General features: G+C 36.6%; 49 protein-coding genes (2 of these 49 only partly in view). 24 read left to right on the top strand and 25 right to left on the bottom strand.

From position 1 onward, the window contains the following. From MM236_RS02000 to MM236_RS02035, 8 genes are all read left to right on the top strand, one after another. Positions 1 to 1,163, top strand: the 3' portion of a protein-coding gene (locus MM236_RS02000) for a helicase-related protein (protein ID WP_241273256.1). 1,732 nt of this gene lie to the left of the window's left edge; the window shows 1,163 of its 2,895 coding nt (coding positions 1,733–2,895); its start codon lies off the left edge, out of view; its stop codon occupies positions 1,161 to 1,163. Positions 1,164 to 1,174: 11 nt separating this feature from the next. Continuing rightward, positions 1,175 to 2,377, top strand: coding sequence for a protein NO VEIN domain-containing protein (locus MM236_RS02005; RefSeq protein ID WP_241273257.1), 1,203 nt, complete (start codon positions 1,175 to 1,177; stop codon positions 2,375 to 2,377). Between the two features lie 112 nt (positions 2,378 to 2,489). Next, positions 2,490 to 3,578: a Fic family protein gene (locus MM236_RS02010; RefSeq protein ID WP_241273258.1), complete on the top strand. Its 1,089-nt coding sequence runs from the start codon at positions 2,490 to 2,492 to the stop codon at positions 3,576 to 3,578. Between the two features lie 28 nt (positions 3,579 to 3,606). Further along, on the top strand, positions 3,607 to 8,547 hold the full coding sequence (locus MM236_RS02015; RefSeq protein ID WP_241273259.1) for an Eco57I restriction-modification methylase domain-containing protein: 4,941 nt from the start codon (positions 3,607 to 3,609) through the stop codon (positions 8,545 to 8,547). Between the two features lie 51 nt (positions 8,548 to 8,598). Then, positions 8,599 to 14,016, top strand: a complete 5,418-nt coding sequence (locus MM236_RS02020) for a sacsin N-terminal ATP-binding-like domain-containing protein (RefSeq protein ID WP_241273260.1) — start codon at positions 8,599 to 8,601, stop codon at positions 14,014 to 14,016. Continuing rightward, a complete protein-coding gene (locus MM236_RS02025; protein WP_241273261.1) occupies positions 14,000 to 15,790 on the top strand; it encodes an AAA domain-containing protein in 1,791 nt (596 codons plus the stop codon). Before MM236_RS02020 ends, MM236_RS02025 begins: the two co-directional genes overlap by 17 nt. A gap of 156 nt (positions 15,791 to 15,946) precedes the next feature. Beyond that, positions 15,947 to 22,261, top strand: a complete 6,315-nt coding sequence (locus MM236_RS02030; RefSeq protein WP_241273262.1) for a DEAD/DEAH box helicase — start codon at positions 15,947 to 15,949, stop codon at positions 22,259 to 22,261. Next, positions 22,258 to 24,360 (top strand): UvrD-helicase domain-containing protein, encoded by a 2,103-nt coding sequence (locus MM236_RS02035; RefSeq protein WP_241273263.1) that lies wholly within the window; start codon positions 22,258 to 22,260, stop codon positions 24,358 to 24,360. Before MM236_RS02030 ends, MM236_RS02035 begins: the two co-directional genes overlap by 4 nt. A 188-nt stretch (positions 24,361 to 24,548) precedes the next feature. Here MM236_RS02035 and MM236_RS19675 read toward each other — a convergent pair whose 3' ends face one another. Beyond that, complete coding sequence (locus MM236_RS19675; protein ID WP_255742279.1) at positions 24,549 to 24,677, bottom strand: hypothetical protein; 129 nt, start codon at positions 24,675 to 24,677, stop codon at positions 24,549 to 24,551. A gap of 93 nt (positions 24,678 to 24,770) precedes the next feature. On the opposite strand from MM236_RS19675, the gene MM236_RS02040 reads away from it, so the two are divergent. The 4 genes from MM236_RS02040 to MM236_RS02055 all read left to right on the top strand — a co-directional run bounded on the left by MM236_RS02040 (position 24,771) and on the right by MM236_RS02055 (position 29,858). After that, positions 24,771 to 26,282 carry an IS1634 family transposase gene (locus MM236_RS02040; RefSeq protein ID WP_241273264.1) on the top strand — a complete coding sequence of 504 codons (1,512 nt, stop codon included), beginning with the start codon at positions 24,771 to 24,773 and terminating at the stop codon, positions 26,280 to 26,282. Positions 26,283 to 26,546: 264 nt separating this feature from the next. Continuing rightward, the gene (locus MM236_RS02045; protein ID WP_241273265.1) at positions 26,547 to 26,999 is read left to right on the top strand and encodes a hypothetical protein; all 453 of its coding nucleotides are present in this window, start codon (positions 26,547 to 26,549) and stop codon (positions 26,997 to 26,999) included. 2 nt (positions 27,000 to 27,001) lie between these two features. After that, positions 27,002 to 27,205, top strand: coding sequence for a DinB family protein (locus tag MM236_RS02050; protein WP_241273266.1), 204 nt, complete (start codon positions 27,002 to 27,004; stop codon positions 27,203 to 27,205). A gap of 1,009 nt (positions 27,206 to 28,214) precedes the next feature. After that, positions 28,215 to 29,858: a S41 family peptidase gene (locus MM236_RS02055; RefSeq protein ID WP_241273267.1), complete on the top strand. Its 1,644-nt coding sequence runs from the start codon at positions 28,215 to 28,217 to the stop codon at positions 29,856 to 29,858. A gap of 260 nt (positions 29,859 to 30,118) precedes the next feature. Here the strand turns inward: MM236_RS02055 and MM236_RS02060 are convergent, their stop codons facing one another. The 15 genes from MM236_RS02060 to MM236_RS02130 all read right to left on the bottom strand — a co-directional run bounded on the left by MM236_RS02060 (position 30,119) and on the right by MM236_RS02130 (position 44,469). Then, positions 30,119 to 30,352, bottom strand: coding sequence for an acyl carrier protein (locus tag MM236_RS02060; RefSeq protein ID WP_241273268.1), 234 nt, complete (start codon positions 30,350 to 30,352; stop codon positions 30,119 to 30,121). A gap of 153 nt (positions 30,353 to 30,505) precedes the next feature. Beyond that, positions 30,506 to 30,670 (bottom strand): patatin-like phospholipase family protein, encoded by a 165-nt coding sequence (locus tag MM236_RS02065; RefSeq protein ID WP_255742288.1) that lies wholly within the window; start codon positions 30,668 to 30,670, stop codon positions 30,506 to 30,508. A gap of 276 nt (positions 30,671 to 30,946) precedes the next feature. Further along, positions 30,947 to 31,216: a hypothetical protein gene (locus MM236_RS02070; RefSeq protein WP_241273270.1), complete on the bottom strand. Its 270-nt coding sequence runs from the start codon at positions 31,214 to 31,216 to the stop codon at positions 30,947 to 30,949. Next, positions 31,216 to 31,833 carry an SRPBCC domain-containing protein gene (locus tag MM236_RS02075; protein WP_241273271.1) on the bottom strand — a complete coding sequence of 206 codons (618 nt, stop codon included), beginning with the start codon at positions 31,831 to 31,833 and terminating at the stop codon, positions 31,216 to 31,218. The genes MM236_RS02070 and MM236_RS02075 overlap by 1 nt, the downstream gene beginning before the upstream one ends. Before the next feature lie 9 nt (positions 31,834 to 31,842). After that, on the bottom strand, positions 31,843 to 32,727 hold the full coding sequence (locus MM236_RS02080) for a hypothetical protein (RefSeq protein ID WP_241273272.1): 885 nt from the start codon (positions 32,725 to 32,727) through the stop codon (positions 31,843 to 31,845). Next, a complete protein-coding gene (locus tag MM236_RS02085) occupies positions 32,643 to 33,422 on the bottom strand; it encodes an SDR family NAD(P)-dependent oxidoreductase (protein WP_241273273.1) in 780 nt (259 codons plus the stop codon). The genes MM236_RS02080 and MM236_RS02085 overlap by 85 nt, the downstream gene beginning before the upstream one ends. Before the next feature lie 19 nt (positions 33,423 to 33,441). Then, positions 33,442 to 33,873, bottom strand: coding sequence for a DUF2147 domain-containing protein (locus tag MM236_RS02090; RefSeq protein WP_241273274.1), 432 nt, complete (start codon positions 33,871 to 33,873; stop codon positions 33,442 to 33,444). An 11-nt stretch (positions 33,874 to 33,884) separates the two neighbouring features. After that, positions 33,885 to 36,932, bottom strand: coding sequence for an efflux RND transporter permease subunit (locus MM236_RS02095; protein WP_241273275.1), 3,048 nt, complete (start codon positions 36,930 to 36,932; stop codon positions 33,885 to 33,887). After that, complete coding sequence (locus MM236_RS02100; protein WP_241273276.1) at positions 36,929 to 37,984, bottom strand: efflux RND transporter periplasmic adaptor subunit; 1,056 nt, start codon at positions 37,982 to 37,984, stop codon at positions 36,929 to 36,931. Before MM236_RS02100 ends, MM236_RS02095 begins: the two co-directional genes overlap by 4 nt. Before the next feature lie 2 nt (positions 37,985 to 37,986). Next, a complete protein-coding gene (locus tag MM236_RS02105; RefSeq protein WP_241273277.1) occupies positions 37,987 to 39,330 on the bottom strand; it encodes a TolC family protein in 1,344 nt (447 codons plus the stop codon). Between the two features lie 63 nt (positions 39,331 to 39,393). Next, the gene (locus MM236_RS02110) at positions 39,394 to 40,011 is read right to left on the bottom strand and encodes a TetR/AcrR family transcriptional regulator (protein WP_241273278.1); all 618 of its coding nucleotides are present in this window, start codon (positions 40,009 to 40,011) and stop codon (positions 39,394 to 39,396) included. Positions 40,012 to 40,438: 427 nt separating this feature from the next. Further along, complete coding sequence (gene mobC / locus MM236_RS02115) at positions 40,439 to 42,424, bottom strand: conjugal transfer protein MobC (protein ID WP_241273279.1); 1,986 nt, start codon at positions 42,422 to 42,424, stop codon at positions 40,439 to 40,441. Positions 42,425 to 42,429: 5 nt separating this feature from the next. After that, complete coding sequence (locus MM236_RS02120) at positions 42,430 to 43,755, bottom strand: relaxase/mobilization nuclease domain-containing protein (RefSeq protein WP_241273280.1); 1,326 nt, start codon at positions 43,753 to 43,755, stop codon at positions 42,430 to 42,432. Beyond that, positions 43,740 to 44,135 carry a plasmid mobilization protein gene (locus MM236_RS02125; protein ID WP_241273281.1) on the bottom strand — a complete coding sequence of 132 codons (396 nt, stop codon included), beginning with the start codon at positions 44,133 to 44,135 and terminating at the stop codon, positions 43,740 to 43,742. Before MM236_RS02125 ends, MM236_RS02120 begins: the two co-directional genes overlap by 16 nt. A 112-nt stretch (positions 44,136 to 44,247) precedes the next feature. Beyond that, the gene (locus MM236_RS02130) at positions 44,248 to 44,469 is read right to left on the bottom strand and encodes a hypothetical protein (protein WP_241273282.1); all 222 of its coding nucleotides are present in this window, start codon (positions 44,467 to 44,469) and stop codon (positions 44,248 to 44,250) included. A gap of 723 nt (positions 44,470 to 45,192) precedes the next feature. Here MM236_RS02130 and MM236_RS02135 point away from each other — a divergent pair. The 11 genes from MM236_RS02135 to MM236_RS02185 all read left to right on the top strand — a co-directional run bounded on the left by MM236_RS02135 (position 45,193) and on the right by MM236_RS02185 (position 51,270). After that, a complete protein-coding gene (locus MM236_RS02135; RefSeq protein WP_241273283.1) occupies positions 45,193 to 45,663 on the top strand; it encodes a JAB domain-containing protein in 471 nt (156 codons plus the stop codon). Between the two features lie 109 nt (positions 45,664 to 45,772). Then, on the top strand, positions 45,773 to 46,036 hold the full coding sequence (locus MM236_RS02140; RefSeq protein ID WP_241273284.1) for a hypothetical protein: 264 nt from the start codon (positions 45,773 to 45,775) through the stop codon (positions 46,034 to 46,036). A gap of 173 nt (positions 46,037 to 46,209) precedes the next feature. After that, positions 46,210 to 46,608 carry a DUF3997 domain-containing protein gene (locus MM236_RS02145; RefSeq protein ID WP_241273285.1) on the top strand — a complete coding sequence of 133 codons (399 nt, stop codon included), beginning with the start codon at positions 46,210 to 46,212 and terminating at the stop codon, positions 46,606 to 46,608. 235 nt (positions 46,609 to 46,843) lie between these two features. Continuing rightward, on the top strand, positions 46,844 to 47,218 hold the full coding sequence (locus tag MM236_RS02150; RefSeq protein WP_241273286.1) for a hypothetical protein: 375 nt from the start codon (positions 46,844 to 46,846) through the stop codon (positions 47,216 to 47,218). A gap of 525 nt (positions 47,219 to 47,743) precedes the next feature. Next, positions 47,744 to 48,217, top strand: coding sequence for a hypothetical protein (locus MM236_RS02155; RefSeq protein ID WP_241273287.1), 474 nt, complete (start codon positions 47,744 to 47,746; stop codon positions 48,215 to 48,217). A 55-nt stretch (positions 48,218 to 48,272) separates the two neighbouring features. Beyond that, positions 48,273 to 48,803 (top strand): hypothetical protein, encoded by a 531-nt coding sequence (locus tag MM236_RS02160; protein WP_241273288.1) that lies wholly within the window; start codon positions 48,273 to 48,275, stop codon positions 48,801 to 48,803. Between the two features lie 11 nt (positions 48,804 to 48,814). After that, entirely contained in the window at positions 48,815 to 49,240 is a 426-nt protein-coding gene (locus tag MM236_RS02165) for a hypothetical protein (protein ID WP_241273289.1), read from the top strand. Positions 49,241 to 49,336: 96 nt separating this feature from the next. Continuing rightward, on the top strand, positions 49,337 to 49,537 hold the full coding sequence (locus tag MM236_RS02170) for a hypothetical protein (RefSeq protein WP_241273290.1): 201 nt from the start codon (positions 49,337 to 49,339) through the stop codon (positions 49,535 to 49,537). 296 nt (positions 49,538 to 49,833) lie between these two features. Then, on the top strand, positions 49,834 to 50,133 hold the full coding sequence (locus MM236_RS02175; protein ID WP_241273291.1) for a hypothetical protein: 300 nt from the start codon (positions 49,834 to 49,836) through the stop codon (positions 50,131 to 50,133). Between the two features lie 227 nt (positions 50,134 to 50,360). Beyond that, complete coding sequence (locus MM236_RS02180; RefSeq protein ID WP_241273292.1) at positions 50,361 to 50,810, top strand: hypothetical protein; 450 nt, start codon at positions 50,361 to 50,363, stop codon at positions 50,808 to 50,810. Then, complete coding sequence (locus MM236_RS02185; RefSeq protein WP_241273293.1) at positions 50,800 to 51,270, top strand: hypothetical protein; 471 nt, start codon at positions 50,800 to 50,802, stop codon at positions 51,268 to 51,270. The genes MM236_RS02180 and MM236_RS02185 overlap by 11 nt, the downstream gene beginning before the upstream one ends. Before the next feature lie 606 nt (positions 51,271 to 51,876). On the opposite strand, the gene MM236_RS02190 is transcribed toward MM236_RS02185, so the two are convergent. The 9 genes from MM236_RS02190 to MM236_RS02225 form a co-directional block, all read right to left on the bottom strand. Continuing rightward, positions 51,877 to 52,140 (bottom strand): DUF1016 N-terminal domain-containing protein, encoded by a 264-nt coding sequence (locus MM236_RS02190; RefSeq protein ID WP_241273294.1) that lies wholly within the window; start codon positions 52,138 to 52,140, stop codon positions 51,877 to 51,879. Positions 52,141 to 52,779: 639 nt separating this feature from the next. Continuing rightward, positions 52,780 to 52,977 (bottom strand): hypothetical protein, encoded by a 198-nt coding sequence (locus MM236_RS02195; RefSeq protein WP_241273295.1) that lies wholly within the window; start codon positions 52,975 to 52,977, stop codon positions 52,780 to 52,782. A gap of 67 nt (positions 52,978 to 53,044) precedes the next feature. Continuing rightward, positions 53,045 to 53,866 carry a hypothetical protein gene (locus tag MM236_RS02200; protein WP_241273296.1) on the bottom strand — a complete coding sequence of 274 codons (822 nt, stop codon included), beginning with the start codon at positions 53,864 to 53,866 and terminating at the stop codon, positions 53,045 to 53,047. Positions 53,867 to 54,136: 270 nt separating this feature from the next. Continuing rightward, positions 54,137 to 54,631, bottom strand: coding sequence for a cyclophilin-like fold protein (locus MM236_RS02205; RefSeq protein ID WP_241273297.1), 495 nt, complete (start codon positions 54,629 to 54,631; stop codon positions 54,137 to 54,139). A gap of 10 nt (positions 54,632 to 54,641) precedes the next feature. Next, complete coding sequence (locus MM236_RS02210) at positions 54,642 to 55,712, bottom strand: alpha/beta hydrolase (protein ID WP_241273298.1); 1,071 nt, start codon at positions 55,710 to 55,712, stop codon at positions 54,642 to 54,644. Positions 55,713 to 55,731: 19 nt separating this feature from the next. Next, a complete protein-coding gene (locus tag MM236_RS19835) occupies positions 55,732 to 55,899 on the bottom strand; it encodes an SDR family oxidoreductase (protein WP_241273299.1) in 168 nt (55 codons plus the stop codon). Further along, the gene (locus MM236_RS19755; RefSeq protein ID WP_369415179.1) at positions 55,839 to 56,168 is read right to left on the bottom strand and encodes a nuclear transport factor 2 family protein; all 330 of its coding nucleotides are present in this window, start codon (positions 56,166 to 56,168) and stop codon (positions 55,839 to 55,841) included. Before MM236_RS19755 ends, MM236_RS19835 begins: the two co-directional genes overlap by 61 nt. Positions 56,169 to 56,291: 123 nt before the next feature. Continuing rightward, entirely contained in the window at positions 56,292 to 56,789 is a 498-nt protein-coding gene (locus tag MM236_RS02220) for a cupin domain-containing protein (RefSeq protein ID WP_241273300.1), read from the bottom strand. 10 nt (positions 56,790 to 56,799) lie between these two features. Then, a complete protein-coding gene (locus MM236_RS02225) occupies positions 56,800 to 57,360 on the bottom strand; it encodes a sugar O-acetyltransferase (protein WP_241273301.1) in 561 nt (186 codons plus the stop codon). Between the two features lie 115 nt (positions 57,361 to 57,475). On the opposite strand from MM236_RS02225, the gene MM236_RS02230 reads away from it, so the two are divergent. After that, positions 57,476 to 57,671: the 5' portion of a helix-turn-helix domain-containing protein gene (locus MM236_RS02230; protein ID WP_241273302.1), read on the top strand. It continues 620 nt past the right edge of the window; only the first 196 of its 816 coding nucleotides appear in the window; the start codon lies at positions 57,476 to 57,478; its stop codon lies off the right edge, out of view.

The following is a 57,671-nucleotide window of genomic DNA, read 5'->3' on the forward strand; positions in this document are numbered from 1 at the left end:
CTGAAGGACTGAGAACAGATTTTCATATTCTCGAGAATTTGACAAGAAAAGAAGAGGAAGTGTATAACAGCCTCGGAGATGCAGCTTCTGTATTCAAGCTTTATGATAGCAAGGCAGAAGAAGCTAAAGTCGAAGAAGCGATTATGGATCAAAATGAAGATTTTTTCTTTGGGTTTTCGGCTCCTGATGTTTCAGATGACGATTTATTTGGAGGAGGTTCAGATGTAACAAACAGTTTTGTAACTCCTGATCCCGTAGCTTCCGAACTATCGCTTTATGAATCAGATGGCTATTACTATAAAGATTTAATCGAACAGTTGAAAGCTGAAAGGCTGATGGGCTATGATGAAGCTGAATTTGTAGACTCTACTTACCTCGAAGTAAGAAATACGAAAGAATTGGACAGGGTTCTTTTTGACTTACCAAAAGAATCCAAGCCCTCTTTGAAAGATATTTATAGACTTTCTTTGGATAAAAATACAGTTCAAAACGCCATCGTTGAAGCCCGTAAAAAGAAGGGGGAATGGGCTAAGTTTCAGATGCTCTATGACCTACATCCTGTGATTCGGTTTTTGATGACAAAATTGGAAGCCTCCGTTGATAAGGAGGTAGCGCTGGTATCTCGTCATGGAAAGATTCCTGTTGGAACCGCATGGTTTGTGATTCATGGGCAAGTAAGTAATAACCTCGGACAGTCTGTTATTTCGGACTTTTTTGTGGTTCCTATGAAGCTTTCTGGAGGACTTCATAAGCAACCTTTATCACTACGAGACTTTATCAGTCAATTTGAGGTCAATCAAACTCTGCTGACACAGTATATAGACCAAGAACATTTGGACACACTTACAGAGATGCTGCCAGACGTAATTGACTTTGCTAAGCTGATGCATATGGATCAGAAGCAGCAGATCAAACAGCTGGAAATGGAAAAACAGTTGGCTGTGTATCAAGAGAAACTCAAAAATTGGGAAAAGTCAGCTCAAGATCACCTGGAATTGACTTTTGCAGATGTGCCACAGACGGGTTTCATAAGAAGACGAAAAGAGGATGAAATACGCTATGTAGAGACTATTTTCAGTCAATCCAGTCAATACTTTAAGGATTTGAATTCCCTTAATAATGAAGCTCACCTTAAAGTGATTGCAGCATTTTATAATCTTTAACTTTCTGAACCATGAACCCAGAAATAATCAAAGTTTACATCTCAGAATACAAAAGGGAATTCAGCCGGATCAATAGAGATGAAATATATAAATGGAAAGCTATCAAGCATTTTCAGGAGCATTTTGATTTAGAAGCTCCAGACCTTGCTTCCAACATTGAATTTTCCATGGATGAAGCTAAAAATCTGCTTGCTTCAGGTCAGTATTGGCCTAAAAGGATGTTGCGAAAAAATGCCGAATTAGCTCCTGATAGAGTCCGCGAAATGCTCCGCATTTTGTTCGATGAAGATTTTGATCTCGGTGAAAGGATTGAAAGTTTTAGAGCTGATTTTAAAATCTTGAATCAGGAGAACTTTGGTGATGACAATGATTATCAAGATCACAGGGCCTTATTAGTCTACCTGGTTTTGATGTATCCGGAAAGATACTTTTTGTACAAGTTTGGAATGTTTAAGGAATTTGCCCGATTAGTAGAATATCCTTACCAACCCAAAATAGGGAAAGTCGATAATCTTGGCCACTATCTCAGTCTTTGTGATTTGGTGAAGGAGTATATTGAAAAAGATCAGGAATTGCTCAGCATGCATGCCAGAAGATTGGATGATTCCTGTTACAGGGATATAGAATACCATGTGCTTACGCAGGATTTTATTTATGCAGTAGTCCGACACCTGAAAGAGCAAAGTATTGAAGTAGATCGAGAACCTCAATTTTCAGCAATCAATTTTTCTATAAATGACAGTGAAGATTTCAACCTTAAAAACACTGATCCAAGTTTTAAGGGTTCGACAGTCAACTATATCCAAAATGACATAGAGAATAAACGCACAGGCGATGCTGGAGAATTGTGGGTTCTTAATTATGAAAAGGCTTATCTGATCAATCAAGGTAAACCAAATCTTGCAAAAAAAATCAGACATGTTTCCAAAGATGTAGGTGATGGCTTAGGCTATGATATCCTTTCTTATTCCTTAGATGGGTCGGAAAAATATATTGAAGTAAAAACTACCAAGGCCAGTTTCTATAAAACCTTTTATGTCACCAATAATGAACTCGAATGGAGCAAACGAAATCCTGATCAATATTATCTGTACAGACTTTATGAATTCAAGGATAGTAGTTCTCAGGCAAAGCTTCAGATGATTAAAGGAGATCTATCTTCTATTTGTCAAATACCTGTCTCTTTTAAAGTGGATTTGGAAAGTCAATCATAATTATAAAAAAAACGAGGGTAATTTTTACCTTCGTTACTTAAACGAGGGTAAAAAATTGATAAATTTACTCTCGTTGATTCCTCAAGTGTAATCTTTACCCTCGTTCCCAAGTATGTTAAATAGAAAACAGCCATATAACGACCTTCCTTCTTTACCACCAAAAATTGATTTGGAGACTAAAAACATCTTGTTGAAAACTATTTCAGCAAGTAGGGCTTTGGCTCAACTGAATGGTGCTATTCGAAATTTGCCTAATCCTACACTTTTTTTAGATACGGTTCATTTGCAAGAAGCTAAGGCGAGTTCTGCCATAGAAAACATTATTACTACAAATGATGATCTGTATCAGGCCTTGATTGCGGATAAAAAATTTGATAATCCAGAAACCAAAGAGGTAATTAGGTATAAAGAAGCGCTTTGGTTGGGCTTGGAACGCTTAAAATCAAGGCCTTTCATCACAACCAATCTTTGTATAGAACTGGTCCAAACGATCAAAGGGAATACAGCGGGTATTAGAAACACTCCTGGAACTACTTTATCCAATGCAAACGGTGAGGTAGTGTATACTCCTCCATCAGGAGAAGAAGTCATCCGAGAGAAATTAGCAGCATGGGAAAGGTTTATTAATGAAGACGATGGAATTGATCCTTTGATCAAAATGGCACTCCTCCATTATCAATTTGAGGCAATTCACCCGTTTTCGGATGGTAATGGGCGTACGGGTAGGATTTTGTTACTGTTATTCCTCAAACAGACGGGACTACTCGATATTCCGGCAATTTATCTGAGTGAGTACATTATTCAGCATAAAAATGATTACTACAGGCTTTTAAGACAAGTCACAGAGAATCAAAACTGGGAAAATTTTATTCTTTACATGCTTGAAATGGTAGAAAAGACCGCCCATCATGGTTTAATCCGTCTTGAAAACGTCATCCAATTGATGGAAAATACCGCAGAGAAAATCCGAACTATATTACCTAAAGTTTATTCAAAAGACCTTGTAGAGATTATATTCAAACTACCATATACAAAAAGACAGACCTTGATAGATGGCGGATTAGGAACCCCAAAGACTGTCGGTAATTATCTACTTGCTTTGGAGAAAGAGGGATTCTTGACTTCAAAAAAAGTCGGTAAAGAAAAACTCTATATCAACGTTAAGTTGATGGAGATTTTAGAAAATAGTAATCTTAAGTAAAAAGCTAACAGCTCGAAGCTCAAAAACCATGATCAAATTCATTCAAAATACAGGAGACTTTTTTGCAGCCAATTACTTTGACGAGGACTTTTCTAAAAAGGTGCTTGAAAAAACAGGGTATGCAGCTGATGATATTAAGGTATTCCAAAAGCGCATCACGGGACTAAAGGATAAGTACTTCAAATTTAAGAAGGCTTACCTGGAAGAAAATTGGAGAACCAAAGATAAGATCACCGAGACACATCGATTCCATACAGATGTCCTGAATGCTTTGGGTTATGCTGGTGATCAACCTGAATACACTGAGCTTTTTCATGTTGATGAAAAAACAGTCCTTCCTATTCGTCATACGCTATACCGTGGAGACAGACCTTTTTTGATGATCATGGAAATGAGAGCCCTGATCAAAGAAGGGGATGAAGATCCAGATGGTCTATTTGAACAATGTTATCATAGTGAAGAGAATAATTCCAATCCTCCTCAAAAATATCATCGCTCTCAGTGGGAAAATGTATTCAGGGTTCCTGAAGGTTTAAGTATTTCTCCAATGATCATAAATAAGGCTGTGTCAGAGCTTTTTTTGCTTGATCAACACAGAAGACCTCAGTATATTTTGCTTTGTGCGGGGAATGTATTTTACCTGTTAGAACAAGAGAAATGGTTCCGTGGGTCGTATTTAAGCTTTGATTTGGAAGAACTCTTCTCTGAAGGTGTGGTCAGTAGAGATTATTATACACTTTTCTATTTTCTCTTAGCCAAAGAAACATTAGCTCCTCAATCTGAAATCGTGCTGATGGATCAGTTGGATGAAGACTCCCATAAGTCAGCCTATGAAGTAACTCAAGATTTGAAGGAAGGAGTGATTCATGCTGTAGAGTCCTTGGCAAATGAAGCCGTATTTTTTATCAAGACACAAGATGAGAATCGAGATTTGTACAATGAACCAAGTATAAAGAGTCAAGATACTGAAATTGAGGAGGATGAATTAATAATCAATGTCGAAAATGGTGATGTCTTAGAATCGACGGATGATTCTCAAAAATCAATTAGTATAAATGCAGATACACTTAAGAATGAATGTCTGAATTATGTCTATCGTCTCTTGTTTTTATTCTATGCGGAGTCGAGAAATGATTTGGATATTTTGCCAGCAGATGACGCGGTGTATCAGCATGGGTATTCCTTGGAAATGCTCCGTGACCTGGAACAGGTTCCATTGAATACCGCAAGTTCCCAAAATGGTTATTTCTTTCACGAATCCCTTTCCCGACTATTTCAATTGCTGAGCACTGGATATAAGGAAAAAGCAGATCAGGAACGCAATCGAAGTTTCAAAGTTCGTCACTTAGATTCTCCACTATTCGATAATGAGAAACTGGAAATATTACCTAATGTCAAAATCCGAAATGTAGTATGGCAGGATGTGATCTGTCAACTTTCCCTTTCTCGAAAGCAAAAAGGTAAAACTCGTGGACGCATTTCTTATGCTAACTTAGGAATCAACCAACTCGGTTCGGTTTATGAAAGTCTCTTGGCATTCCGTGGTTTCTTTGCTGAGACAGATACCATAGAAGTCCATCGCAAGCGAAAGGATAAAGAGACCTCTGAAAAAGTAGCTCGCACTGATGGTTCTTACCTTGTACCTCGTCATCGCATCGATGACTTTGATCCCGATGAAATCTTCACAGACAAAGAAGGTGAAATCAAGATCATTCCAAAAGGGACTTTTATCTATCGCTTGTCAGGTAGGGATAGACAGAAATCTGCTTCCTACTATACCCCAGAAGTACTTACTGAGTGTACAGTAAAATACACCCTAAAACCGATCTTAGAGCGATTGGATAAAGGAGAAATGAAAGCTTTGGATCTACTTGATCTGAAAATCCTCGAACCTGCGATGGGTGCTGCGGCTTTTCACAACGAGGTGATCAACCAACTCTCTGAAGCTTACCTAAGCTATAGACAGGAGGAAATGAAACAAAAAGTTGCTCCTGATAAATACCGCGAGGAACTTCAAAAAATCAAAGCCTATATCGCGCTGAATAATGTCTATGGGGTGGATTTAAATCCTACAGCAGTCGAGCTGGGTAAGCTCTCCCTTTGGCTTAATGTGATCCATCAGGATATGCAAACACCCTTTTTCGGATACCGCTTAGGTGTTGGGAATGCTGTAGTCGGTGCTTGGCTAAAGGTTTATAAAGGCAAAGAAATTTTATTTGATGCTAAAAATAAAAGAGAGAAAAAAGAATGGTGGGATAAAGCCCCTAAGCATATACCAATCAGTGGACGAAAGGCTGATGAAATTTATCACTTCCTGCTTCCTGATAAAAACCTGGTGCCATCAGCAGGAATCAAACTGCTAAAAGAAGCCCATGGCTCAGAATCCAAATCTGTGAGCGAATGGAAAAAAGAATTTTGTAGCCCAATCCGTGAAGATGAATTCCAGCGTCTGCAGAGAATCTCCAAAGGCATAGACCTTCTTCTGGAGGAACATTATCGCTTTCAGGCCTCTATCAATGCTGAGACCAAAGTACGTGACACTTTCTTTGGTGCCTATAATGAAGGAGATCAGGTAGCTTTTAAGGATAAGAGCTACAGCGAAAAGGAAAAGCTTGCCAACAAGCGGGGCGAAACCAATGCCCCGTACTACAAGCTAAAAATGATCATGGATTATTGGTGTAGCCTTTGGTTCTGGGATATGCGTCAGGCTTCTGAACTTCCCTCAAGAAGGGAATGGCTGCAAGATATAGAAGCCATACTCCATATGGACCTGGACAACCTGGAAGCCAAGGTTCAAGAAGATGGGGACTTCCTGATTCCTCCAAAGCCGGTGCAGTCCAAGCTTTTCTCTGAAACTGAACCGCAACAACTAACCCTAAAGACATACAACAAAAACAAGGGTGAAACCCTCAAGCAACTATCCCAAAAATTGGATAAAGAGCGGGTCAGCCTTTTTACTAATACCCGTAGTCAAATCGTGCAAGAGCTCGCTGAACAATACCGCTTTTTCCATTACCAATTGGAATTTATCGAGGTATTCAAAGAAAGAGGTGGATTCGATGTGGCCGTAGGGAATCCGCCTTGGCTTAAAATTGAATTTGAGGAAAAAATTATAATGTCTGAAGTATTTCCGGAATTTTTGATTCGAAATTTATCAGCTCCAAAGATTAAGGAATTAAGGTCTAATTATTTGAAAAATAGCAAAAATAAGGAGATCTACATTGAGGATGTTCTTGCTACTGAATCATTAAGTAAATTTTCAAATAACCTTCAATCTTATGACCTTTTAAAAGGTCAGCAAGGAGACTTATATAAAAATATCCTTGTAAACACCATTAACATAATAAATTCTAATGGTTATGCCGGAATTTTACACCCAACGAGTATTTACGACGATGCCAAAGGTGAAATTTTGAGACAAGAAATTTACAGTAGATTAAAATTTATTTTCCACTTCAGAAATGAATTCAAATTATTTAAAGAAACTAACGACAAAGGAAGATTAGTTTTTGCGATAAACATTTATTCCGGAAAAATTAACAATTCAGAAAATTTTTATTTACTCTCAAATTTATTTCACCCATCAACAATTGATGGATGTTTAAGATATGGTTCAAATGGCCAAATGGCAATTAAAATCAAAGATAAGGACGGTAAATATATTTGGAATACACAATCCAATATTGACAGATTAGTCTTAATTGATAGGGATCTAATAGATATCCTAAAATCAGCTCAAGATGCAAAAATTGCTCCTAAACTTATCTACCTTCAGGCAGGAAATTTTAAAGACATTTTAACTAAAATTTCTAAAATAAAAACCAAAAAATTAAATAAAACAGATTTATTCTTTACTCTTGGTTTACATGAAACCAACGATGTTGGAGAAAACAACATGTTATTAGATATAAACCATAATACCAGGACTCCTGATATTAATAAATATGAATTCATTTATAATGGCCCTCATTTTACCATTTTAAACCCAATCTCCCAATCACCAAAAATAAACTATAAGAGCAATAATGATTACGAGTCTGTTGATTTAAGTACAATTGATGAGAATTATTTACCGAATACAAAATACCTACCTAATAAAGATGGTAATTTCACCCCTGTATTAAATAAGTTTGGGAATAACTGGTATGATTCATTTAGGTGGGCTACGAGGGCTATGGTTGGGCCAAACTCTGAGAGAACACTTCAACCTGTGATTATATCCCCAAAAACCCATCACATACACGGCGTTTTATCAATTCTTTTTAAAAATGAATTAGAGTTGTTATCATTTACATCCTTAACAGCATCCTTAATTTTTGATTTCTATGTAAAAGTTAATGGGTGGTCTAATATACAGCCTAATTCTATTGAAAAATTTCCTGTAGAATTAGGTTTTTATCATAGTGAACTAACACATAGGATACTACTGCTAAATTGCCTTAACAAGTACTACACACAACTATGGAAGCGCCATTTTAAGCAGGAGTTTAGGGAAGATTCATGGTCAAAAAATGACGATAGACTAAAATCCTTCGCTACACTTACCCCCGACTGGAGCTGGAATACACCTCTCAGGAACTGGTTTGAACGCCGTCAGGCATTGGTAGAGATAGATGTGATTACTGCCATGGCTTTAGGTCTGACCCTCGAAGAACTGATCCTAATCTACAATGTACAGTTTCCCGTCCTGCAACAAAACGAAGATGACACCTGGTACGATCAGCGTGGGAATATCGTCTTCACCTGTTCCAAAGGCCTCACCGGCGTAGGCCTCGACCGCGCCGAGTGGAACGAAATCAAGAATATGAAAGCCGGGGAAACCTACAATCACACCATTACCAAGTCAGAACTGTATCATGGCAAACAAGTAACCTACTATGCTCCATTTGACAAGTGTGATCGAGTAGAGGATTATAAGTTAGCTTGGGGAGTGTTTGAGGAGAGGTTTGGGGGGAAGGGAGTTTATTAACTATCATAAACCCAAGTAAAATTCATTAAAAACAGAATAATCACCCAACTTATGAAGAGTCAAAAAGAAGTAATAGAATTTTTAAAGGAGTTTTGGGAAGTTAAATCTCTAAAATTTCAAGCTCAATTTGCTATAAACCAAGTAAATGGCCAAGGATATTTTTATGATCTTAGACACCCTGTTAGTAGAGATTTAATTCTGCACCCTATTACTAAATCTAAAATCACATTAGGTATTCCGAAAGGAACTCAATTTGATGAAGGCACTTTTTATTGGGTTAATCTAAATGTTCCTAAAGATCATATAAGAATTCAAAAAAAAGATGAATTTTATTTTCAAGCGGACGTGAATTTTAGTCCTCCAAGAGAAGTGGATATAACTGCAGAGCAATTGATTTATCAAATTAGTGGAGATTATTATTCTGCTAAGGGAAAAGCAAGATCCGCTTTGACAGGTCTCGTTCGTAGAATCTCATCGGATGTAAATAGAAAACCTGAAACCTTTATTTTTGAGTTATTACAAAATGCAGATGACTATCCAGACTCAGGTAAAAATAAAGTAAATGTTAGATTTCAATTAAAAGGAGAATATATAATAGTTACCCATAACGGCCTTCCTTTTTCAGCCGGCAATGTAAATGCAATATGTGATGCCGACTCGGGCAATAAACAATTTGACATTGACAAAACTGGATATAAAGGAATAGGTTTCAAGTCTATTTTTAAGCTTTCAAATTATGTCATAGTTCATTCAGGGGATTATTCTTTTAGGTTTGATGAAGATTTTCATCGGCAAAAGGGTGTGGATACTGTTTGGCAATTAATCCCAATATGGACATCTATTAGTGAAATGCCAATTGAAGTTCAAAATAATGCTTTCACTTCGCCTAATGTTGCTTTTTGTATAAAACTAAAAAAGGGTAAAGTAACATTTGAGGAAATTGAAAGTATTTTTGAAAATGTATTTGCAGATGAAAGACTTCTTTTGTTTCTAAGGAATGTCAAATCAATATCGTTTTCAGGGGTAAAGTCAGAATTTACAGCGAACATAAGTGAATCTAAGTGGGAAATCAGTAGATTTTTCAAAATTGAAGTTAATGAAGATGTTAGGAGAAGACTTGATAATCTAATTGCAATAGAGGATGAAAGAATTCCTGAAAAATATAAAAATATCCAGTCCTCTTTATTGAAATTTGCAACAAGAAAAATTCTAGGAGCACCAGAAATAACTGAAAACACAAGAGTCTACGCCTATTTACCGACAGATATTAATCTTGGTTTCCCTTTTTTGATGAATGGGGATTTTATTCCAGATGGATCTCGAAATAACATTCACTCTGAATTAGAATGGAATCAGTATTTATTCGAGGAAGCCGGTAAGCAGTTTATCAATTGGCTTAATGATCTTTTTGGGAACCACAAAACAACTGAATTTCTAAAATTAATTCCTGATTTTAGCAAATTGATTCAAAATATACAGGAAAGAGATAAAATATTATTCCTTGAAAAATTCCAATCTGGATTTGAGGAAATGCTTCCTCAGGTGGCATTTCTTCCAGATTTGGATGGAAATCCCCAGAAAATAGGTGATTTGACAATAGATATCTCAGGTCTTATGGAGCTTTTAGGTGAAGCGGATTTTCGCTCTTTTTTGTCTATCAATAAACCTATATTGGATGCTGAATTTGCTGAAAGTAAAAGTCTTACTAGACTCTTTAAGACATATCAATCAGACAATATCATTCAAGAAGATGCTATTTATCATCTACTATCAAAGACTGAATTCTTAGCTTGGCTTGCTGACATTGATAATTCTTTGTCTTTTCTGAAGTTTTTAAATGAAAGAAAATTATTAAATGATTACGTAGATCAGAAAATTTTTCTTGATCAGTCAGGGGATCTAAAGGCAGCCAAAGAAATATACTTTGATCTTGGGAAAGACACTTCTTTACTGGAATGGCTGTCAGTATCAAGGCTGCATGAAAAATTAACCTCCTTAGAGTTTTTGAAACCACTTCTTAAGCAATATCAGCCAGTTTCATTTATAAAAGAAGAGATCCTTCTTTCGGCTGAGGCTAAGATGGTTGCAGCAATCTTTGAGAATAACAAAAAACTTCTTTTACTTCTTTTAAAATACCATGACCAATTAAATGAAAAGGATTTTATAGGAGAGGGTGGTTTTAAGGGTTTTCCAAGTTTTGATAGAAATACTAATCTTATCCCAAGTTTTTCACAATACCCAATTTTTTTGGGTGATGAAGAATTGATTCAATTGGTTGATAGCAGTGCTTTCCCTTCAGGTTTGGTGAAGATTCTTAACCCAGCCCTTTATTTCGACTCCACTATAAATGCTGAGAAGTTATGGACCAAATTAGGTGTTTATGAATGGAATGAATCAATCTATTTAAGATTTGTAAATTACCTATTTGAGAAGTCAGCAGCCCTTCATACGCATTTTGAGGACATGATAATTGATGAAAAATCTTATTATGGTAATACTTTGCTTTGGAGTCTTGTTGATAAAGCTTACCTAAAAGTACCACAAGAAACACAAAAAGAATTTATTCAAAATGCATCTTCTCTTCCTGTAATTGCTAAAGGTGGGAAAATAAAATCTTTGAAGGAATGTTATCTTTCCTCTGGCTATACGAATTCAGATGCCTTAGAAAAACTTCAAAATAGTTACCCCGATGCAAAAATTGAATTTGTTTCAGATGGCTATTTGGCATATGAATATAAAAAAGATTGGGGCAAAGTTTTTAGGCTCTTTAAAGTTAAAACAGATTCTAAGGATTTTATCAAAGAATATATAATTCCTAAAATCAAACAAGCGGAAGAAGATGATTATCTCACATTCACACAATTGCTTTTTGAAAACAGGGATAAATTCAAAGAAGAAATCCAACAGATTGAATGGAAAGTAATGGTTTTATCAGGAAAGTTTGTAAAAGCGTCAGAGGCGATATTGGGTAGCTACTTTCTAAATGATACCAAGATCGAAGATGTCTTACCTTCTATAAAACCTACTTTATTTGTTTCGCATGAATATGGTAAGCATAATCTGAATAACTGGGCAGATTTTTTTAGAAATATTGGTGTTCGAAGTTTTACTGAGGAAAAGGAAATTGTAGAGTTTAAAATTAAAGGTTTTCTTAGCTATCAACACCTCTTTGAAGATGAAATTCTCCACCTTGAGATTGTAAAAGAAATATTTGGTATCTATGAAAAGTCGGAATTAAGCGCAGATCAACTGAATAGCCTTAGATCACTGAGGTTAAAAAGTCAATTGGGAGTATTGGTACCGGCTGAGGATTTGTACCTGAGTAAAGAATATGGAGCCCGATTTGATCTTAGTGAGGTTCTTGAGGATCCTTTTTTGCTTTCCGAGATGATATCTTCTTGTTATAAAAGTATCAATGAGGAAATCGGAGCATTTTTGAAAAAAATAGGTATTTCTGATGGAATCAAATTTATTGAAAAGGAAAGAATAAGTGCTTCTGAAGCTCCAAAGGATTTAATTTCAGAATTGAAATCAGCTAATCAATTGGTTAATACAATGTCTAATGTCAATGGAGATGATCATTATATTAAACCTTGGATTAGTCTTGGGAAAATAGAGCACATTACCTCAAATAGATTTGCGAAAGCCTTTTGGCAGTCTATCTTAGAAAACAATAATTTTCAAAAGCTCTTGGGTACCAATGCTGTTTATTATTGGCAATTAGCAGGAAGAGAAAATACTATTAAAATAATAAATTATCTTTTTTTAAAGATTCTTGCTTCTCCAAGTATTCCAACTAAAGGTGGTTCAATGGAATATCCAAGCAAGCTTTACAGCTTGAAATACAAGGATATTATTCCAAATCAATGCTTAATACCTGCTTTTGATTTTAGTCAGATCAGGATAGAAGACAGGACACTTGAAGAGCTTTTGGGAATTAGACGAGAGCTGGACTTGAACGCCTGTCTTGAAATAATTAAAACTAAACCGTCATTACATTATTTGAAAGAACATCAAATTTGGAAGAATTTCATAAAATATATTAAAGAGGAGGATCGCCTTTTAACAGAGGAAGAGAAAGTGAAATTTATGGAGTTCGTAAATTCTGGATTTCTGCCTAATCAAAGGGGAGAATGGAAAGCTATCGACAGCCTTTTTGTAGTAGATCCAAATATTGACACAGGCATTACAAAGGATTCTAGTTTAATCCATGATGATTTGAAAAAAATGGCTGATAAATTTAGAATTAAAGTTCTTTCATCTGAAGACTTCAAACCTGAATTTAAAGACCCAATCAATGAAGGGTTTAAGGATAGACTTCTTTCGAGGTTGAAATATATCAGCTTGTTAGAATCACCATATAATGTAGAAGAAAAGATCCAACAGTTACAAGTTTTGGTAAATCCATTGACTTTTTTTAAAACAAAAAAAATAGAATTAGCATGTTATAAAACTACGCCTCCAATAGTTAATACTGAGAAACAGTTTCTCCATTTGGATAATAAGGTTTATTATTTGAGACATTGGCAAAGTGTTAATGCTATTGAACTTTTTGAGTTTCTGGGAGGCTTGCTAAATCTTAAAAAGGTAAATAGGAAAACATTAATTGATTTATTAATACTTTCAGAAGACGACGTGCTTGATCTACTTGAGGAAAAGGGTATTAGCTATCCTTCAGAATGGAAGAAAGATAAAATAGACGAGTTAAAGGATAAAACCCGTTCTCTTGTGTCCAAAGAGTACAAGGAAGAATTAATAAATGGAGTTAAGGAACCCACTTCAAATTATGAAAAAGGGCCTGATAATAAACCCGATGGTAATTTATCTAAGAGTCATGTAAATAAGGTTGGAATATCTGACACCGAAAAGGATGATTATGAAGTTTCTTATTCCCAAGAAGAAGAGGAGGCTATTATGAGAGTCTTTGGAGATAATGCACCGAAAGATTTTAGGAAAGATGTCAATCTTGCAGCCATGATCAAGGGGTTGTCTTATCTTCATTTTAATGGTTACGATATAACTGAAGCAGAACAGAATTTGGTTGAATCACATCATTTCTCTCAACTATTTCCAGTATTTAAAGACGGAAATGCCTACAAAGTTAAATGCCGCTCTGCAGCTAAAGGACTGTTGTATTTGAAAGCTTCCACTTGGAAAGAATTGGAACATCCAGATACATTTCTTTATGCTTGGATGGGTCCAGGTTTCTCAGATGCTAAGTTCTGCAAATCAAGGGAAGAAGTTATCGATGATATAAAAGCAGATTATCAAGTTCTAAGAATTGAAGCCAAGCCTTCTGTTTCGGTACTTGATAGTTTTATGGATGGTACCATTGATCCTCAAGAGATAATGTTGATAGTAAGAACAAAATTTAAAGAAGAATATCGTGGTATATTTGAAAATATCCGAAAAAAGGAAAAAACTGATAGTATAGAGAAATTAAATATTGGAAATGAAGATGAAGATTAATCAGAATAATTTCCCTAACGACGCTCATCAGGAATTTTACAGATGGCAAATAGAACTTCAAGAAGAAGAATGGAAGAGGTATGCCAATTCACGAATGAAAATTCTGATGGAGGAGGGTAAATTATTTCTTGGAAGAATTTGGGGAACAACAGCAGAAGGAAATGTAGTCTTAAGGTATAAAAGCGATTCAGTACCAAGGATAAAACAAGAGTATGAATTGTGTTTTGTGGGACCAGATGCACCGAACTCCTTGTCTGATTGGGGGTTCACTTACAGTACCTTCAGGAGCTCAGAGAAACCGAGGCTTTCTTCAATTAATACAGCGGTAAAAACAGTTGGGTTTTTAAAATCTGATGATGAAAAATGGACGTATGTATTAGTTTCTAATTTTGATTTAGCACTTTTAAGTGATGTAAAAGAAAAATATTTAAATCAAAAAGTTCATCCCAGAATTGTTCTTGCGGCTCCAGATCCACCATTAGATTATCTTAATAACCTTTTAACATTTGTAACCAATTTTCCAGGTAATGAGACTTTAAATGTAAACATCAGAAAAGGTGAAAAAACTTGGAAACCGGTGAATCTCGACAACTCAAAGGATATATCATCAGATATTATTGATTTGCTTGATTCAAACGATCAGGTGATTATTCAAGGCCCCCCAGGCACTGGCAAATCCTATTTAGCTGCTCAAGTTTGCGATCATTATTTAAACAACAAGAACTCGGTTTGTTTGACCGCCTTAACAAATAATGCGCTTAAGGAGATTGCCCAGCAGCCAGGTTTACAAATGGCTCTTGAGAAAGGGGTGGTCTACAAGACTAACCTATCTTCAGATGAAAAAAGGAAGGTTCCAGCCCTGAAGTCCATTGCCTCTATTACTCCAATACAAGGAGAACTACTCTTGTCAACTTATTATCAGCTTTCGAAGAAAATTTTTGAACTGATACAAGAAGGTAAAAGATACGACTTACTTATAATAGAAGAAGCATCACAAGCATTTCTTGCAACAATTGCTATGTTCAAGGAGCTTGCCATTAAAGTCTTAATTATTGGAGATCACAAACAGTTACCTCCAATGGTTTTGAAAAGAGAAATAGCAAATGAAATCCATGAAAGTGTTGATAAGATCATTGACGGGCTAAAAACCTTTGCTTTTAATCAAGATGGGCTTTCTTATAGACTGACAAAATCCAGACGATTATCGAAATCCTCTGTAAAGTTAACTGGAATTTATTATGATAATTCTTTAGAGAGTATTTCAGACTTTCAAGATAACAAAAATCTCAATACTATTTATAATGCTCTTTTTACTAATGAAGGTGGAGTATCTATTGCGAAAATACCAATTGCAATCAAAATTAGAAGCCAAATAGATATCAATTTGATCGTTGCTAAAATTGGAGCCGATTTAGTGAATTTGAATAAAAATATTGAAGTTGCTTTGTTGACACCTTATGTAGACTATGAAAAAAGCATTTACTACCATTTTAGTAAGCTGTCAAATAAATTTAAAAGAACAACGATCAGCACCATCCACAGAGTTCAAGGAATTACGGTGGATTATACCATACTTTACCTTCCATTAAAAAATGCAGGAGGATTTGATCTGAATGATAATCTTTTCAATGTTGCTACAAGTAGAGCAAAAAAGGGGACATTGATTATCACCTCTGAAGAGATTGATTTTATAAGTTCGAAGTCAGTGGAAACATCCTTATTTTTAGATAAGGTTGAAAATAAGACAGAAGAATTTAAGAAGCTATGTTTGTAAACACACAAAAAGAAAGAGCCTTAATACAGATATCATTTATACTTAATAACCAAATCAATAAATTAGTCTGGGAAATAGAATTGAAAAAAATAAGTCCAATAAGTAAGATCCATCATTTTTAAAATTAATCAAAATCAAAAAAAGTAATCATCAAGAATGCTAAGTTTACAACAAGCCATTGAGATCAAGGAGTCAATTTTAGCCTATCTAAAGGCTACATTTACTTTTCAAGACAAGAAAGTACATAAAGCATTCTATGACTTTATTACCCACCCTGTAGATGGCATGTTTAAGGGACCCTATCTTTCACTTCGGTTACCTTTTGTCAAAGCTAATCAAGAAGAGATAGAGAATGTGCCTTTGACGATCAAGCCTGACTGGCCACCTTATGATCATCAAGTAAAAGCATGGCATAGATTAAGTACAAGGGATAAAAAACCTGAACCCACATTGATTACTACTGGAACAGGTTCGGGCAAAACAGAGTCTTTTTTGTTTCCAGTATTGGATTATTGCTACCAACAGAAGCATCGTTTTGGTATTAAGGTGATCATTCTCTATCCAATGAATGCTTTGGCAACGGATCAGGCAGAACGTTTGGCTGATGCTATTTTTGGAGACCCAAGACTGAAGGGAAGTATCACAGCAGGACTTTTTATTGGAGAAGGGAAAGGCAATAAGAACTTCCCTACTACGATGGGTCCAAAAAATATTATCGAGAACCGTGAGACTATTCTTGGTTCACCTCCTGATATCTTATTGACCAATTTCAAGATGTTGGATTACGCTTTGATGAAGGCTAATTATCACGATCTCTGGGCAGGGAATCTTCAGGACATAGACTTACTTCAGTTTCTTGTTTTAGATGAACTACACACCTATGATGGGGCACAGGGGACTGATGTTGCCAACCTGATCAGAAGACTGAAGTTAAAGATTAATCTACCAAAAAATCATCTTTGTCCTGTGGGTACATCAGCCACAATAGGTTCAGGTCTTGAGGCCCCACAGCTTTTGGCAGAATATGCTTCCAAAGTTTTTGGAGAAAAAATTGAAAGTGATTGTGTGGTTTCGGAAAAAAGACAAAAAATTGAAGATTTTTTTGAAACAGGAGATGGCTTAAGAGACCAAAATCCAAGCATCAAAGCACTCAAGGAAAGCAGTCCGTCAGCAGATGAACCTTTTGAGGTTTTCGTGCAAAAGCAGCTTCAAATTTGGGGATTGTCCGAAGAAAATTTATCCCATCAATTACGCGAACTCCGTATTGTAAGAGACTTGGTGGAAGTACTGAATGAAAGGGAGGGCATTTTTACGCTTGACCAGTTGGCTAAAATGCTGTCAAATAAAAATGTAAACTTCAGAGACACTTATCCTCAATGGAGTGAGTCACTAAAGTTTAGTCCCAAAGAAGCAATGATTCAGTCACTTTTTGCCATTATAACACAAGCCAAGGAATTGGATATATTGAGTGGAAAAATATCTCCATTTCTTTTTGCCCAGACTCAGCTTTGGATCCGAGAACTTAGTGGTTTGTTAAGAGCTGTGGAGACTAAGCCACGTTTTACTTGGAAAGATCATGTAAGCCCTGAAGAGAATACTTTGGCGATGCCTCCCTGGTTTTGCAGGGAGTGTGGAGCCTCAGGTTGGTTAGGAGTGAAGCATGATAATAAAGAGCGCTTTGAAAAGGATATCAATGATGTATATGGGAAGTTTTTTGAAAACCATAAACATATCTACTTTTTCAATGAAACAGGAAGGTTCTCCAATGCAGATGCAGTAGCAGTTGGCTATGAACCTACGGATCACTTTAGAACCAATGTGAGCTCGGAAAATTTAGAATTTCACACTAAATACCAAGAGGGTAGAGTTGATATTTCTGCCTTCAGAAAACTCAACACCAATAAAAGGTCTGAGCATTATTGTCCTGAATGCAATACAAAAAACACTGTTGCTATCATAGGTACTCGTATCCCGACACTTAGTTCGATTGCGGTAAGTCAGACGCTTTCTACAGATCTTGATGGACAAAATGAAAAACAAAGAAAAGTATTAGCGTTTACCAATGCAGTACAAGATGCAGCACATCAAGCAAGTTTTGTAGAAGCAAGAAACTACCGCTTCACATTTAGATCATCACTTCAAAAAGTCATCAATCAACAGGAGGGAGCAGTTAATTTATCTCAGCTCGCAGATAACTTTATTAAGTACTGGAAATCAAATTCGGATGAAAGTGGTGTTAATTCATTAGATGCATTTTATTACAGATTCTTTCCTACCGATTATTTGGGAAAATCTTCACCACGGGATTATGTTGATCATGGTAAATATTCTCAGGTATTTCAAAAAGAATTTGACCATAGAGTAAGGTGGGAAATATATGCTGAATTTGGTTATAATTCTTTAATTGGACGAACACTCGAAAAAACGGGTTCATCAGGTGTGTTTTTTGATAAGGAGGCACTTTCCAAAGTTTGGGAAAGGGTTAAACCTTGGTTGGTCGATAATGAAGTGTCACAATCAATTCAGGAAGAAGATTTTAATAAGTTCCTTGCCTTGCTTTTACATCGAATACGAAGTAGAGGAGGAATCAATCATGTGTTTTTTGATAAGTTTAGAGAAAAAAGCTTAAGTCTTTTCGATCTCAATTGGAATAAAGACAAGCGTCATTTTTTGAACAAAAGATTTCATCCAAGAAACCGTTTGCCAAAATTACTCACTTTTGAAAAAGAAACGAGAGGAATATTAGATAGCAGTTTTGCAACTACAAACAACTGGTTCCACAGCTATTTCAAGAAGTCATTTCAAATGACTGGTAATCACTCTGATTTTCTAAATGAATTTTACACCCAGGTGATTTCTGCATTAGAGGATGTAGAAATCTTAGACAGAAAATCAGCCGGGAATCAAGTGAACTTTGCTATCAAACCTGAAAGCTTGAGGGTGAGTAAGAACGTAAGAACTTTACGCTGTGATTCATGTGAACATGAAGTATATACAGCAGATGCTTACTTGGGGATTGAAGGCGGAAAATGTTTGATGTATAAGTGTTCCGGAACTTATGCCCAAATTGATACAGGAGAAGTGGTTGCTGAACCAAATTACTATCAATTAGTCTATAATAGGAACAGGTCTCCAAGAATTTATGCTGCTGAGCACACAGGTCTTTTAGAACGTAAGCCAAGAGAGCTCCTTGAAAAAGACTTTAAAGAAAGGCCTAAGTTTAATTCCAAAAATGTAATGGTTGCTACCAGTACCCTTGAAATGGGTATTGATATAGGTACGCTTAATACAGCAATAAATAATTCCATACCACCTCTACCATCCAACTTTTTACAACGTGTAGGTCGAGCAGGACGTAAGTCAGGCTCAGCTTTATTGGTGAATTTTGCCCAAAGCAAATCGCATGATTTGTTTTATTACCAAGCGCCTTTGGATATGATGGCAGGAGAGGTGAATACACCTGGTTGTTATCTTGAAGCCAAAGAAATCTTAAAGAGACATTTCTTCGCATATTGTATAGATAGCTGGACATCAGCAGATCATAAGGCGAATAATATTCCTCCAAATATCAGGTTCTTAAAGCTTACTTTAGAGAGCCTCCAAAGTGCTGATTTTTTTATGAATAGAATCTTGAATTTTGTTAAATCAAAAGAAGAAAAGCTATTTGAACGCTTCAAGTTACAATATGAAAATGAGGTTGATGATGAGGTTTTCATTGGACTTCAGCAAAATTTGAAAAGTGATCAATTCTATCATTACCATCGAAATATTTTTGACAGTTTACGAAAAGAGATTGCTGATATACAAGAAAAAAGGGCTGAATTGCTAAAAAGAATAAAGGAATCTAATTTGGGTGAGGGCGATCCTGAACGTAAAGAACTGGAGTCTGAAGCAAGGAACCTGAACGGAATCATCCATAGTATTCGTAAAAGAAATACCTTGGAATTCCTTACTAATGTGGGGGCTTTACCAAACTATGCATTTCCAGAGACGGGAGTCACTTTGTTGGCTAAGGTACTGGGTAATCAAGCGGAAGAGAGCACCAAAGCACCAATCAGTAAAGATTTTGAAATCGTCAGAGGTGCAAGTCAAGCAATAAAAGAATTAGCTCCTGACAACTATTTCTACTCCCAATCTTATAAGTTTAAAGTATCAGGTTTAAATACTTTTGATTGGACTGATAATCACAATTTTCATCTCAAGCGCTTCTGTTCCAATTGTGATCATTTGGAAATTGGTGTTGGTGGTACTTCAGAACCTAATTGTCCAAAATGTAAAGATCCGTCTTGGGGTGCAGCGTCAAATCTTCATTATTTCGCAAAACTTACGAGTGTCAAGTCTTTTAACAATGAAGCTGATGCATTTTTAAAGGATGACAAAGAAGACAGGGATAAAATCATTTATCAAGTCAATAGGCATTTCGAGTTCAAAGTGAATCATTCTGCTGGGGCCTGGGCAATGAAGGAAATTCCATTTGGGATTGAATTTGTAAAAAATGTTACAATCACAGATGCCAATCTGGGGAAGCATGGTCAAATTGATGCAAGAAAAGTTAAAATTAATAATGCTGAAGTTCCTGCTCACGGTTTTGTAACGTGTAGGTATTGTGGTAAATCATCTTCTGATATAAGGGATGGAAATTACAAGTTTCATTATGGTTACTGTAAGCACAAAGGGAAAGAATATAAAGGTAAATCTGATGATGTTTTTGCAGAGGTTTTTCTTTTTAGGGAAGTTCAGACAGAGGTGTTAAAAATATTATTGCCTGTTCAAGACTTTAATTCTGAAGCAGAAATCAAAATGTTTCAAGCCGGAATTGAGTTGGGATTAAAAAAATATTTTAATGGTAATCCTCAGCATATAGCTATTTCTGAATATCGAGAATTTAATCACCATACAGGAAAGTTTGATCGATACTTAGTACTGTATGATACTGTCCCTGGAGGTACAGGATATTTAGAGAAGCTTTTTGACTTTTCGAATTTTAGCAAACTCCTCAGTTTAGCATATTATGAAATAAAGAACTGCTCGTGTCAGCATCATGGAAAGGATGGTTGTTACAGATGTATTTATTCTTACAGCAATCAGTACTATCAGTCTGACTTGAGTAGAGAGCGTGCAGAGAAACGTTTCGCAGAGATTGTTCAGAAATCAGAAAGCTGGGAGTCTGTACCTCAAGGTTTGGGGAAAATCACGGCAAGTGGTCAGATTGAAGAATCTGAATTAGAAGAAAGATTCGTTAGAAGCTTAAGAATTTTAGCCGAAAATAAAGAAGAGTGGTTTTTCGAGGATATCAAAGAAGATGGTAGTGTTAGCTATATTCTGAAATATAAGAGCGCATTTTCGTCACTCACATTCCATATCAGGCCACAGGTAGTTCTTGGACCACAATATGGAGTTAGGTTTATTACAAGGACAGATTTCTTAATTATTTGCACATCAGCAAGTTTCAATGGAAATGGCTTCGATGATTTAGAAAGGATACCTCGGATTGCGATCTACTTGGATGGTTTTCAATATCATGCTTCAGCTGAGAATAATAGGTTTTTAAATGATTTGGAAAAACGTCAAGGTATAATAGAGAATGCTCAATATCTAACATGGACATTGACATGGGAAGATGTAGAACGGTTTGATGCCAGCTTTCTTGGAGGTGAAGAGATAAAGAAAGCAGAAGACTTCCTTTTTAAATTATCAAAACAAGAGGGATACAAAGAAACCAAGAAGAAGATATTGGAAAACTTTGGCTCGAAAGATCCAATAAAAGTGTATGATGCAAAAAATAATTTTGAAAGGTTATTGACTTTGTTAAAATTCCCCATCAAGAATGAGGTATCGTTCCATTATGCATGGAGTCTAAATTTACTTGTCTATCAAAAGAAATTATTTTCTCCAAGTTTTCATCCTGATCATATTCAAAGAGTGTTTTTTGAAGATGATTATTGGAATCAATATGCCATAGATCAAAGGACTCAAGATGCTTTAATTCCATTTGAGGGAGTTCCTTACGGATCATTGTTTGAAATGAAAGCAGCAGTGAACCTGAAAAAGTGGGAAATATTCTCTCACTTTAAAATTAAAGCAGCGGAAAATATAGATAAGGAAGAATGGAATCGTTTCTGGGTTTTATTCAATATGCTTCAGATTGCTGATTTTGTTGAAGAAGATACAGGTATAGAGAAGATTGAATCACATTATAGCCTTGAAGAGCTATTATTAAACTTTCCTGATATCATTTATCATGATGTTTTGACTAAACTATACCACAAGAATTATATCAAAAGCCAAGAGGAGGAAATAAGATTATATACAGCATTAGATGACGAGGGGAATCCATTGGCAGAAGCAGAATTAATAATTGATCATTTAAAGTTGGTTATTGGACCAATTGGCGATCAAAGTGCTAAATATTTTGAGAGTATAGGATACCGAATTGGAAATCAAGAAGAATTAAAAAATATTGAGATATGAAGTTATTGTTTTACGACAAGTTTTTTGAATCATTGATAGAATTGCCAAAGGGAATTCAGAAAAAAGTGATTGATTTTCAGAGGAAATTTAGGGATAATTCTAAGTCTGCTGCCATTCATTTGGAACCAATTCAAAGTTTCAGAGATAGTTCACTAAGGTCTGCAAGAGTAGATCAAACTTATCGGGCAATTATAAAGGTGCCTGAGTCAGGTGAGACATACTATTTGCTGTGGATTGATCATCATGATAAGGCTTATGAATGGGCCTCCAATAAGGTTTTCCAATGGAATGAAAACACCCAAAGCATGCAGGTGTTCACCGCTCCCGAAGTATTGGAAGAGCAGAGTGAAATTACGGTTGAATCGGATCTTGTAAACGTTGATGGATTGTTCAAAGATTTTGATGATCAAGATTTATTGAAAATTGGGGTTCCAGCAGTATTACTCCCTTCCATAAGAGGTATATTTAACCTTGATGATTTGGAGAAAATTGAAAAATTTATTCCTCAGGATACTTTTGAAAACCTTTTTTATCTTGCTGATGGTGCAGGTATTGAACAGTTGATTTTTGAAATAGAAGAGGGAAAAGCAAGCTCTGTGATTGAAGAAGAGCAGGTTCGAAGTATAAATAATCAGCGAAGTTTTATTGAGTTAACTGACGATGATCTATTCAATGAAATTTTAGAGGGTAATCTAAAAAAGTGGAAATACTATTTACACCCTTCACAAAGAAAACTGGTGACAAGTTCATTCACTGGAACTGTTAAAGTTTCAGGAGGAGCCGGCACAGGTAAGACGGTAGCTGCTCTTCATAGAATGAAATTTCTTGCGGAAACAAGGAGCGCTGGTGAAAAAATTCTTTTTACAACTTTTACCACAGCACTCACCACCAATTTAAAGAATTTAGCCAATGATCTTGAAATAAATCTTTCGGACATTACAATTTCTAATATTGATGCGCTTGCTTTTGATTTAGTGAAAGAGTTTTTCTTAGTCCCAAGACAATACAAGGTCTTTGGGATGAATAATATTAAGAAACCAGAGGAGATATGGGAAGAAGTGTTGGGGGCTGTTTTAACGTCTTTTGATGCTGAATTTTTAATCAAGGAATATACCGATATCATTTTGTATCATGATGTCAAAAGCCTTGTAGAATACCTTAAAGCTCCCCGTATGGGAAGAGGTAAAGCGATAAGCAGGACTCAAAGAAGAGATATATGGACGTTAGTCGAAAAATATAATAGTGCTAAAGCTCAATATAACTATTACCATAAAGAAGAAATGTACAACATGTTGGTTAATTTCCTTAATGAACATGATACAAAAGTATATGATTATGCTTTAGTAGATGAATTACAAGATTTTTCAAATGTTGAGCTTCGTGTTGTTAGAGCACTTGTAGGAGAAAAGGCAAATGACCTTTTCTTGGTTGGTGATCCACTCCAGAAAATTTATGATAAACGAATAAATTTCACCCAAGCAGGAATTAATATTAGGGGAAAACGAAGCCGAAGGTTGAGAATTAATTATAGAACAACAGAAGAAATTAAAAAGCTTGCAATGTCTATCGTCAATGACGAGCACTATGATGACTTTGATGGACAAGAGGAGGAAAAAGGAGGGTATGTTTCCTTATTCCATGGTCAACTTCCACAATATAAAATCTTTCATTCCAAGGATGAAGAGATTGATTTTGTATTACTTGAAATCGGGTTACTCTTGGAAGGAGAATATAAGCCAGAAGAGATCACAATTTCTTCAAGAACCAGAAATGGTCTTAAAGATTTTAAGTCCAAGCTTCATATTTTGAACATACCATACACCGAATATGAAAACGGGAAGAAGGTTGGACATCAAAATGGTATTAATCTTTTGACCTTTCACAACATTAAGGGGTTGGAGTTTAAACAAGTTTTCTTGGTAGATGTGAATAATAGAAGCTGTCCAAAGTATTTCGAAGAATTAGAGAATTGGTCAGAATCGGATAGACTTAGCTATTTCAAGAATGAAAAATCACTTTTATACGTAGCTGTTTCTCGCGCTATTCAGAGGGTTTCGATAACTGGAATCGGCAGTAAGTCTAAGTTGGTTCGGATTTGAAAAAGTAATTTTATGCCTTCAAGTGCTAAAATTAAAAAAATCCATAATGATGGTTGTTTTTAAGAAGTGAAGAGAATAAAACATGAATATCCGCCTACTTGAACGTAGGCGGATATTCATGTTTATCAATTAAAAAGCAGTAAAATTAAGGGATGGAATTTATTTTTATTCAATTTCAAACCTAAAACTTACACCCTCTTCCCCTTTCCTGCCTTGGGAATTTTGGGACTGTTTGGAAGGTTGACAGCGACCTTGCTCTCTAATTTTTCCTTATAGTTCAGGTCTTTTTTCCTGACTTCGACAGTCGTCAGTCCCATTTAATCGTAAGGTTTTGATAGATAATGTTTTATATTTTTTTTTTTTTTTTTTGAATTTGGGTGTCCCAGAGGTAATTTTGATTACTTTTAAGCATGTTTGTCCGCAAAAAGCCCAATAAAAGTGGCAAGATCAGTGTTCAGGTAATAGACAAGGTAAGGGGAAGTTATAAAGTCGCCAAAACCATAGGCAGTAGTTCCGATCCTGCAGAAGTTGAAGAGCTTTTTTCTTTGGGAGAAGAGTGGATCAGGAATTATAAAGGCATTATTGACATTCCCTTCAACAGTGAAGAACAGGTTGCAGAATCTGTCTTGGAAAGTGTAGAAAACATTACTGTTTCAGGTACAGAACTCCTCCTGAATAAGATATTCAATGATATTGGGTTCAACGTAATAAAAGACGATATTTTTAAGTGGCTTGTTTATTCCAGGATATGTTTTCCGGCCAGCAAACTCAAGACCTGCGAATACCTGCAGACCTATCATGGCCTTGATTTTCATGTTCAGGATCTATACCGGTATATGGACAAGCTTTACAACAATTATAAAGAGATAGTACAGCTGATCAGTTTTGGTCACACCAAGAAAATACTGGGAGGAAGTATCAATATTGTCTTTTACGATTGTACCACACTCTATTTTGAAGTAGATCAGGAAGATGATCTCAGGAAGACCGGTTTTTCCAAAGAAGGCAAGCATCAGAATCCCCAGATAGTTTTGGGTTTACTGGTAGGTCTTGATGGGTACCCTTTGGCTTATGAGATTTTTGAGGGCAATAAGTTTGAGGGGCATACCATGATTCCGGTAATAGAGACATTTAGGAAAAAGTATAATCTGCCCGCCCCGATAGTTGTGGCAGATTCTGATTTGCTTTCCAAAAGCAATATCAAAGAATTACTTGATAACGGATATGAGTTCATTCTTGGGGCTTGTCTTAAGTCTTCCGGCACTAATCAAAAAAACAAAGTGTTAGCTCTAGAGCTGGAAAATGGAGAGAGTGTTTCTGTGGATTGGGAAGAGAACCTTAGAATGGTTGTGAGCTACTCGGAAAAGAGGGCCAAAAAGGATAAGATCAACAGGGAAAAAGGGCTTAAAAAGCTCGAAAAACAGTTAGCTACAGGGAAACTCAACAAAACCCACATCAACAACAGAGGCTATAACAAATACCTAAAAATGGAAGGTGAGATAAAGATTGCCTTGGATATGGAAAAGTTTGAACAGGATGGGCAATGGGACGGTCTCAAAGACTACATCACCAATACAAAGCTTGACAAAGAACAGGTGATTGAGAATTACAACAACTTATGGAAGATTGAAAAGGCCTTCAGAATAACCAAAAATGATATCAAAGTAAGACCAGTTTTCCATTACAAGCAAAGGAGAATAGAAGCCCATATCAGCATTGCATTCGTAGCTTACAAGGTCTACAAGGAACTCGAAAGGCAGTTGAATGAAAAAGAAGTAAACCTTTCACCACAAAAGGCAATTGAAACAGCAAAAGGTATTTACACAGTAGAAATCCAACTCAAATCAACAGGTAAAAAGCTGAGGAAAACCCTGTTTTTGAACGAGGGTCAGCAAAAACTGGCAAAAATGTTCGATTTTTGATTTTGGGTGTCCCAGTGTCGAAGTCAGGACAGGCAATACAATATGGATCAAATTGTAGAGGCATATGAATATGTTGAAACTGGCCATAAGACTGGCAATGTTATATTGAAAATAGCAGACTGAAGGGTTGTTTCCTGAATAAAACGATCAATTCATTTTATTTCCATCAATTAGTTTTAGTAAATTTTTTACACAAATTAGGAAGATCAAAACCTTAAACTAACCTTTCACGTCTCAGTATTCATAACCAAAAATATCATCAGCATGAAACACCTTTTTAAATTTGCACTAGTAGGTTTTGTTTTAATTTTAGGCTGCAACACAGAAGATGATTCCCCAAACATGTTATCAGTATTGGGTGAGTGGGAGTTGGCCGAAGTAGGCTTTCAATGGCAGGCAGACCCAGATGACTTTGAACTTCCTATTGATAGGTATCAGTTTAATCAGAACAATACGTTTAGTAGGATTAGAGAGTCTGATAGCGGGGTCAAAAATGCCAGTGGAACTTATGTAATAGAACCTGCAACTGAGGAGGATGTAAATGCCTTGTTTTATATTACATTGGATTATGAGCAAGGAGAAGAAATGATAGGAAATTGTGAAGGAGGTGGATATGAGGAGGGAAAAGAATATTTATTTATTAACTCGGAAAAAAGACTAAGAAATACATGGGATCAATGTGATGGTCCAACCTATATTTATGATAAAATTGAGTAAAATTGACTATTTATTATGATAAGTTTGACTTTAACATAACAGCAGATTATTCCAATAGCAAAGGTCAAAAGTACAGCAGTAGTGTTCGGGATATTTTATTTCATATTATCAATCACTCTACTTACCACAGGAGCCAAATTGCAAGTGAATTAAAAAATCAAGGGATCGAGCCATTGATTACTGACTATATTTTCTTCAAACGCTAGGATGCTGAATGAACACTTAGAATTCTATCATCAAATTATTTAAGCTGCACCCCTTACCTCGGTGAAACTGCAAGCCAAGATATTCTAGCAGAAGAGTCATAGATTTTTAAAATATCCTTACTTCAATATAGGTGGCTTTTTTTCAAGAATCATCAAACCTTCAATTTCCAAATCCCTCAATTTCATTCCAGCAAGGATAAATTCAACAAATCAGTCAATGTTTATGATGTTCAAAGGTTGCTAGCACATCATGTCCTAAAGTAACTATATTTACCTTGATCCTTATTTTTGACTATTTGAGATCAGAAAAGCAAAAAAAACTATCTCTGACAATTAGTCCAATATCAAAAGTCCTTAATACAAATTCTGATCGACACGATAATCTATCATGGCTTTCTAAAAATCACCCCAATCAATTCATGGAGCTTTTCTTCTTTTTGTTTTATGACCGGGAAGATGTATGCCTGAAATCCAAATGAAGCCGTTGTTTTCATGGACGGTATTCTCGAGGTTAGTGTATTGCGTAAGGATGGGTTCATTGATTATCTTGTCTAAAAATGTAATGGCTATATGAGCGGGATGCTCTGAGGGAAGAAAGTCTTCCAAACTACGTGGAAGGAGCATCGACAGGTTGTGATCATAATCTTTAAAGACCATTCTCTATTCTTGTTTTTCCGAAAATCAAAACAATAATTTTAAGTTAGACAAGAAAAAGGTTTCCAGAGAAATTTGGTAGCTATACATTTTTAAAGAGAATTTTGAAGTAGCCACTTTTTCTTATTGAAAGGTTTTTTTATTGATAATTGACATGTATCCTTTATTTGTAGTTAAAAAATCATATACGTTATTAAAGGACTTTCAAATGACAATTAAATATTTAATGGAATTGATTAAGTTTGAAAAGTTTGATTTGAGTAAAGAAAATCAAAGCTTAAAAAATTTTAAATTCACAATTTCCAATAAGTCCAATAAGACATATTACCAGGTTGCTTATAAATTAGTTTTTTACATGAAAACCATACTTCTTGTTTTACTGTGTTCTATTTTGTCTTTTGGTACTGCCTTTGCAAGAAAAGGTATTTCCGAAACTGAAAAACTTGCTGCAACGGCCAAAGTCTGGGGGTTTTTGAAATACTACCACCCTACCGTTGCCAAGGGAAAGTTTGACTGGGACAGGCAACTTTTGGATCTTCTACCCCTTGTATACAATGCGGAAACCAAAGAAGAATATTCTGACATCATTATGGATTGGATTGAATCCTTAGGAAATATCAAAATTTGCAAAAATTGTCAAATGGAATCTCGAGCGGATCATTTCGAAAAAAATCTCGATTTATCTTGGTTTAAAGACTCTGACATTTTCACCTTATCACTTAGTGAAAAGCTTCAATTCATAGAACGGAACAGATATCAAGGTAAACCTTATTACATCAATAATGGAGGTAAGAATTCTACCCTTATCATTAGCAATGAAAAATCTTATGAAAATTTTGATTGGACAGTAAAGTCGATGCGGATTTTGTCATTGATCAGGTATTGGAATACTATTGAATATTATTATCCGCACAAGTACCTAATCGATACAAAATGGGATACAGTACTTTTGGAAATGATCCCCAAGTTTAATGATCCAACTTCCGAACTTGATTTTCACTTGGCTATGCTTGAGCTTGTCGTCAAAATCGATGATAGTCACGGATATTTTTCAACTGAATTGATCAATCAGCATTTTGGACTTAGATTGATCCCGGCAGTTTTTAAGATTATCGATAACAAAATCGTCTTAACAGGTTTTTATAATAAGGATTTGGCAGCTACAAATGATCTTGAAGTTGGAGACATCATCAGCAAGATTGAAGGGATAACAGTTTCTGAAATCTTAAGGGAAAACTTAAGGTATATCAATGGATCAAATTACAGCACAAAACTCAAATATGCATTTGGAAAAATTTATCCAAGCTCTTCAGACAGTGTTGAAGTTAAGATTGACAGAAAAGGTATCACCAAAACTCGTAAATTAGCTAGATATCAAAGAGATGAATTCATTTCCAAGCCAAACCAAAAGGATTGGGAAATTTTCCAAGACAATATTGGATATATCAACCTTAAAGGAATTGACGGGAAGGAATTAATGCATGCTTTTGCTAGTTTGGAAAATACAGTAGGGATAATCATTGATTTGCGTAATTATCCGCAAGAATTTTTCGGAAACCATTTCAAAAATTTTTTGGGGGCTAAAAACGAAGTCATCACCAAGGTAATTAAACCAGACTTCAAATATCCAGGAAAGTTTATAGTTTCGGATCAAAAAGCAACCACCAAAGTCTCGAAGTACAAAGGGAAAGTGATTTTGCTTGTTGATGAATATACTCAAAGCCGTGCCGAATTTACTGCCTTACATATTCAAAATGGGTACAATGTCACTACTGTTGGGAGCCAAACCGGAGGTGCCGGTGGAGTCATGATCCCCATTGAATTTGTTGGTGGATTCCAGTCATATTTTACAAGCAGTGGCATTTTCCTACCTGATATGACTCCTATTCAAAGAAAGGGCCTTCCGATTGACCATGAAGTCAGGCAAAGTCTTGAAGGAGCTATTGAAAGTAAAGACGAGGTACTTGATAAGGCTGTAATGTTGGTCTTGGAGAAATAGAAATTACATGATGACAATCAGTTATGTAACTTTAAAAACAATAAAATAGAGAAAAAGGAAATAGAGCAGGTTTTTCATTGCTTCGAAGCTTATTAATTGATACTTGCTTAAATCCTTATCACAAGTAGCTTTGTCAAGATTATTGACAAGAAACCCACTTGATTTTTACAATCAATTTTGGAAAGAGGGAGGACCAGCATCAAGAAAATCACATCAACCTGAAACACATTTCCCAATTTAGTCCAATCATTAAAAAATAGTCACCTGGTCATTAGCAACTCAATAATCTGCACGGGTGCTTTTACTACATAAGCATCCTTATCTTCAATATTCTTCAATGCTACAAGCTCTAATTCGTAAATCAGCCCCAACACAAACACCTGGTCCATTTTATGAACCTCATATAGGTCGTCAAACTTTTTCTTCCCTGTCAGGTTAATCCCATATTGATGGAATACATGGGTTATTTTTTTTAATAGATTGAAATTATTCATGTTGTTAAGTTTAACTTATTCGCCAATGATCTTACTTTGTGCCTCGGGACTAGGAGACCATATTGGTTCTCCCAGCTTTTCCCAAGGACTTTTAATCAAAATTTTTAGCTTTGAATTCATCGCTTCTAGAAGTTTTTCTATCGTTCTAGCTGCTTACTTTTCACCTTCTTTTTCCGCATAGCCTCCAGCCCAAAATGCCACTACCATAGAACCTAAACTAGAACCTACTACCAAGTCAACTGGAACCTGATTTCTTTCTAACACTTTATGTATACCAATATGCGCATAGCATCGGGGTCCACCACTTCCAAAGAGCAATGCAACTTCTGGCTTGGGATAAATTTCAGTAACTTAACCATAGCTTTAGGACTATCATAAGCAACATAATTCAAGGTTTTACTACAGTAAGTAAAATGCAATAATTATATCATAATCAAATATCTGAATATCAGTAAATTAACACCATTAAATATAAGGGTAAGCTCCATTTTATAAATAATCCCTATTCATAACTTTCAGTAAAAAAGCGAATGAAATTAAGGCCTGTCCTATACCCAGAAAAGTCAGAGGTCGAAAGCTAAACTCCGAATGCACTTAGATAAAATCTATAATTTCACGCATCATAAGGAAAAAGGACATCAGGAAAACTACCAACATTATTCTCACTTGGTATATAATTGAAGTGACAGTACTGGATATCAGATACATAAAACCCATCTGAATCATCATAAAAGGAAGAAAGAAATTCTCCCCAGGTTGTGCTAGGAAACCTGAAGGAACAATCCAAAACCCACCTTTGAACAATAGCAAAAATGCCATTAGAAAATAAACCAATGAAAAGCTTATGAAGACACGTTTGTACATCACTCAACAGTTTTTCTCAGATGATTGTTGGGAATTTGGAGTATCATAGAAAGACCTTTGGTAGGATTTTCTGCTTGCTCTTTAAGTTTCACTAACCATTCATCATGCTGCTTCCTTAACTTGTTCGGCAAAAAGACTTTTTGTAACCTGGCCAATCTTCCCGTTTGAGATTCAACGGTGACAACCTTACAACCATTCTCAGTTGGAATAATCAGCCATGCATGATATCCTTGGATTTTAGGTTCATCAAACTGCCAGGCCAATGCTTTGTTAGGCTCAAACTGCGTGACAGTGTTATTAAGCTCTTGCCCCATCGACTTCCAAAAGACTTTGGCCTGAGCAGAAAGATTACGCTGTTGAGGATTTTCAAATTGGATATTTTGGATATTGTTATACCATTTACTCCAATCACTTGCCTCGATCAAAAGCTTCCAAACCACGTCTGGTGCTGTATTGATTTCGATTTCGTTGTATACATAGAAATCCGACTTTTCTGGATTGAATTGTTTCGGCCATTCAATCAAATTGGTTTCAGGATTAAATTTTTTACTGCTGATTTGAGCATTTACCACACTGAAATTAAGCATGATAAGAAGTATTGATAAGTAAGTTTTCATAATTGATTTTTAAAGATTGGATGAATAGATTTTAGATTTGGATTCAGGGAAAAGCGGTCTACCCTGAAGTGCCTGATATAAAGTGAAGGCTGCCAAAGCCGCATATAACAAACCCACCACAAGTGTCAGCTTTGTATTCTTCAAGACATAAAATGCTAGAATGGGCAAAACCTGTAAAGCATGCATCCCAATAAAGTGGGCAATTCTGAGGTCACCCACTAACCTGCTCCAACCAACAATAAATAGGGTGGAATTGTCATTGCTCAGACCAACGGTATGACTCAAACGTCCTCCCATCAAGAAACCCTGAAAAGAGAAAATCACAAAAATAAAAATCCCCAAGCGTATACCCCACAAATAGTAGTTGGGCAAATTTGGAAAGGCCTGACTAAAGAAGAGCAGCCCCACAAAAGCGGTATAGATCGTGACCATGGTAGCGGCCAGTGCCATCAGGGAAAACATCATGGAGTAAAATGGACTACTGACGTTGTAGTGGGAAATTTTTCCCTGTCCTGCCATAAAGGCGATATAAGCGATTTCAAATCCCAATAAAAGGATGACCGACCAATTAAAAACGCTTATGTTGAAATCTGTCAGATAGTAACAATACCAAGCCATTGCCCAAGCGAACAAGAAGGTAGAGAAAGCAAACTTGAAAGGTTTGTACCAGGCATTGACCTGGTACACCTGTACATTGGAAACCCTGGTCATAGCCAAAAAGACCAAAGAGAGTAGTAAACACAAGAGACCAAAATAAAAGAGCGTTGCGTTCCTTTCTTTCATTTCAAAGACAAAACCAAGCATAGCCATCACGACTTTGGACTGGCCAAATTTTTCTTGATCTTCATCATGATAACCGAAGGCGTGACCCTTGGCAAATTGGATATAAACCAATTATTGAAGCCAACAACCTTCTTTCCTTTCCCATGAAGTAATAATTTCACACCAGCCTCAGCAACATCTTTTGCTGGCATTGGCTTATTTGTATTCATGGCGTTGGTTTTCCGCATTTCTTGGGTATGAAAGGGCGTTTCAACTGTCCCAGGACATAATGCCGTAACAATAACTCCAGAATCCTCCAGTTCTGTAGCTATGGTTTCTGAGAATGCCAAAACAAATGCCTTGGTGGCAGAATAGACCGAATAATAAGGCAAAGGTAAAAAAGACAGCAACGAGGCTACGTTCATGATCCGACCGGATTTCATCTCAGCCATGTCTCGAGCAAAAAGCTTGGTAAGTATCATCAGGCTACTGATATTCAGGTGAACCATATCCAACTCTTTTTCTATGGAAGTTTCTAAGAAACTTCCATAGTCTCCAAATCCTGCATTATTGACCAAATGGCTCACCTTTAATTCATGGACTTTGGTTAACTGATAAAATTCCAGGGTTGCTTGAACATCGGATAGATCAACCTGAAAATATTTTATATCTATGCTATATTTACTCGATAATTCCACCTGCATTTTCTGCAGTATATGTTTGCTTCTTGCAACTAGTATCAAATTGAATTTTTTAGCAGCCAAGAGCTGAGCCATTTCATAGCCTATGCCAGAAGATGCTCCAGTGATTAAAATATATTCCTTCATTTCTTTATTGTTTAAGTAATTAGTCAATTCTTGTCCATGTTTCGGACCTTCCGAAAAGGGAAACGCCTACAAAGCCCCTCACTTCAAGTTGATTTGGTTTTTTAAGGGTCATTTTACAGGAATAAGTCTTCCCATCTTTGGGTTCGTAAATGGTACCGGAAGACCAAAGGTTCTTGTTTTCGAACTTGAAATCATTCAGAATAGTCAATCCTACCAGATCTCGGTTTTTCTTTGCTGGGTCAGGATTGTTAACGTCCTTGGTCGGACCACCGGTCCCCCAAATAATATCTCCGTAAAACATATCTCCTTTTCGGTAAATTTTGAATTTGGCATCGCCTTTTTCATTTTTCCATTCTCCAACAACATCATTTGAGGGGGATTGTCCTTGAGCTTGAATGCCATGCACAGGAAAGAAGTATAGCATCAATAGTATTGCATGTGATTTCAGCATATTTGATAGGGTTAAAGTGTTTCGATTTTTGGTGGAATTAACTTGTACATTACGGGTGTCACAATCCTCGAAAGGATGGTGGAACTGATCAGCCCTCCGATCAGGACTATTGCCAATGGTGATATTTGTGGGTTAGGGTTTAGGGCAAGTGGAAGAAGTCCTCCTATGGCAGTCAAAGAAGTGAGGACTACAGGAAGGAACCGAAGTTCTCCCGCCTGCTCAATTGCAGTCTGTAAAGCCACTCCTTCTTTGCGCAGTTGATTGGTGAAGTCAACCAACAGTATGGAATTTTTAACTTCTATACCTGCCAAGCCAATGAATCCTATGATTGCGATAAATGACATCGGGTTTCCGGTCAACCAGAGCAAACTCACGCCTCCAATGACACCTAGTGGAATTACCGAAAGCACAATCAAAAGACCTTTGAAGGTTTTAAATTGCAGGATCAATACTGCCACAAAAAGAAATACTGTAATTAAAATCACGGTAATAAAACCGCCTCCAAATGCATCATCTTCACTTTCTGCCTCACCAGACAATTTGTAAAAGTATCCCGATGGCATTTCCATAGCATCCAACTGAGGAACTACCTCTGCCAATACATCATTGGCCAATACTCCTTTTTGGGTAGAGGAAGTTACTTTTACAAATCGGTTTTTGTTGAAGTGATTGATAGTAGTTGGCGAAGTTTCAAAGTCAATGCTTGCCAACTGCTTCAGCGGGATGGCTGTCCCCTGGGCATTGTTTACATACAAATTTTCCAATGCATCCAAAGCCCTGTATTTCCCCTTAGGTGAAGTGACTACAATATCAAAATCATCCCCAATTTCATTGGTGTAAGTGCCCATGGTGAGTCCTGCCACAGCCAATCGAACAGTCCTGTCAATATCTGCGGTAAATACACCCAGTGTTCTTGCTTTTTCTTTGTTGATGTTGATTTTTAAATCAGTTTTGAGTGTATTCAATTCATTGTTAATGTATAATGCACCATCGCTAGCGGATAGAATCCTCTCCACCTCAAAAGACAACTTGCGCAGACTGTCGAGATTTTCTCCAAACACCCGGATGGAAATTGGTGCTTCAATCGGAGGACCCTGTTCAAAATCCTGAACTTCAATCTTGGCATAAGGAAAGGCGGCAAACTGATTTCTAAGCTGGTTGATCAATTTGTTTTTCAACACAGGTTTGGCATTAGGATCCATTTGAATGAAGATTTGGGCAAAATCAAACTTCTCTTCTTGCTGTGGTACATTGTAATAAATCTGGGGATTTCCCTTTCCTACATTGGTTGAGAAGTACCTGATCAGATCATTTTGCTGAAGACTATCTTCTACCATTCGGGTAATGCGGTTGCTTTCATGCAGGCTGGTCTGTAAAGGCATTTTTACATTGACAAGAAAAATGGGCTTTTCAGAAGTTGGAAAAAGTTTGAAACCAATAACAGGGAAAAGCAACAAGGATCCACCAAATAAAAGGAATGAAAAAGCCAGTGTTTTTACGGGATTCTTCAAGGCCACTTTCATCACTTTTGCATAAGTAGCTCCAATTACTTTTTTCAATGCACGGAGGAAAATATTGCCTTCGGGATTTTCATGTTCTTTTAAAAACCTGCTTGCAATAAATGGCACTATAGTGAGCGAGACTACCGTAGAAGCCAAGACACTGCAAATGACCGCCAGTGGAAGTCCACGGACAAATTCACCTGGTCCACCGGGCAAAAAAACCAAGGGTAGGAAGGCTATTATCAAAGTTGCTGTGGTGGCTATTACCGGCAAAGTGATCTGCTTGGTGGCCTTTATCGCTGCTTCTTTCCTGGTAAACCCATCCCTCAGCCATCGCTCGATATTTTCCACCACCACGATACTGTCATCCACCAACAGACCCAGAGACACGACCAGTCCAACAATACTCAGCTGATTCAGAGAAATATCAAAGGCATTCAAACCGACCAAACCTAAAGCCAGAGAAAGCGGGATAGCCAACATCACTACCAAAGAAGCACGAATACCCAATGGGGATAAAGTAAATAATACCAGCACAATAGCAATAATGAAATCAAGTCCTAATCCAGATAAGCGTCTGGAAACATTCTCAGCTTGGTCGAAATGCTTATAAAGCTTGATGTTTTCGGGAAGACTGTTTTCAAATGCTGTGATAATGGGTTCATACTTTGCTTGTGTGCTGGAAATATTACTCCCCACCTTTTGGGCGGCATTCACCAAGACAACCCTTTTCCCATTGAGACGGGTAATATGTTTCTCTTCTTCGTATTTGAAATCAACTTCTGCTACTTCCTTCAACAGGATAATTTTGCCATTGGCATTGCTGATGACAGTGTTTTCAATTTCTTCAAGGCTTGAAAACTTCCCACTAGTCTTTACATTGAAGGTTTTGTTTCCTGCAGTGAGACTTCCTCCGGGAATATTGACAGCTTCACTTTGAATACTTCCCAAAACCACATTTAGTGGTATCTGAAATGCAGCAATGCGGTCCAGTTTCAAATCAATCCTTACCTCTTCATCAGGAACACCCGATAGTTTTACCTTTTTCAAGTCCACTACTTTTTCCAACTGATCCTGAAGATCTTCTGCTTGTTTCTTCAGTTGACGGTAAGAGGCATTTTCACTCACCAAAGCCACTTGAAGGATATTTACATCACTTGGATCCACTTTTCGGATTTCAATCGAAAAAATATCTTCCGGTAGTTCATTTCGCAATGAATTTATTTCCCGTACCACTTCCTGGTACTTATCATCCACACCTACCCCATACTTGAATTCCACCCTTATAACAGCCAACCCATCTTCTATGGCTGTCACGATTTTATCAATATTCTCTAGTTCGTATATTTTATTTTCGATTGGCTTCACCACCAGCTCCTCCATATCTTGTGTGCTTGTACCGGGATAAACCACCACAATGGGATAAGTTGGAGGATTAATCTGCGGATCCTCTGCCCTAGGCATGGTCAATAGGGTCACCAGTCCAATGACCGCTACCATCACAAACATCACCAAGGTAAATTGGTAATTCTTTACTGAAAAATCTGTTAGGTTCATGGCTGTTTATTGATGAATTGGATGGTGGAAAATTCATTGAGAAAAGCGGAATTGCCCAAGATGATTTCGCTTACTCCCTCTAGGCCTTCACTGATGCTTACTCCGGTTTCAGAAAAGCTCTCAATAAGCACAGGCTGTTTTTTGACCTTGTTTTTACCATTCGGGACAAACACATAAGCCTGCTTCCCATCTGCCTCTATCAATGCTTCATAAGGAATAAGCTTGGATTTTTGCTGGTGCCCGGTTTGAATGATGGCTTTACCAAACATCCCTATCGCGGCTGATTCAGTCAGGTTGTCCAACTTGAGCTCAACCTGAAAAGAGCCTGTTCCCAAGTCTGCTGCTCCTGATTTTCTGAAAACTTGGGCTTCCCACCAGATCTCTGGAAATGCTTCCAGCATGACTTTGGCTTTATTTCCAATGGCTACTTTTGCCCATTCTTTATCAGAAAGGCCGATTTTAAGTTCCCAACTTTTATTTCCATTCTCGCTGCTTGCCAAAACTGGAGCTCCTCCAGCAATCACCTCTCCTTCGTTGGCTAGCTTTTTCACCACAAAACCGGGCTTTTCAGCATATATAAATGCGTACTTTTTGTCAAATGCCACAGATGCAAGTTTTTGCTTCGCAAGCTCAAGTGCAGTCTGACTGTTTTGCAACTGTTCCAGCGTGGCAACACTGTCTGCATAGAGATTTTCTACCCGGGAATAGTCTCTTTGGGCTTTTGCAAGGCCCAAATCAGCTTGAGTATAGCCTGATTCTATTTCAGTGAGTTTGAGAGTGGCTAGCAATTGACCTTTTTTGAAACTTTGGCCTTCATTGACATAAATTCGGTCGATGATGCCTCCAATCTTAAAAGCTTGGCGCATTTCATTTTCTGTGCTCAACAGGCCACTGCCACTGATGTAGGCCTCATCTGTTACTTCTGAAACAGGCACTAAACTGACAGCTATGACCTCAGAAGCGGTGTTATTATCTTTGGCTTCTTTTTCTTTGTTGCATGCAGCAAATGTCATTAGACAAACCAAGGCTATGATTGATAATTTATTTTCCATGTTTAATTATATTTAAGGTTAAAGGAGGCGCTCGCACGTTCGATTTCTGTAGCTTTGATATAGCAATCATATAGTGAGATACTCTGTTGAAGTTGAGCTGAAACCCATTGATTTTGAGCATCCAAAAGTTCAATAAATAAGATTTGAGCTTCTTTGTATAGCTTCATTGAATCCCTATAAGCACGTTCAGCACTAAGCATTTGCTTATTTGCTCCTTCAAGATCACTTTGGGAAGCTTCATAATTGTTCTGACTAATTAGCAGTTGCATGCGAAGCTGTTCAGAGACCTGATCAATTTTTGAGATGGTGATATTCTTATCCATTTGAGCCTGCTTGTTAACATATCTATTTAGGCCTCCGGAGAAAATGTTCCATTGAAGTGATACTCCAAAAAAGTAATAACGGGACTGACTATTATATTCCCAATCAAATGCTTGAGAACCAAGATCAAGAAATGCACCAACAGATGGAATAAGATATGCTTTGGAAAGCTTTAATTGTTGTTGGTTAATTTGAGTTGAAAGATTTAGCTGAATAAGTTCTTCCCTTTGATCGTAACTCCTTTCATCAACGTAGTCTGCTTTTTGAATTAAAAAGATATCGTCTATTTCAATATCATCGATAAGGTTTTTATTGAGTAAAAAATTGAAATAAGCCTTAGCATTCTCAGATTGCTGAACCGAAGCAAAATATTGGCTTTGAAACTTAATCAATTCGTTTTCTGCACGAAGCAATACAGTCTTATTTACAATACCATTATTAAACAATACTTCATTTACTCGTTTACTTTCAGTAACTAACTCAATTGCAGACTCGTAAATCCTAATAGCCTCAAGAGTTTTAAGAAAATTGTAATAAGCACTTTTTATATCCTTTACCAACTCCCTTTGATAAACTAAAATCTCCAGCTGTTGCATGGTAACTTGGTTAGATTTAATCCTACGGTTATAGGCAATCTCAGCGTTAATAATAGGTAGGGTTGTTCGGACTTTTACATCATAGAAATTATTAGGATTGAGCAGAATACGTTGATTTTCCACCATAGGAAAATTATTATTCTGAGTTAACTGATTAAGTGTAGCATATACGGGGTTGAGAATATCACCAGCCGGAAAATCAACAGTTCGCCCTCCTCCAGCCAAAAAATAGTCTGATTGGAACATGACCTTCGGTAAGAACATAGATTGAGCTTCCTTTAAAGCATACATACTTTTTTCCAAGGCAAATTCCTGTTGTTTAATCATTTGATTGTTTTCGAGTCCTTCTTGGATGTATGTATCTAGATGGGTTTGACTTTGAGCAGTAAGCGACAACAAAATCAACAGAGTACACAAATAGGTTTTCATTTTATATTAAAATTTGAATTATGTTTTATATTTGAACATTGTTCATTAATTAAGCAAAAAAAATTACTTTCTACTTAACATAAGCATTAAATCCTCATAGGCACTGTTCATCAATTCATCAGGCTCTTGTCCAGTAGCAGCTTTTACACGCTCACGAATATATAAAGAGCACATTCCGTGGACGCTCCCCCAGATAACAAAGGAAAGTGGTTCCAGCTGATGCCCTTTGAAATATCCATGATCAATACATTCTTTTACTGTTTTACGCAGCGCTCCAAACGTATCATTCCCTTCCTTCCAATGATTCTCCTCATTAGCCTTGATAAACTCCATTGGAGCTTTCATATTAAACATCAAATCATACATTTGAGTATTTTCTAATGCAAATTTCATATAAATCCTTCCTAAAGCTTTCAGGCGTTCCATTGGATCAGACACATAAAACAAAGCACGCATCTCACTACCAAGTTGAGTAAATCCTTGTTGATGTAAGTCATGCAAGATTTCGGTTTTGTCCTTGTAATAAACATACACCGTTCCAACACTATAGTCTATTTCTTTGGCTATGCTTCGGATGGTAGTCTCTTCTATTCCTTTTTCAGCAAAAAGTTTTTTTGCTGAACCTAAAATCAGTGCCTTTAATTCTTCTTTTTCCTTTGCTTTTCTATCGGCTATTCCCATGATCTTATTTAATGAACAATACAAACATAATGAACAGTGTTCAAATTATCAAATAAGTTTCTTTTTTTTTCAAAAATAATTAAAAGAAACTTTATTAATGAGTCAAATAAGAATTGTTGAAATTTTGGAATAGAGTTTCACAGAAGAACTTACTTTACCCAAGCAGCTTTAGATAAAAGATAAAAAAATTTCTACGAAACTTTATGTTTTCAACAAATCTTCTCCTTTGAGTCGTTTAAAAAACATAAAATTTATCTTTGGAATACTTCTTTGAAATCTTCGTGAATGACTTTATCGCTAATTAAAAAATTTAAAACATTCATTAATAGTTTTGAAATCAATTAAATAAGGGCGGTTACCAAAAATGAAGATATAATCCAAATAAAACACCCAGACGAAAAACTAATTATGTACCTAATTTTTTCAATCATGCCCTCCCCCGAATAATCAATCCTGCCAACCCGGGACTGTCCATCATCCTTTCTAGTTCCTTGTCCACGAGTTGGGATATTTCGGATTTTACCCTTTGGTAGTTTTCCATTACTTCCGACACTTCCAAATCACGTACTTTTTTGATATCCCTATATTGTTTTTCTTCATTGGCAATGCCTTCATGGTCATTGATGATCTTTGCATGGAAGCGTTTCAGGGTGATTTCCTGATCGGGGTTATCGGCCACTATTCCAACGAACTCACCAGATGAAAGGGTTGATATCGTTGAAGGTGGCACGGCCAAATCCATTTGGTGAGAATGGCTGACCGAAGTATCATTGCTGTTGATCGAATGGCTTTGTCTTGCCTGCATGATCTTTCCAAACCTGTCGGAAAGCTGCTTGGCAGTATCTCCCAACACCTGGCCCGAGATGATATTGCCAACCGTATTCATGATCACTTCGGCCTGTTCCCTGCCATAATCCTTTTTCAGTTGGCTGTAGTCTTGCACCCCCAAGGTGGTAGCCACCTTATTCCCCCTTGCTGTGGCTATCAGGCTGTCAATGCCATTGAAATAGATGGTGGGAAATTCATCAAATACCAAGCTTGATTTCAATTGGTTTTTCCTGTTTACAATTTTTGTAATCCTGGAAATGTAAAGAGACAATACCGCCCCATAGACCTGTTGCTTCTGTGGATTGTTTCCCATGCAGACTATCTTTGGCTCATCGGGATTGTTGATATCAAGGGTAAATTCAGATTTTGAAAGTACATAATAGAGTTGCGGGGAGGCCAACCTTGCCATGGTTATCTTGGCACTTGCAATCTGTCCTTCCAACTGTTCGGCTGCCCCTTGCAGATATGCCGATACAAAGGGGTTGATCAAAACTTCTATTTCCGGCTCTGTCCTGAGCACGGAAAATAACTTGTCGTATTCCACCTGCATCAGTTCAATCACATGGGGAAGAGTACAATATTTTCCATCCCTGTATTTTTTCAAAAACCAGATCACTGCAGTCAAAAAGTTGATGGGTGATTCCACAAAAAAATCCCCCTGTTTTTTGATCCATTCCCTATTCAGTCCCATCATGATTGTCCTTGAAGATTCAGATGCATCCGTAATGTCGAGCATGGTGCTTGGCTCTAGGGGATTGCACCTGTGGCTATTTTCTAGATTGTCAAAGTTGATGGCATAGAACTTCGGAACAGTCTTGTAAGCTGACTTATTATTGAGCAATGCATTATAGGCTATTTTGGAGAGGTCATCATATTTGAAGTCATAGATAAACATCGAAAAACCTTTGGCTATATGCTGGGTAATGATGTGTCTGATCACAAAATAACTTTTTCCTGATCCAGGAGTCCCTACTACCAAAATAGCTCTAAATGGATTAATAAAGTTAATCCAACTTTTGCGGACTTTATTTCCAAGCTTATAGACTGCGGGAAGGTTGACTGCATATTCATTTTCAAGCTTTCTTTCCTCTTGGGGAAATGTTTCATTGAGTTTGTTGAAAATATCCGTTTGGTCCCTATTCCATATGATCCTGGTCATAAGTGTCCCGGAACTCAAAGTCAATAAATAACCAAAGAGAGTAAGGCTTATATAACCATACTCCAAGAACAATGGCTCTCCCCCACTTTTAAACAACAATCCCGAAAGCCAATAGCATGTCAAACCAAAAATACCTATAGCCAAAACAGGCAACAGACCAATTTTCAAGGATTTCTTACCCTTTACCCCCAAAATTGAAATAAGCAATAAAAGCAATGCCAATGCCTTTGAAAGCCAAAACTCGGCAAACAGACCAGTCTTAGCCAATTTATTGACAAATTGATCCATTAGATTGATATCCAGTTTCCAGTTTTTGACGACTAGTTTACACTCCCAATAGAAATGGAACAACAAAATCCCGAAACCTATCTTTCTTGTAAGGTCAAGTATTTTTCTCAATGCTTCTGCATTTTCACCTGTTGCCATATCCGCTATTGTCTGTCTTTTCTTTTTTTCTTCTGTTTCTTTTTCAAATTCCCTGGGTCATTGCCATGTGTGGAGCCATAATCGGGAGTCAAAATATCCCTGAAAAAGCCAACCATCTCCGATAGGCCAAAAGGTTTTAGGTTGGTGTCAGCTTTACCTCCAAGATCCTCTTCAGAATTAGCCTTCTCTGTTTTGCTTACGGTTTCTTCACATTTGGTCTTTTGGATAAGCAATTCATTTTTTGGCTTATCATTGTCAGTCAGAGCCAAAGCTTTTGTTATTCCATTTGCACCAAAAGCTTTCCCCAAGACAGATCCTTTATAGACCCTTCTTTCAATATTGTCCACATAAGTGCAGCCATAGAGCCTTCCATTTTTGTTGAAAACCAAGTGAAGGTATATCCCTTTTCTTCTCAGGTTTTCCAAAAACAAATCAAGTTTGCCTTTTTCACCAACTTCTAAGCCCACCGATTTTTGTACTTCAATGATCCTATAAATCAAATCTTCTTTGGCTTTTACTTTGGCTCTGTCAACCTTGCCCTTATAGAATGATGCTTTTTTCAATATTTTAGAATAGGTTGGTTTGTTGTAAAGGCTGCTGGATTTGATTGGGACACTCACAGGCTTGCCTTGTTTGTCTGAAATGGAATACACCAATCCATTTCCATGAAATTCCTTTCCGGAAGCATTTACTTTAGAAGCAGATATATTGAACTGGGCCAATGCCGCATTGAACTCCGTAAAGGATTCAAAATGGTAACTGCGCAAGACCTCCGTTACAATATTTCCTACCAAAGCTTTTGTCTCAGCTTTGCCGTATTGGGCTTTCTCCAGTGGTCTGTAAATCAAATAATCCTTTTTTTGGCTTTCTGCCCTTACAAGCCCAAGGCTTTCCTCAATTTCCCTTCGGGCTTTTTCTGAGGCCCCCTTTCCCAGGTTATTGGTTTCCAGTCTTTTCCCATTTTGATCAATATTGGTGGAAACAATATGGATATGGGGATGGACTGTATCATCGTGCCTATAAACCTGAAACGGCTGTTTTCCAAAGCCGATCCTATCCATATAGTCTTTTGCGATGAAGCTCAACAATCCATCATCAAGCTGATCTTTGTTTGAAAAATTAAGGGAAATATGCAGCGTATTTGTTTTCACCCTTTTGTTGAGTGCAAAGCGCTTTTGGAATCTTGCCAGTTTTTCATTGGAAGACAATTTCTGGATACTTCCCAGAAACCCCTGTCCATGGATCAGGGCAGCATTCCTGTTTTGTACCTTTGATTCATTGTAGAGAATCAAACCCCTGATTTCTTTGCCTGTGGTTATTTTCGCAACCATTTGTCCAGAAGTGGGCTAACTATATTTTTGAGCTGTTCCTGTTTCTTTAACACTTCGTTGAGGTTGTTTGCTAACTTCTTAGCCAAAGCCAATTTTTTTGAAAGGTCTCCTGTTTTGTGAAATACCCTTACTACCTGATTGGCGTTGACACCGATGGCATTGATTTCCTGGTGGATCAGGGAAAGTTTTTCAAGAAACACATCAAGACTTTTGTCGTAGGTGGTAACCACCAGTTTCTGTTTGCATAATATATCCCTGATAAGGCTACTCATCGTCTGGTTTTGGGACTGGGAAAGTATTGTCAGCAATTCTTGGAACTTGGTTTCTGAAATTCTGCTTTCTACCCTTCGGGTCAGGTTGTTGATTTTGTCTTCAGGCATTATGTATTTGTGTTTGTGATTTAAGGTCTTTAACTGTCATCTCGAACTGAGTTGAGGCTTTGGCTATACAGGTTTCTAAGATTTTGCTTTAATTAGAATCCACTTCAAACCATCAGTATCCAAGGTTTCCTATCCACTGTTTGGCAAAAGGTTTCCAGTCTAAAATTGGTACTCCGCTGTCTGTTCTCCACCCTACTGATTCATGGAAGTAAAAAAACAGTTCTACCTCCTCTAATGGTACTTTTCTTTCATAAAAGAATAACTGGATTTGTCCAATCGCTGGATAGACATTGATGATATTTTCAAATTGGGTTTTCATACTTACCGCTTCCATGGTCTTGTTTTAGTTTGGTTGGATATAAATTTTGGAAACAGGAAATGAAATTTATCAGTATTGCCACTGAAGGTGTGAGAAAAATCCTTTTCCAAAAATGATTTTGGCGTTTGGCAAAACGGCCTAAAACAGAAAGTTGAGAACTATCAAAATGTCAAGTTTTACAGTTCAGAAACTTGACATTTAAAAAAGTATTTAACTTTCCAACTTGGGATAACTCAGATGAAAACTAAATTCTACTGATAATAAAAACGATCCATGATAGGCTGACGACTTTAAAATGGCGTATCCAAGTTTAAAACATTTTGTAAGCAAACACCCAAATCAAGGAAAAAAACAATAAAGATTGCACCTATAGTAAAATCTGATGTTTGTAAATGTTTCACTTTTTGTATGGTTTTAAATGAAAAGGGATCGAGGTTGATACTAGAAAGTTGATTTTCAAGGCCTTCTACCCCTATATTTTTCGCTCTAATCCAATTTTCCCAAAGTATTTGAAATCCCCTTAAATACTGACAATTAAACAAAAATCAAAATCATTATTTTTTGAAATTCCATTACAGTACAAATTTAGCCTTTTGCCTGCTGTAGCGCCCAAGAGCTTCCGGCATAAACACATGCCCTCCCTCCTAGTCCCTCATTTATTCCTTTGCCTCTTGGTCTTGATTGGCAAAAAGGCTGATGCCGCACCATAATCAAATTCAAAACTTAAATGAACATGTTATGGAAACTGTAATCAGAAATTTTCAAGACAATCAGGTGGCAGAAATCAAACTTTCCTACAGCCACAAGGTAAAACCTTCATTAATGCCTAAAATCAACAGTTCACAGGATGCAAGCAGGTTGCTTCGTGAAAACTGGGAAGAAGATAACCTTGGGTTTTTAGAGGAATTCAAGGTGATGCTGGTAAGCAGGTGCAACAAGGTGATCGGGATCTGCAACATTGCAAAAGGTGGCACAAGCTGTGTAACCGTAGATATCAAACTGTTGATGGCAGCTGCGATCAAAGGGAACTGTGCCGGCTTGATACTTTCACATAACCATCCGAGTGGAAACCTCAAAAGTTCTGAGCAGGACAGAAGGTTGACAGGAAAGGTCAAAGAGGCCTGTAAACTCTTTGACATAACTGTCTTAGATCATATAATCCTGACAGAAGAAAGCTACTATTCATTTGCAGACGAGGGGTTGATATGACCTCTCTTTTTGGTCGTTTCTTAAAGTGTGTTTTATGGGAGGATAAAGTTTTTATCCTCGAAATTCCCTATTTTTATAAATGCCTTAACTTTCAAAACAGCTATACACTTTGGAAACAAACAGAATCATTTTAGAAAAAAAGGAATTTGATATTGTTAATTCCATACTTCAAAGCTTTAATAATAAAGCGCAATGGCAAAAGGTCAGTGATGGTAGCTTTCTTTTGTCAATTAGTGATGAGGGTGCTGAGGTTATGTCGCAAACAATCCAAGAAAAATATGTTTTGGAAGGATTTGATCTGTATTACAATTTAAATCATGAAGGAGAAAAATATCAAAAATTGATGGATAAATTTCGGGAAATAGGTTGGTAGAAATAAATATTCCCTGGATTTGGCTAACACTTTTTTCTCAAAGGTAATTTGTTGTTAAAATCATTGTAAATTATCGCTGAATACTGGCCCTTTAAAATTTCAAAGTGATTTCTAAAACAATAAACAAACTCAGGGTTTACATCAGGAAAACATTGGTTTTACTACTAAATTGTTTGATTTTTTCCACCTTCCTTTTTGGCTGTGATTATTCTTACCAAAAACAAATTGGAGAATATTATTTTCTTCGGGCAGTCAATTCCCCGGTTACCATGAGTATTGGTTTTGGGTATTCGGAAATTAACGAAGGCTTGATAGATCAAACAGTTTTTGAGGCATATTGGAATGAAGAGTTTATTTTAGCAAAAAGACATCCATCCAAAGGTATCAATGTTACTGATATTGAAAGAGATAGGGTGGATTATTATATAATCAAAAAAATTGAGTTTGGAAACGAAAGAGCCAGTGAATATGTGGATGGGCCTCTAACTAAAGATGTATATTCAAAGAGGATTATAGAACTAGGACTTAAAGAAGAAGCTATGCATTCACTTATATTCAATGACCTAAAATAGAATTTGAGCGAAGAGGTATCAGCAAAGTCACGAAGCTTTAAAAAATAAATGGCTTAAACAAAAGCCTTATCGGAGGAATGAAAGGTGTAATACTAGATGTAATTTCTGGTAATAATTTTCTTATTGTTAATGGAGATAATAAACTGGTTACATCTGATGAAAATAGTATGAAAAGTTCATAGATTAGAAAACACCATAACCCCACAAGAACAGCCCATTAAATTCTAAAAAAATAATGATCATAAAACAAAAAATTGTAGATATTAAGATTTGTTTATTAATAGCTTTTATAGGATTGTTTTCTTGCTCAAAAAAGGATGATTATAACGTATTTGTAATCCATGAACTTTCAAAGCCTACATTGGATACATTGGATTTTGAAAAAGAAGGTACTGTAAACGGAGTAGAAGTAAAGATAACAGGCAATTTAAATGGAAAAGCCATCTTGCAATTTGAAAATGGCGCTGAAAGGTTTCATAAAATTGAGTTGGAAGACAATGTAAATCAAGTTTACGAAACTGAATGGTATAGTTCAAAGATGTTTTTCAAATATCTGCCTGACAAAAATACCCAGGGGGATAGCCTGACTTTACGATTCAGAGCGCGTTAAATTGCCAAAACAAATTTTACTAAAATAACTATTTACATAGCATTGCCAATTCACAACCAACGGTTTTATCAAAAACAATTGGTTTCACATTTTATCCGAAGAACAATTGGTTGTAATAGTGTTAGGTGAAGCAAACCAATGGTAAAAATGAGGGATACCAAGGAGCGGTGGTTTTTTATTTCTTTGACGAAAGCTTCAAGGATAATTTTCCTGATTGTGATTCAATTAAATTTAATCAAAGTGCATTAGAAAGGAGGACTTACACTGTTGAAGATCTAAATGAGTTGAATTGGGTGGTGACATACCCTTAAATAACCAAGGACAAGGTTGATGGGATTTTAATTGGTATATATACTTTACATGATTTTTCAATTGGAGGAGTAGTTAAAGTTAGATATTTAGTTTTAAGTGACCTTTTCCGATTAAAATAAAAAAATTCACTAAGGAATGAAAAGATTGATATGTTGAATGAATCCTGTTTTCTACATTAGATGTCAAAAATGAAAACCTTAAAAGATAGTTAAAATGAAAAACATTAAAAATACTATTTCGAGAATGTTCGTAATCGTAATGTTCTTTTTAATGTCAAGTTGTGAGGACCTCTTTCCCAGAATTTCAATTGGGACAATTAATGATTCAAATCACGATATCCAATACTTCACAACTATTTACAAACCCGAAGGGTTGATTTATCCCGATACAATTTTGCCTTTAAGGTTATCTCCACCATTTAGTGTCTCCAAATCCAAAAGCTCTTCTTACCTAGATTTCAACATGACTGGAAGAGATCTTTTCTCTGGAATCCCATCCGATACATTGTCAGTATTTATATTTCATCCAGATACTTTGGCTTTGTACGATTGGGGAACTATCAGAAGCGATTATAAGATATTGGTTCGCTACGATTTAAGCTATCAAGATTTAGAACGATTGGATTGGAAGGTCTATTATCCTCCCAATGATCAAATAGACGGGATAAAGATGTTTCCGAGTGAATAGGCTTCAGAAAGTTGATGACGGAATTTGAGGCGTTCTTCTGAGACAAGTCAACTTGTTGATAAACAAGCTTGGGAAAGGGGCTACTGTATTAGATACTAATTTGAGTGGTGGAGCATTTTCATTATGTTCTTATCTTATTGGGCCTAATGGATTCAAACCTGATTTTAAAGATCATTTATTTGTTCATGAATATGGGCATTATTTGCAGAGCCAAAGAATGGGACCTCTATACCTGCCATTTGTAGGATTACCGAGTGTTACTGATTTTTATCTAGTAGATAAATTGTTCAAAGTCAATTTGCATAGCACAAGATGGTACGAGGCAAATGCAAGTAAATTAGTAGCAAATTATTTTGATGAAAAATTTGGAACAGAGTCAAGTGGGTATTTCTCAGGAAGCATTAATCATTTTGATAGAAATTCGTTTGTCAATGATAGAACAAGTAGCCCTTATCGTAATCCGAGAAATGAAGGTTTTAATACTAGAGGTAATCCAATAAAAAGTCGTTTTCACTGGTCAGATGTACCAATTAATATGTTATTTAATGGAGGATTAGGTCTTTTTGGATTTTTGTTTAACAAATAAATTTAATAGCTATGAAAAAATATGTGTTTCCACTTTCTCTTATCTCAATAATTTTCTTATGTGCTGGTTGTCCTGAAAGTTTTATTGAACCTGACTCTAAGCTAATTATTATGAATAATTCTGATAAAAAAATCATTTTTTTTGATCAGTTTAATTCACCAAAAGATACATTATTATCCAATTTCCCTTTTAATTTAACACTTGAAAATACAAATTCCAGAATAATAGGGCCTAACAGTTCAGCAACATTCCCAGGTTCCTATAAAGGAATTTTAAATGATTATCAAGATGATATTTTGATGCTCTATTTATTTTCTCGAGATACGATAGAGCGGGTATCTTGGGATCGGATAGTTGATGAATATTTGATCTTGAGAAGGTATGATCTCACTTTGAAAGATTTAGAAGACATGAACTGGACAATAACCTATCCTTAAAGTCTCCTTTTCCAAAAAAGCGGTTTAGTTAATAGAGCATTTAGCGATTAAGGTAAATAAATAGACTTAAACGATGCAAAAACTAACCCTGCAGTAATGGCTGTATTGATGCGGTTGACAGGAGGAAATCCGGCTGGCTTTGGAGCGGATGGTGGCATGACTGCAAGGATGGCGAATACAGGTTATGAAACAGGTGGCCTTGAAGGTATTTTGAGTAAAAAAGACAACAATAGAGACGCCCCTCCCCCCTACCTGAATTACCAATGGAATAACAATAAAAAAGTCTATTGGACTTAAGGAAATACTAAATTATTAGCTGTTTTAAGTTTTTTGAGAAAGTTTGATTTATATTGGTATCGTTGTTTCGTCCCATATTTAGAAACTAGATTTCTGTCTAGTTTTTCTTTGGTTTTTAAGAATCATCATGATCCCTGTTCTGCATATAAATTATTGGAAAAATGAGAATCCAAATAATCTTAGTTTTCATCTCACTCCTTTTTGGGTGTAAATGTGAGGTTCAGCAAGAACTAATTGTCTTGAATAAGTCAAGTTATAACATTTTTTATTGTGTACATAAAGACTCGATCCCTGAAATGTCAAAGATTAAGGAAATCAGACCATGGTCAGAAGACAAAATAAAGAGCCATCATAGAAATCTTAAATTCGATAAAAAAAACGATTCCATAGAAAATGCAAAGAGTTTGAGGACAGCAAATTTGATCAAAAAGGATAGTCAAAAAGTGGTTTTTTCATCAAGGGCGGTGGGGGTATTTCTTGACAAAGAAAGTATCCAAGAGCAGATAAAAAATGAATATGCTGGCTGCCTATATGTTTCTATAATTGCCGAAGATGACTTAATAAGATACTCTGATGTGGAGATTATATACTATTGAAAATCAAAAGTGCACAGGTATTTAATTTCACTCAAAACAGAGTATAACTTGTTTTTGATAGAGCAGCGTTTATTAAGAATGTAGCATTTGGTAGAAACTGTTCAGATAACAACGCGTATTGGAATCGTTTGAGGTGGATACTCAGGATCAGTTTAGTTCACAGCATTTGGCTATGGAAAATCGAATTTAGAAAAAGCTTAAATTGAGCTTTTTGGTGTTAGTTCGGGATGCAGGTTTATACTGTGATGATGGTGGATACAGATGAAGAGCTGTCTTGGTTCGTACTTATTATATTTGGAGCATTTGTTATGTTAAATAATAAAAAAGAATACTGGCAAATCCTGCTGGTTTACATAACCATTCAACTTTCAGGATGTAACTATTGTAAAGTTGCAGAAGACATAGCTAATCAAGAAGTTAAAGGGATTGTCGATTCCAAGAAAAAGTTGGAATGGAATAGGGATGAACAAACTATTATCTACTTGGACTCTATAAATAAACTTCAGAAATATGAAATATTGAGGGACAATAGTGGACTTTGGGATTTTGTTCAAAAAGGAGATAGTTTATATAAGCCATTAAATATAAAAAAGATGAAAGTTTATAGAAAAGGGGTACTTGCTGGAGAGTTCCTGATGGATATTGGTTGTCCTAAAAATCTTAGAGATGAGAAATAATTTATTTTGGACAACATTTCGATTCAATACCAGTACAACTCTAACCCTAAAAGATATTGAGGAGAATTTGTTTAATGACAAAATATCAAATCTATTCAGATTTTCATTGTTGAAATCACATGCATCGCAGATTGTCTTCTCCTATAATCTTATGCAAATTCAGGTTATGAGAATTGGTTTAGTTTTATCAGGATTAGAAGCAGAGGAAAGGAATGTAAAGGTTAGATTTAGACTTTCAAATATACTTCTTCTAGTATTTGTCTTGCAACTGGCAATGAGCTTTGCTTGTTTTATAGTCGTAGCGTTATATGTAGATGATCCTGCTTTAAAAGTATTTTTCACATGTCTGCCATTATTTGTTTATATAATTATGATTGCTAATTTTCAATTCTTTAAGTCCAGAGTGCTGAAAAGATTAAAGGAGATCGGGATTTACCTTTTAAGTGAAAAATCTAGATGATGCAAAAAAATGATACAACTTCATTTGAAAAGCTTACCCCGTCGTACCAATAACATGTATTATGTCAACTTAAAAAATGAAAAATTGGGCGATTTAATTATGGATATTATTTTTAACTAATTGTCTAGGAAAAATAAGTAAAAACCCTGAGGACATGAAAGGTCTTTGGCAAGAATCAAGCATGGGTAATATTTGGTATTTTAAAGATTCAATAGGCTATTTCTATTTATTTCACCCTCCTACAAACTGGAGTTTAGAAAAGGATGTTCTGAAGATTATGAATGCGAGGGACTTAGATAAGAACCCTATCATATATGATGAACTTATAATATTAGAGCAAACAAAAAATAAGCTGAGGATAAAGAATGATGATTTTTATAGGGTTATTAATTTTCATTTTAGGTGTATATCTCTACTTTCGTATCATCAGGAGGGATAAGGTAGGTATTCATAAATTTAATTCCGAATATAAGATTAGAAGAAACGTGACTATCTATTCGATAATGACCGGGGGATTTATAATGTTCATAAGGGAGCTGATTATATGGTTGACATCCTAATAGTTAGAGCTATTTATTAAAAAAACCGCCAAGTCATAGTTTTTGCTTACAGTGCAGCTACATTTTTCTGGAAGAAGTCTTTTATTTTTTTGTTGGTGAGCATCTTGTCGATAAGCTTGAATATCGTCTGATTGTCCTTGTCGTGACGTTGCAATTTCCTAACACTCCAATTGTTATTGTCTGATTCAATTTCATAGAATTTAAGCTGGTTTTCATCATCAATTCGAATGATTTTCAAGTAGTGAGACCAACTTAAATCAAAATTCCGAAACGATGTTTCGGAAATAGCATTGTCAGAAATCTGAGACATTTTGAGTCTAGATTGGTCAATTCCAATTTATCGATTTGTTTTTTACCCTCTTAACTAAACACTACTTTCAATTCAAAAACCTTTCAAACCCAAGTCCAGAATCTTCTTGATCTTTGTTAAGAATTTAATAAATCAAGGGTTAGACCCAAGACACGCTGAAAAATTAAATCCCAAAGCAATGGGTGGTGGATGTCATTCCCAAATCAAAGCAAAATCTCCTATATACAACCAAAAACTAAAACAACAACTTTCAAAAACCTACAAATCAGCCAACTATCCCACCTTATCAAACATTTTACTCTACGGATATCATTCAACAGCCACTAGGCAAATACGAAGCATTCATAGCCTGTCCCGTATCGGGAGATTCCAATAAACAACTTTCTCAATATCCATTAAAATCCCAGATTTCTCATCAATCAGGGCTTACAGATAGGGATTGATATCAAAGGGTTTTCTCCGGAGGGCCAAATGTTACCTGCCGTTTTTTTGTTCGGATATTTCAATACGCTATTATGAGTATCCGCAATGTTGCACGTAGGGTAAGAAGTACCTTTATAAGTTGCGGATACTCGTCAGCAGACAACAGCTCACAGTCAACAGAACCACAAATCGTTCATCCAACAACCCATTGTTTGGCTACGTGCAAGAAAGCGGATAGTCATATACGCTATAGTTGCAAGCTTTGTTTTCTTCTAATTCTATCCCATGCTCCGAAAGAAGTTGAGAAATTATTCCCATTGTTTCTTCTTCATCTAGACCTATTTTTTCTTTTGGATTCGATTCCAAAGGCTCTAATATTGGTTCTTCCGTACATGCTGAAAATACAAGCGCCATTAAGAAAAGAGTACCTATAGTCTTAAGATATTTTTTTGTTGAAATTATAATATGATAGGATTTTGAGTCATTGGATATTTAGAGAGGGAATAGGGCCAAGTTGGGAGATTACGTTGGAAGCAGGGTTGTAATTCTTCCCAAAGGAATAGATCAAACTAAAGCTAAACATCCAGTCCGAAGTGTCGGGAAAATCAGTTTTAAAAGATTTATTAGTCAACATCTGAATGGCAACAGGAAAATCATTTCTTGTCAATGCAATTATAGATGAAGTGAAAAGGCCTTCAGTTTTGTCTATGTTGAGGTAGTATATTTGGGGATTGAATCGGAGATAATAATTTTCTGACAAATTGATTTTTCTGAAATTTGCATTCAGGGTTAGGAAGTGCATTCTTTTGGATGAACTTTCCGCAAAACCATTCCCATTAAGGTAATATAGGCCTATGCTGGTATTTGGAGTGAAAAAATAATTGGGAACCAATTCTCCGGCAAGATAACGTTCAGTTGTAATGACTTCAGATGGCGGTGCTCCATTGATAGATAGCATTTGCGGTTGAAACAAAAGTCCGGGGTGAGCTCCAACATTCAACTTAAACTTTTCTCCTTGAAGTAGCTTGTATCTTCCCCAAAGCAATATCGTCCATGGCTTTCCTTCCAATGAGAAATGAAATTCGGGTTCAAATGTAAACCGATTGCCAACATTCAACATCAAAAAGCCTGCAGGTTTATTGAGAGAAAATGTCGGCAAAAGTGCAATACCGTTATTGGTTAAACCAAATGAACCCCCGAAATAAGTCGATTTGTTGCTTTCTTCTTGTGCTTTGCAGTCAAGGAAATACAAAGAAAAAAGAAGGACTAAACAAATTCTATATTTTAGGTTGCTAAGACTCATGATAATGTATTCATATGTCAGTAAATTTGAGTTAATAGAGTTTGAGAAGAGATGACTATAGCAGTGTAATTGATGGGCAGTTCACTAATTGGAAGAAATCAAAATCGACTCCCCACACGAGATGAAAAAGCTTATCCATCTTTTTTATATAACCTAACCTAAAAAATCCCTTTACTATCAATTGAAATCCCTCTACTTATGACTGGACAGAACTTGCTCAAACTCCCAGCTCCTGAGAAATAGAATGTTTTCAGGCATTTAGAAACCAATTTATTTATTAAGGCCTAACAATGCTGAATTCTTATCCATTTCAAAAGTAACCGTCACATTACCTGTTCCCAATGCATTTCTTAACCCTGAAGGATCATCTATTTTCCCCATTCGGGTATAGCTGTATGAAGTATTCAAGCCCTCGTAAAAGAGCACAACCGTATTGGAACCGTAAAGCATCAAATCACCGGGATGAATAGTTCCGGGATTTGAGGCGTTGGTAGGAAGGTTTTCCGGAAGGCGGACATACTTTTCATTCCTGTTCAGTTCAATCATTTCTACAGTCATCGGAAGCATCTCCTTGAATGCCATTGCGGAATTATTGTCCAAAAGGGTAGCCGTAAAGGTTTGTGAATTGACCGTTATTTTGATTTTTCCGTTAGCCATTGGTGTTTTATTCTCCATGTTGATATTGTCATCGTCTTGGTTGCAAGAGGACGCACCACTGACAAGAAATGAAACAAATACCAACATCATTGAAAATGAACGTTTCATCACCCTGTTGTTATTTTAAATGTTCTTTGAAAAACTTTTCTAATTTATCAAAAGGAATGACTTCTATTTTATCATATAGATCCACGTGAACTGCGTCAGGGATAATCATCAATTCCTTTGGCTCGGCTGCTGCTTTAAAGGCATCTTCGCTAAAGTAACGGGAGTGTGCATCTTCTCCTGCAATTAAAAACACCGGTCTTGGTGAAATTTCATTTATGTAGGTCAGCAATGGCATATTCATAAACGGTAAGGGGGTTGTCGCTGTCCAGGCACCATTTGAGTTTAATGAATTCGGATGAAAACCACGGGAGGTTTTGTAATAATCGAAGTACTCTTTTACAAATTTGGGTTCATTTCCCTGCAATTTGTCAGGAAGGTTATTTGAGGATGGAGCAAACGTTCCATTTTCCGCATCCTTCCATCGTTGTTCACCCATTTGCTCTAACAATTGAGTGCGTTGCTCGGGTGTGATGGCATCAAAATAACCATTTGCATTTACCCTACTCATATCGTACATACTTGTGGTGGCCACCGCTTTTACACGTTTGTCCACGGCTGTAGCGTTTAGGGCAAAACCTGCAAATCCGCAGATACCAATGATGCCTATTCTATTCCTGTCAATATTTTCTTGAATTCCGAGAAAATCTACTGCCGCACTGAAATCTTCTGTGTTTATATCCGGCGATGCAACGTTTCGGGGTTCTCCACCGCTCTCGCCTGTATAGGAGGGGTCAAACGCAAGGACTGCAAAACCACGTTCTGCCATTTGGTTGGCATACAAACCTGAGGATTGTTCTTTTACCGCACCGAAAGGCCCGCTAATTGCCAATGCCGACAAATTATTGCCACCATCTTTTGGAAGGTATAAATCGCCAGTAAGTTCAATTCCGTATCGGTTTTTGAAGGTAACTTTTTTACGTGTTACTTTATCACTTAATTGGAAAGTGTATTTTGCTGATGGCTCTGAAACTGCTGATGTAGCTGGTTCCATTGTTGTTTCTAAGATTATTTGACTTGACTTTTCCTCACCATACGACATGCCTAATGTTGCGAGTGCCAGGATTACTATTAAATTTTTCATAGCTATTCTATTTTTGAGATTAAAGCTCTTGAGCAGTAGGCCGGAAGATAACTTCATTGATATCCACATCTTCTGGCTGGCTGATGGCAAACGCAACGACTCGCGCAAAACTGTCAGGGCTTATTCCTACTTCTCCCACATAATCTTTGTTTGCCTGCTGGACATCCGACTCGGTAATATGTTCCAAGTGAGTGCCCTGTATTGTAACCTTTGGGTTTCCAAGGCTTCAACAAATTGCTCTTTCGACTCCACTACTGCGTTCGCATGTGTGAAGGTAAGGTCATCGGTCATCATGGAAGCTACAGTATTTGCATCTCCATTGAGCGTGGCCTGCCTACGTTTTTCATGAGCGGCTAAAACCTCTTGATGTGCATCATCTGTTTGACCGTTAGTTGTACATGACCATAAGGTTTCTAAGCAAGGTATTTTGCCATTAGCGCTGTACCAATCCTGCACAATTTTAAATTCGCTGCTTTTAAAAAGCCTCTTCGCATAAGAGGGGTTGTTTTTATACTTTCTAGCTGGTTTTGCATGGTCATTTTTTTTGTAGAATTTCTTTAATCTAGTTTTTCAAAGAAACTAGCTCTTCTTGTTGTATTCCTCATCCGTCACGGCTTCCATCCATTCTACAATCCCCTGTTCCGTATTGGGAATAATATAAAGTTGCTGTACTCCTACATCAGGACTTGCCCCGTGCCAATGCCGGATATTAGGGGGGAACTTTACCACATCTCCCTTTTTCATGACTTCAATGGGTTGTCCTTCAATCTGAAAATAGCCAATACCATCAGTAATAATCAAAATCTGTCCGGATGGGTGGGTATGCCAATTGCTCCTCGCACCGGGTTCAAAGTACACATTGCCAGCAAGTGTAGTATAAATGGAATCTGCTTCCAGCAGGCTTGTGGGATAGGCATCCCCGGTAAACCATTCCGCTGAACCTTTTTCACCTATTGGAAAAATGTTATTCAATGCAGTTTCGTCCTGTTCCATATTGTTTTGTTTTTTATTCTTGGAATTACAGCCCTGCCATATAAATAAAAGGATGACAGCTGCGAGTATTTTTGTGGTTTTCATTGTGCATGTTTTAAATTCCCTTGATGATTTTTGCAGGAGTACCTCCCACGATAACATTGTCGGGAACGTCTTTAGAAACAACAGAACCCGCTGCAACCACCGAGTTTTCGCCAACGGTTACCCCTTGTAAAATAGTTGCTCCTGCACCAATCCACGCATTCTTCTTTATGTGTATTGCTTTGGGAATCAATGCGTGTCGGTTTTCAGGATCTATCGGATGACTTTCGGATAGCAGGCTTACGTTGGGAGCTAGAAGTACACATTCATCTATGGTAATACCCCCCAAGTCCAGAAAAGTGCAACCGAAATTTATAAAAACGTTTTTACCAATTTTGGTATGCTTGCCGTAATTGATGTACAAGGGGGTAAACACGTCAACGCTTTCATCAATTTCTGAACCTGTGATTTGGCTCAGTAAATCCCTGATTTCTTTAGGATCTGTAGCATGGTTCATCTGCACCAGCAATTTTCTGGTGACATATGACTCCTCGAGCATTCTGTAGGCCTGAGGATCGCTAGGCAGAATGGTTTCTCCCTTTTTCAATCGTTCAAAAATATCTGTTGTTTGCATTGCATTATTATTTAATGCAAAGGTAGCTGCAAAACAGAAGCATTATGTTACATTAATGTCGCAATAAATGTCAAATATCACTTATATTTGATAGTTGCTTCTTATCTGAATGAATATGTCAGTAAATCAAAAAGTTATACTTCACAAAACAGCGTCAAAGGCTCAGTTTCCCGATGAATTTCAAACCCGCTTCCACACGCATATTTACTGCCAAAGTGGAACTGTAAAGTTTGTGTTCAACGACAAGCAATACCAGGGTAAAAAAGGAGAATTTATTTTTTGGCTCGCAGGTCTTCGTGTTTCGGATTTGT

It is taken from the genome of Belliella calami, assembly GCF_022549695.1.
Lineage (GTDB): Bacteria > Bacteroidota > Bacteroidia > Cytophagales > Cyclobacteriaceae > Belliella > Belliella calami.

Bases quoted from the DNA above. Each gene is read 5' to 3' on its own strand.
- MM236_RS02005 (WP_241273257.1), top strand. From the start codon at position 1,175: ATGAACCCAGAAATAATCAAAGTTTACATCTCAGAATACAAAAGGGAA.
- MM236_RS02010 (WP_241273258.1), top strand. From the start codon at position 2,490: ATGTTAAATAGAAAACAGCCATATAACGACCTTCCTTCTTTACCACCA.
- MM236_RS02015 (WP_241273259.1), top strand. From the start codon at position 3,607: ATGATCAAATTCATTCAAAATACAGGAGACTTTTTTGCAGCCAATTAC.
- MM236_RS02020 (WP_241273260.1), top strand. From the start codon at position 8,599: ATGAAGAGTCAAAAAGAAGTAATAGAATTTTTAAAGGAGTTTTGGGAA.
- MM236_RS02025 (WP_241273261.1), top strand. From the start codon at position 14,000: ATGAAGATGAAGATTAATCAGAATAATTTCCCTAACGACGCTCATCAG.
- MM236_RS02030 (WP_241273262.1), top strand. From the start codon at position 15,947: ATGCTAAGTTTACAACAAGCCATTGAGATCAAGGAGTCAATTTTAGCC.
- MM236_RS02035 (WP_241273263.1), top strand. From the start codon at position 22,258: ATGAAGTTATTGTTTTACGACAAGTTTTTTGAATCATTGATAGAATTG.
- MM236_RS19675 (WP_255742279.1), bottom strand. From the start codon at position 24,677: ATGGGACTGACGACTGTCGAAGTCAGGAAAAAAGACCTGAACTATAAG.
- MM236_RS02040 (WP_241273264.1), top strand. From the start codon at position 24,771: ATGTTTGTCCGCAAAAAGCCCAATAAAAGTGGCAAGATCAGTGTTCAG.
- MM236_RS02045 (WP_241273265.1), top strand. From the start codon at position 26,547: ATGAAACACCTTTTTAAATTTGCACTAGTAGGTTTTGTTTTAATTTTA.
- MM236_RS02055 (WP_241273267.1), top strand. From the start codon at position 28,215: ATGAAAACCATACTTCTTGTTTTACTGTGTTCTATTTTGTCTTTTGGT.
- MM236_RS02060 (WP_241273268.1), bottom strand. From the start codon at position 30,352: ATGAATAATTTCAATCTATTAAAAAAAATAACCCATGTATTCCATCAA.
- MM236_RS02070 (WP_241273270.1), bottom strand. From the start codon at position 31,216: ATGTACAAACGTGTCTTCATAAGCTTTTCATTGGTTTATTTTCTAATG.
- MM236_RS02075 (WP_241273271.1), bottom strand. From the start codon at position 31,833: ATGAAAACTTACTTATCAATACTTCTTATCATGCTTAATTTCAGTGTG.
- MM236_RS02085 (WP_241273273.1), bottom strand. From the start codon at position 33,422: ATGAAGGAATATATTTTAATCACTGGAGCATCTTCTGGCATAGGCTAT.
- MM236_RS02090 (WP_241273274.1), bottom strand. From the start codon at position 33,873: ATGCTGAAATCACATGCAATACTATTGATGCTATACTTCTTTCCTGTG.
- MM236_RS02095 (WP_241273275.1), bottom strand. From the start codon at position 36,932: ATGAACCTAACAGATTTTTCAGTAAAGAATTACCAATTTACCTTGGTG.
- MM236_RS02100 (WP_241273276.1), bottom strand. From the start codon at position 37,984: ATGGAAAATAAATTATCAATCATAGCCTTGGTTTGTCTAATGACATTT.
- MM236_RS02105 (WP_241273277.1), bottom strand. From the start codon at position 39,330: ATGAAAACCTATTTGTGTACTCTGTTGATTTTGTTGTCGCTTACTGCT.
- MM236_RS02110 (WP_241273278.1), bottom strand. From the start codon at position 40,011: ATGGGAATAGCCGATAGAAAAGCAAAGGAAAAAGAAGAATTAAAGGCA.
- mobC (WP_241273279.1), bottom strand. From the start codon at position 42,424: ATGGCAACAGGTGAAAATGCAGAAGCATTGAGAAAAATACTTGACCTT.
- MM236_RS02120 (WP_241273280.1), bottom strand. From the start codon at position 43,755: ATGGTTGCGAAAATAACCACAGGCAAAGAAATCAGGGGTTTGATTCTC.
- MM236_RS02125 (WP_241273281.1), bottom strand. From the start codon at position 44,135: ATGCCTGAAGACAAAATCAACAACCTGACCCGAAGGGTAGAAAGCAGA.
- MM236_RS02130 (WP_241273282.1), bottom strand. From the start codon at position 44,469: ATGGAAGCGGTAAGTATGAAAACCCAATTTGAAAATATCATCAATGTC.
- MM236_RS02135 (WP_241273283.1), top strand. From the start codon at position 45,193: ATGGAAACTGTAATCAGAAATTTTCAAGACAATCAGGTGGCAGAAATC.
- MM236_RS02150 (WP_241273286.1), top strand. From the start codon at position 46,844: ATGATCATAAAACAAAAAATTGTAGATATTAAGATTTGTTTATTAATA.
- MM236_RS02155 (WP_241273287.1), top strand. From the start codon at position 47,744: ATGAAAAACATTAAAAATACTATTTCGAGAATGTTCGTAATCGTAATG.
- MM236_RS02165 (WP_241273289.1), top strand. From the start codon at position 48,815: ATGAAAAAATATGTGTTTCCACTTTCTCTTATCTCAATAATTTTCTTA.
- MM236_RS02170 (WP_241273290.1), top strand. From the start codon at position 49,337: ATGGCTGTATTGATGCGGTTGACAGGAGGAAATCCGGCTGGCTTTGGA.
- MM236_RS02175 (WP_241273291.1), top strand. From the start codon at position 49,834: ATGTCAAAGATTAAGGAAATCAGACCATGGTCAGAAGACAAAATAAAG.
- MM236_RS02180 (WP_241273292.1), top strand. From the start codon at position 50,361: ATGCAGGTTTATACTGTGATGATGGTGGATACAGATGAAGAGCTGTCT.
- MM236_RS02185 (WP_241273293.1), top strand. From the start codon at position 50,800: ATGAGAAATAATTTATTTTGGACAACATTTCGATTCAATACCAGTACA.
- MM236_RS02190 (WP_241273294.1), bottom strand. From the start codon at position 52,140: ATGTCTCAGATTTCTGACAATGCTATTTCCGAAACATCGTTTCGGAAT.
- MM236_RS02195 (WP_241273295.1), bottom strand. From the start codon at position 52,977: ATGGCGCTTGTATTTTCAGCATGTACGGAAGAACCAATATTAGAGCCT.
- MM236_RS02200 (WP_241273296.1), bottom strand. From the start codon at position 53,866: ATGAGTCTTAGCAACCTAAAATATAGAATTTGTTTAGTCCTTCTTTTT.
- MM236_RS02205 (WP_241273297.1), bottom strand. From the start codon at position 54,631: ATGAAACGTTCATTTTCAATGATGTTGGTATTTGTTTCATTTCTTGTC.
- MM236_RS02210 (WP_241273298.1), bottom strand. From the start codon at position 55,712: ATGAAAAATTTAATAGTAATCCTGGCACTCGCAACATTAGGCATGTCG.
- MM236_RS02220 (WP_241273300.1), bottom strand. From the start codon at position 56,789: ATGAAAACCACAAAAATACTCGCAGCTGTCATCCTTTTATTTATATGG.
- MM236_RS02225 (WP_241273301.1), bottom strand. From the start codon at position 57,360: ATGCAAACAACAGATATTTTTGAACGATTGAAAAAGGGAGAAACCATT.